At 63.1% G+C, this 56,025-nt stretch carries 53 protein-coding genes and 2 pseudogenes (2 of these 55 only partly in view); 40 read left to right on the top strand and 15 right to left on the bottom strand.

The annotated features are described in order from the left end of the window. On the top strand, positions 1-474 hold the end of the coding sequence (locus LMTR3_RS25155) for a feruloyl-CoA synthase (protein ID WP_065747663.1). The gene continues 1,389 nt to the left of window position 1, outside the view; only the last 474 of its 1,863 coding nucleotides appear in the window; its start codon lies beyond the left edge, outside the window; its stop codon occupies positions 472-474. A 210-nt stretch (positions 475-684) separates the two neighbouring features. Here the strand turns inward: LMTR3_RS25155 and LMTR3_RS25150 are convergent, their stop codons facing one another. After that, on the bottom strand, positions 685-1,188 hold the full coding sequence (locus LMTR3_RS25150; protein WP_065747861.1) for a MarR family winged helix-turn-helix transcriptional regulator: 504 nt from the start codon (positions 1,186-1,188) through the stop codon (positions 685-687). A gap of 159 nt (positions 1,189-1,347) precedes the next feature. Here LMTR3_RS25150 and LMTR3_RS25145 point away from each other — a divergent pair, with 159 nt between their 5' ends. Continuing rightward, the gene (locus LMTR3_RS25145; RefSeq protein WP_065747662.1) at positions 1,348-2,547 is read left to right on the top strand and encodes an ABC transporter substrate-binding protein; all 1,200 of its coding nucleotides are present in this window, start codon (positions 1,348-1,350) and stop codon (positions 2,545-2,547) included. 240 nt (positions 2,548-2,787) lie between these two features. On the opposite strand, the gene LMTR3_RS25140 is transcribed toward LMTR3_RS25145, so the two are convergent. Further along, entirely contained in the window at positions 2,788-3,318 is a 531-nt protein-coding gene (locus LMTR3_RS25140; RefSeq protein ID WP_084029793.1) for a MarR family winged helix-turn-helix transcriptional regulator, read from the bottom strand. A gap of 80 nt (positions 3,319-3,398) precedes the next feature. On the opposite strand from LMTR3_RS25140, the gene LMTR3_RS25135 reads away from it, so the two are divergent. The 4 genes from LMTR3_RS25135 (at position 3,399) to LMTR3_RS25120 (ending at position 8,172) form a co-directional block, all read left to right on the top strand. Next, complete coding sequence (locus LMTR3_RS25135; RefSeq protein ID WP_065747859.1) at positions 3,399-4,634, top strand: cytochrome P450; 1,236 nt, start codon at positions 3,399-3,401, stop codon at positions 4,632-4,634. Between the two features lie 10 nt (positions 4,635-4,644). Further along, a complete protein-coding gene (locus tag LMTR3_RS25130; protein WP_065747661.1) occupies positions 4,645-4,968 on the top strand; it encodes a 2Fe-2S iron-sulfur cluster-binding protein in 324 nt (107 codons plus the stop codon). A gap of 78 nt (positions 4,969-5,046) precedes the next feature. Further along, entirely contained in the window at positions 5,047-6,261 is a 1,215-nt protein-coding gene (locus tag LMTR3_RS25125; RefSeq protein WP_065747660.1) for an ABC transporter substrate-binding protein, read from the top strand. A gap of 330 nt (positions 6,262-6,591) precedes the next feature. After that, positions 6,592-8,172: a tannase/feruloyl esterase family alpha/beta hydrolase gene (locus LMTR3_RS25120; protein WP_141686809.1), complete on the top strand. Its 1,581-nt coding sequence runs from the start codon at positions 6,592-6,594 to the stop codon at positions 8,170-8,172. 33 nt (positions 8,173-8,205) lie between these two features. Here the strand turns inward: LMTR3_RS25120 and LMTR3_RS25115 are convergent, their stop codons facing one another. Further along, a complete protein-coding gene (locus LMTR3_RS25115) occupies positions 8,206-9,480 on the bottom strand; it encodes an NAD(P)/FAD-dependent oxidoreductase (protein ID WP_065747658.1) in 1,275 nt (424 codons plus the stop codon). A 382-nt stretch (positions 9,481-9,862) separates the two neighbouring features. Between LMTR3_RS25115 and LMTR3_RS25110 the strand changes: the two genes are divergently transcribed. From LMTR3_RS25110 to LMTR3_RS25080, 7 genes are all read left to right on the top strand, one after another. Continuing rightward, a complete protein-coding gene (locus LMTR3_RS25110; RefSeq protein ID WP_065747657.1) occupies positions 9,863-10,192 on the top strand; it encodes a hypothetical protein in 330 nt (109 codons plus the stop codon). Next, positions 10,193-11,080: a sigma-70 family RNA polymerase sigma factor gene (locus tag LMTR3_RS25105; RefSeq protein WP_065747656.1), complete on the top strand. Its 888-nt coding sequence runs from the start codon at positions 10,193-10,195 to the stop codon at positions 11,078-11,080. A 427-nt stretch (positions 11,081-11,507) separates the two neighbouring features. Continuing rightward, complete coding sequence (locus LMTR3_RS25100; protein WP_065747655.1) at positions 11,508-12,683, top strand: ABC transporter substrate-binding protein; 1,176 nt, start codon at positions 11,508-11,510, stop codon at positions 12,681-12,683. A 260-nt stretch (positions 12,684-12,943) separates the two neighbouring features. Next, positions 12,944-13,861: a branched-chain amino acid ABC transporter permease gene (locus tag LMTR3_RS25095; RefSeq protein WP_065747654.1), complete on the top strand. Its 918-nt coding sequence runs from the start codon at positions 12,944-12,946 to the stop codon at positions 13,859-13,861. After that, a complete protein-coding gene (locus LMTR3_RS25090) occupies positions 13,858-14,805 on the top strand; it encodes a branched-chain amino acid ABC transporter permease (protein ID WP_065747653.1) in 948 nt (315 codons plus the stop codon). The genes LMTR3_RS25095 and LMTR3_RS25090 overlap by 4 nt, the downstream gene beginning before the upstream one ends. Positions 14,806-14,809: 4 nt before the next feature. After that, positions 14,810-15,577 (top strand): ABC transporter ATP-binding protein, encoded by a 768-nt coding sequence (locus tag LMTR3_RS25085; RefSeq protein WP_065747858.1) that lies wholly within the window; start codon positions 14,810-14,812, stop codon positions 15,575-15,577. Next, a complete protein-coding gene (locus LMTR3_RS25080) occupies positions 15,570-16,298 on the top strand; it encodes an ABC transporter ATP-binding protein (protein ID WP_065747652.1) in 729 nt (242 codons plus the stop codon). The genes LMTR3_RS25085 and LMTR3_RS25080 overlap by 8 nt, the downstream gene beginning before the upstream one ends. 347 nt (positions 16,299-16,645) lie before the next feature. Here LMTR3_RS25080 and LMTR3_RS25075 read toward each other — a convergent pair whose 3' ends face one another. Together LMTR3_RS25075 and LMTR3_RS25070 are read right to left on the bottom strand one after the other, a co-directional pair. Further along, positions 16,646-18,082 carry a glutamine synthetase family protein gene (locus tag LMTR3_RS25075; RefSeq protein WP_065747651.1) on the bottom strand — a complete coding sequence of 479 codons (1,437 nt, stop codon included), beginning with the start codon at positions 18,080-18,082 and terminating at the stop codon, positions 16,646-16,648. Between the two features lie 111 nt (positions 18,083-18,193). Next, positions 18,194-19,552: an aromatic ring-hydroxylating dioxygenase subunit alpha gene (locus LMTR3_RS25070; RefSeq protein WP_065747650.1), complete on the bottom strand. Its 1,359-nt coding sequence runs from the start codon at positions 19,550-19,552 to the stop codon at positions 18,194-18,196. A 97-nt stretch (positions 19,553-19,649) separates the two neighbouring features. On the opposite strand from LMTR3_RS25070, the gene LMTR3_RS25065 reads away from it, so the two are divergent. Both LMTR3_RS25065 and LMTR3_RS25060 read left to right on the top strand, forming a co-directional pair. Continuing rightward, on the top strand, positions 19,650-20,441 hold the full coding sequence (locus LMTR3_RS25065; RefSeq protein ID WP_065747857.1) for an IclR family transcriptional regulator domain-containing protein: 792 nt from the start codon (positions 19,650-19,652) through the stop codon (positions 20,439-20,441). Between the two features lie 4 nt (positions 20,442-20,445). Further along, positions 20,446-20,934 (top strand): GNAT family N-acetyltransferase, encoded by a 489-nt coding sequence (locus LMTR3_RS25060; RefSeq protein ID WP_065747649.1) that lies wholly within the window; start codon positions 20,446-20,448, stop codon positions 20,932-20,934. A 97-nt stretch (positions 20,935-21,031) separates the two neighbouring features. Here the strand turns inward: LMTR3_RS25060 and LMTR3_RS25055 are convergent, their stop codons facing one another. From LMTR3_RS25055 to LMTR3_RS25040, 4 genes and pseudogenes are all read right to left on the bottom strand, one after another. Further along, the gene (locus LMTR3_RS25055) at positions 21,032-21,565 is read right to left on the bottom strand and encodes a P-loop nucleotide/nucleoside kinase family protein (RefSeq protein WP_065747648.1); all 534 of its coding nucleotides are present in this window, start codon (positions 21,563-21,565) and stop codon (positions 21,032-21,034) included. A 25-nt stretch (positions 21,566-21,590) separates the two neighbouring features. Beyond that, positions 21,591-21,815: a hypothetical protein gene (locus LMTR3_RS25050; RefSeq protein ID WP_065747647.1), complete on the bottom strand. Its 225-nt coding sequence runs from the start codon at positions 21,813-21,815 to the stop codon at positions 21,591-21,593. A gap of 5 nt (positions 21,816-21,820) precedes the next feature. Next, positions 21,821-22,180 carry a PilZ domain-containing protein gene (locus LMTR3_RS25045; RefSeq protein WP_065747646.1) on the bottom strand — a complete coding sequence of 120 codons (360 nt, stop codon included), beginning with the start codon at positions 22,178-22,180 and terminating at the stop codon, positions 21,821-21,823. A 180-nt stretch (positions 22,181-22,360) separates the two neighbouring features. Beyond that, positions 22,361-23,329 (bottom strand): annotated as a pseudogene (locus tag LMTR3_RS25040) (helix-turn-helix transcriptional regulator); the annotation flags it as partial. 64 nt (positions 23,330-23,393) lie between these two features. Between LMTR3_RS25040 and LMTR3_RS25035 the strand changes: the two are divergent. The 6 genes from LMTR3_RS25035 to LMTR3_RS25010 all read left to right on the top strand — a co-directional run bounded on the left by LMTR3_RS25035 (position 23,394) and on the right by LMTR3_RS25010 (position 30,186). Beyond that, positions 23,394-24,950: a benzoate-CoA ligase family protein gene (locus LMTR3_RS25035; protein ID WP_065747644.1), complete on the top strand. Its 1,557-nt coding sequence runs from the start codon at positions 23,394-23,396 to the stop codon at positions 24,948-24,950. Positions 24,951-25,158: 208 nt separating this feature from the next. Continuing rightward, complete coding sequence (locus LMTR3_RS25030) at positions 25,159-25,977, top strand: alpha/beta fold hydrolase (protein WP_065747643.1); 819 nt, start codon at positions 25,159-25,161, stop codon at positions 25,975-25,977. 36 nt (positions 25,978-26,013) lie between these two features. Further along, positions 26,014-26,532, top strand: a complete 519-nt coding sequence (locus LMTR3_RS25025) for a DUF309 domain-containing protein (RefSeq protein WP_065747642.1) — start codon at positions 26,014-26,016, stop codon at positions 26,530-26,532. A 106-nt stretch (positions 26,533-26,638) separates the two neighbouring features. Continuing rightward, a complete protein-coding gene (boxC, locus tag LMTR3_RS25020; protein ID WP_065747641.1) occupies positions 26,639-28,327 on the top strand; it encodes a 2,3-epoxybenzoyl-CoA dihydrolase in 1,689 nt (562 codons plus the stop codon). Positions 28,328-28,436: 109 nt separating this feature from the next. Further along, on the top strand, positions 28,437-29,873 hold the full coding sequence (gene boxB / locus LMTR3_RS25015) for a benzoyl-CoA 2,3-epoxidase subunit BoxB (protein ID WP_065747856.1): 1,437 nt from the start codon (positions 28,437-28,439) through the stop codon (positions 29,871-29,873). Between the two features lie 28 nt (positions 29,874-29,901). Beyond that, on the top strand, positions 29,902-30,186 hold the full coding sequence (locus LMTR3_RS25010; protein WP_065747640.1) for a hypothetical protein: 285 nt from the start codon (positions 29,902-29,904) through the stop codon (positions 30,184-30,186). Positions 30,187-30,344: 158 nt separating this feature from the next. Here the strand turns inward: LMTR3_RS25010 and LMTR3_RS25005 are convergent, their stop codons facing one another. After that, on the bottom strand, positions 30,345-31,145 hold the full coding sequence (locus LMTR3_RS25005) for an SDR family oxidoreductase (RefSeq protein WP_065747639.1): 801 nt from the start codon (positions 31,143-31,145) through the stop codon (positions 30,345-30,347). 259 nt (positions 31,146-31,404) lie between these two features. Next, positions 31,405-32,463, bottom strand: a complete 1,059-nt coding sequence (locus tag LMTR3_RS25000; RefSeq protein WP_065747638.1) for a polysaccharide deacetylase family protein — start codon at positions 32,461-32,463, stop codon at positions 31,405-31,407. Between the two features lie 168 nt (positions 32,464-32,631). On the opposite strand from LMTR3_RS25000, the gene LMTR3_RS24995 reads away from it, so the two are divergent. From LMTR3_RS24995 to LMTR3_RS24980, 4 genes are all read left to right on the top strand, one after another. After that, positions 32,632-34,026 (top strand): OmpA family protein, encoded by a 1,395-nt coding sequence (locus LMTR3_RS24995; RefSeq protein ID WP_065747637.1) that lies wholly within the window; start codon positions 32,632-32,634, stop codon positions 34,024-34,026. Between the two features lie 2 nt (positions 34,027-34,028). Then, positions 34,029-34,325, top strand: coding sequence for a hypothetical protein (locus tag LMTR3_RS24990; protein WP_065747636.1), 297 nt, complete (start codon positions 34,029-34,031; stop codon positions 34,323-34,325). A gap of 277 nt (positions 34,326-34,602) precedes the next feature. Continuing rightward, positions 34,603-35,661: a lysylphosphatidylglycerol synthase domain-containing protein gene (locus LMTR3_RS24985; protein ID WP_065747635.1), complete on the top strand. Its 1,059-nt coding sequence runs from the start codon at positions 34,603-34,605 to the stop codon at positions 35,659-35,661. Positions 35,662-35,707: 46 nt separating this feature from the next. After that, positions 35,708-37,009, top strand: a complete 1,302-nt coding sequence (locus tag LMTR3_RS24980; RefSeq protein ID WP_065747634.1) for an ATP-binding protein — start codon at positions 35,708-35,710, stop codon at positions 37,007-37,009. Positions 37,010-37,019: 10 nt separating this feature from the next. On the opposite strand, the gene LMTR3_RS24975 is transcribed toward LMTR3_RS24980, so the two are convergent. Next, positions 37,020-37,490, bottom strand: coding sequence for an ArsR/SmtB family transcription factor (locus tag LMTR3_RS24975; protein WP_065747633.1), 471 nt, complete (start codon positions 37,488-37,490; stop codon positions 37,020-37,022). A gap of 218 nt (positions 37,491-37,708) precedes the next feature. Here LMTR3_RS24975 and LMTR3_RS24970 point away from each other — a divergent pair, with 218 nt between their 5' ends. The 9 genes and pseudogenes from LMTR3_RS24970 to phoB all read left to right on the top strand — a co-directional run bounded on the left by LMTR3_RS24970 (position 37,709) and on the right by phoB (position 46,669). Next, on the top strand, positions 37,709-38,230 hold the full coding sequence (locus tag LMTR3_RS24970; protein ID WP_065747632.1) for an arsenate reductase (azurin) small subunit: 522 nt from the start codon (positions 37,709-37,711) through the stop codon (positions 38,228-38,230). Positions 38,231-38,245: 15 nt separating this feature from the next. Continuing rightward, complete coding sequence (locus LMTR3_RS24965) at positions 38,246-40,708, top strand: arsenate reductase (azurin) large subunit (RefSeq protein ID WP_065747631.1); 2,463 nt, start codon at positions 38,246-38,248, stop codon at positions 40,706-40,708. A 139-nt stretch (positions 40,709-40,847) separates the two neighbouring features. Beyond that, positions 40,848-41,070 (top strand): annotated as a pseudogene (locus LMTR3_RS39460) (ATP-binding protein); the annotation flags it as partial. 153 nt (positions 41,071-41,223) lie between these two features. Further along, positions 41,224-42,234: a phosphate ABC transporter substrate-binding protein PstS gene (gene pstS / locus LMTR3_RS24955; RefSeq protein ID WP_065747629.1), complete on the top strand. Its 1,011-nt coding sequence runs from the start codon at positions 41,224-41,226 to the stop codon at positions 42,232-42,234. A gap of 176 nt (positions 42,235-42,410) precedes the next feature. Further along, positions 42,411-43,409, top strand: coding sequence for a phosphate ABC transporter permease subunit PstC (gene pstC / locus LMTR3_RS24950; protein WP_141686787.1), 999 nt, complete (start codon positions 42,411-42,413; stop codon positions 43,407-43,409). Position 43,410: 1 nt separating this feature from the next. Further along, positions 43,411-44,256, top strand: coding sequence for a phosphate ABC transporter permease PstA (gene pstA, locus LMTR3_RS24945; protein ID WP_065747628.1), 846 nt, complete (start codon positions 43,411-43,413; stop codon positions 44,254-44,256). Then, positions 44,253-45,074, top strand: coding sequence for a phosphate ABC transporter ATP-binding protein PstB (gene pstB, locus LMTR3_RS24940; protein WP_065747627.1), 822 nt, complete (start codon positions 44,253-44,255; stop codon positions 45,072-45,074). Before pstA ends, pstB begins: the two co-directional genes overlap by 4 nt. Positions 45,075-45,174: 100 nt before the next feature. Next, positions 45,175-45,891 (top strand): phosphate signaling complex protein PhoU, encoded by a 717-nt coding sequence (phoU, locus tag LMTR3_RS24935; RefSeq protein ID WP_057841211.1) that lies wholly within the window; start codon positions 45,175-45,177, stop codon positions 45,889-45,891. 73 nt (positions 45,892-45,964) lie between these two features. Then, positions 45,965-46,669, top strand: coding sequence for a phosphate regulon transcriptional regulator PhoB (gene phoB, locus LMTR3_RS24930; RefSeq protein WP_028351834.1), 705 nt, complete (start codon positions 45,965-45,967; stop codon positions 46,667-46,669). Between the two features lie 177 nt (positions 46,670-46,846). Here phoB and LMTR3_RS24925 read toward each other — a convergent pair whose 3' ends face one another. Continuing rightward, positions 46,847-47,356 (bottom strand): GcrA family cell cycle regulator, encoded by a 510-nt coding sequence (locus LMTR3_RS24925; protein WP_028351833.1) that lies wholly within the window; start codon positions 47,354-47,356, stop codon positions 46,847-46,849. A 495-nt stretch (positions 47,357-47,851) separates the two neighbouring features. Here LMTR3_RS24925 and LMTR3_RS24920 point away from each other — a divergent pair, with 495 nt between their 5' ends. The 3 genes from LMTR3_RS24920 (at position 47,852) to LMTR3_RS24910 (ending at position 51,204) form a co-directional block, all read left to right on the top strand. Then, the gene (locus LMTR3_RS24920) at positions 47,852-49,060 is read left to right on the top strand and encodes an aspartate aminotransferase family protein (RefSeq protein WP_065747626.1); all 1,209 of its coding nucleotides are present in this window, start codon (positions 47,852-47,854) and stop codon (positions 49,058-49,060) included. Further along, positions 49,060-49,986: an ornithine carbamoyltransferase gene (argF, locus tag LMTR3_RS24915; RefSeq protein WP_065747625.1), complete on the top strand. Its 927-nt coding sequence runs from the start codon at positions 49,060-49,062 to the stop codon at positions 49,984-49,986. Before LMTR3_RS24920 ends, argF begins: the two co-directional genes overlap by 1 nt. A gap of 213 nt (positions 49,987-50,199) precedes the next feature. Then, positions 50,200-51,204, top strand: a complete 1,005-nt coding sequence (locus LMTR3_RS24910; protein WP_065747624.1) for an Hsp33 family molecular chaperone — start codon at positions 50,200-50,202, stop codon at positions 51,202-51,204. A 139-nt stretch (positions 51,205-51,343) separates the two neighbouring features. Here LMTR3_RS24910 and apaG read toward each other — a convergent pair whose 3' ends face one another. Next, positions 51,344-51,736, bottom strand: coding sequence for a Co2+/Mg2+ efflux facilitator ApaG/CorD (apaG, locus tag LMTR3_RS24905; protein ID WP_065747623.1), 393 nt, complete (start codon positions 51,734-51,736; stop codon positions 51,344-51,346). Positions 51,737-51,987: 251 nt separating this feature from the next. Between apaG and LMTR3_RS24900 the strand changes: the two genes are divergently transcribed. From LMTR3_RS24900 to LMTR3_RS24890, 3 genes are read left to right on the top strand one after another with little or no spacing between them, the layout of a single operon-like run. Further along, entirely contained in the window at positions 51,988-53,247 is a 1,260-nt protein-coding gene (locus LMTR3_RS24900; protein ID WP_065747622.1) for an OpgC domain-containing protein, read from the top strand. Next, positions 53,244-54,005 (top strand): SGNH/GDSL hydrolase family protein, encoded by a 762-nt coding sequence (locus LMTR3_RS24895; protein ID WP_065747621.1) that lies wholly within the window; start codon positions 53,244-53,246, stop codon positions 54,003-54,005. Before LMTR3_RS24900 ends, LMTR3_RS24895 begins: the two co-directional genes overlap by 4 nt. Positions 54,006-54,017: 12 nt before the next feature. Further along, positions 54,018-55,049 carry an SGNH/GDSL hydrolase family protein gene (locus LMTR3_RS24890; RefSeq protein ID WP_065747620.1) on the top strand — a complete coding sequence of 344 codons (1,032 nt, stop codon included), beginning with the start codon at positions 54,018-54,020 and terminating at the stop codon, positions 55,047-55,049. A 115-nt stretch (positions 55,050-55,164) separates the two neighbouring features. Here the strand turns inward: LMTR3_RS24890 and LMTR3_RS24885 are convergent, their stop codons facing one another. Then, on the bottom strand, positions 55,165-56,025 hold the 3' portion of the coding sequence (locus tag LMTR3_RS24885; protein WP_065747619.1) for an O-succinylhomoserine sulfhydrylase. The gene runs 333 nt beyond the window's last position; only the last 861 of its 1,194 coding nucleotides appear in the window; its start codon lies beyond the right edge, outside the window — the gene reads right to left on this strand; it ends in the stop codon at positions 55,165-55,167.

Genomic DNA, 56,025 nt, shown 5'->3' with positions numbered 1-56,025 from the left:
CTCGGGCTGTTCTTCGACGGTCGCGTCGCCGAGGACTTCAAGCTCAATTCCGGCACCTGGGTCAGCGTCGGCACCTTGCGCGTCGCCGGCATCGCTGCTCTGGCGCCGCTGGCGCAGGATATTGTCGTGACCGGCCATGGCGGCGACGAGGTTCGCTTCCTCGTGTTTCCGAATTTTGCGGCCTGCCGTGCACATGCCGGCTTGCCCGACAGCGCCGACGTGAAAGATGTGATTGGCCACGACAAGGTTCGCGCTGCGATCGCGCAGGGGCTTGCGAACCTAAAGGCGCAAAGCGGCAACTCGTCCGGTCACGCAACGCGCGCGCTGCTGCTGGCCGAACCCGCGTCCGTCGACGGCGGCGAGATCACCGACAAGGGCTACATCAACCAGCGTGCGGTGCTGACGCGGCGCGCGAGCGCTGTGGCAACGCTGGATGACGATTCATCAACCGAATGGATCGGCTGCGCCGCTTGAAGTACTAGTCTTACTGCGTCATAACCGCTCAAACCCCTCATCTCAGGAATAAGCGCACTTGCGCTTATTCCGAAGGAGCCCGCGAGAAGCGGGCGTCTCGAAGGATGTAGGCCACAGACGGGGCCTCATGGTTCGCCCGGCGATGCGCAGCATCGTCCGGAGACGCGCGTTCCGCGGTCCTCACCATGAGGGGTTTACGACACAGTAAGCCTAGGCGCGTCGGGATGCCGCGTGCTTGTGCGCCTCGACCAGCCGCACCAGCATCTGGAGAAATGCGGTCTGCTCGCTCTTGCTGAGCGCGGAAAGCGTCTGCGCATTAAAGCTCTCGCCAAGCCGGCTGGCCTCGTCAGCGCGCTTCTCGCCCGCCACGCTGAGGCTGAGCTCGACCGCGCGCTTGTCCCGCGCGGATCGCTTCCGCTTCAAGACGCCGGTCTCCTCCATCCGTGACAGGATTTTCACGAGGTTGGGGAGCTGCATCTTCAACACGGCGGCGAGCTCGCTCTGCGTCACCGTCTGGTTGTCCCGCACCGTGACCAGGATGGCGTATTCGAGCGGTGAAAGGTTTAGGGACTCGAAATACGGATAGAACGCCTCGAAGTTCTCCAACTGCAGGATCCGGATCATGAATCCCGGGGTCTGCTGCAGCGCGGTGAGATCGAGTTTTCGCGCCGAGTCCGGCTCGGCCGGTCTGGCCGCTCCGTTGCCCTTGCGCATCGAAATTTTTCCGATTCTTTCCATGGGCAATAGCTCGCACGGCATCACCTGAATTGACAATCCTCAAAATACTTATAAGTTATAAGTAATTTCGAAGCGGTCGCGAAGGCCGCCTTTCCATGCAGGAGGGAACGCATGCGACAGCTTTTTCGCACAGGAATGCTCGTGGCCGCGCTCGGCGGAATATTCGCCGGCGCTCCCCAAGACCAAGTCCAAGCCCAGGACCGCGTCCGGATCGGCGTGCTCAACGACCAGTCGGGCGTGTTCTCGACCTACCAGGGCATCGGCTCGGTCATCGCTGCGCAAATGGCGTTGGAGGACTATGGCGGCAAGGCTGCCGGCAAGCCGGTCGACGTCATCACCGCCGATCACCAGAACAAGACCGACGTCGGCGTTGGCATCGCGCGGCGCTGGTACGATACCGAAAGCATCGACGCCATCTTCGACCTGCCGAACTCGGCGATTGCGCTCGCGGTTGCCAATATGAGCGAGCAGAAGAACAAGGTCTTCATCGGCTCGGGCGCCGGCACCGCGCTGCTCACCAGCGAGAAATGCACGCCGAATACCGTGCACTGGACCTACGATACCTATGCCTACGGCCGCGGCCTCGGCAAAGCCGTGGTCGCCCAAGGCGGCAAGAAATGGTTCTTTCTGACCGCCGATTACGCCTTCGGCCACGATCTGGAGAAGCAGGCGATGGAAGGCGTCAAGGCCTCCGGCGGCGAGGTGCTCGGCGCCGTGCGCCATCCGCTCGGCACCGCCGATTATGCTTCCTTCTTGCTGCAGGCGCAGGCCTCGGGCGCCGACATCGTCGGCGTGGCGAATGCCGGCGACGACACCATCACCTCGATCAAGCAGGCCGCGGAGTTCGGGCTGACGCAAAAGCAGAAGTTGGTCGGATTGATCCTCGGCATGAACGGAATTCCTGCGCTCGGCCTGAAGGCAGCCCAGGGCGCGCAGATCATGAATCCGTTCTACTGGGACCTGAACGACGGCACGCGCGCTTTTGCAAAACGGTTCGCGGAACGCCATCCGCAAAAGAATTATCCGAACGACATGCAGGCCGGTGTCTATGCTTCGGTGCTGCATTATCTGAAGGCCGTCGATAAGGTCGGCGGCGCCGCCGACGGCAAGGCCGTGGTGTCGGCGATGAAGGCGATACCGACCGACGATCCGCTGTTCGGCAAGGGAACCATCCGCGCAGACGGGCGTAAGATTCACCCGCTGTTTCTGCTCGAGGTGAAGAAGCCCGACGAATCCACGTCGAAATGGGATCTGTTGAAGGTCGTCGCTACGATCCCGGGCGATCAGGCGTTCCGTCCCGAAAGCGACGGTAACTGCCCGCTGGTCAAGAGATGACCTGACTGGCTGCGGCCAGCAGCAACCGGCCGCAGCCGAAAATCATTTTGGACGCTTGTCATGTATGTTGCCAAGGCAACTAATTTGTGCGAGCCTGTTTTCAATAGGCGGCCGATCGCAGAGCACGGGAGTGCCGGGCCGCACAGGGAGAAACGGATGTTCGGGCGTGTCGGATCGTCACGACGCAATGCGATGTCGCGTGCGCAGCGTGGTCGCCACGGCGCAGCCAATAGGCGCCGCTCAGCTCTGCGTATCGATTTCGCCCGCGCCTTTCACGGCGTCGAGATTGCCGTGCACCCGCAGCAGCAGCGCGATCAACGTCTCCCGCTCCGGCTTGCTCAGGCAGGAGAGCAGGCGGCGCTCGCGTTCGAGCGCGACCGCGATGACCTGGTCGTGGGTGGCATAGCCCTTCGGGGTCAGCGAGATCGAATGGGTGCGACCGTCCTCGCGGTCGGCCCTGATGCTGACCAGCCCGCGTTCTTCCATGCCGGCCAGCGTCCGGCTCACGGGTCCCTTGTCGAAACCGATCACGTGGCAGATCCGCGCCGCCGAAATTTCCGGCTCGATCGCCAGCAGCGACAGGATCCGCCATTCCGTGACGTTGACCCCGAAGCGCTTCTGATAGACCACAGTCGCGCTGCGCGACAATTTGTTGGCGATGAAGGTGATGAGGGCCGGAACGTAACGGTCGAGGTCGAGCACCTGTTCGGCCCGTCCGCTCCTGCCTGCCGCGCCCGCACGGGGCGCGCGCGCCTGTCTGTTCCTGCTCATGCTTTTCCGCCGCTGCTCCAGCGTTCCAGACATAGAGACAGCGCGCACCGCTCTGCAAGAACATTATGCAGGAGACCCACATGAGCGCGACATCCCGGATAGATTCTGCAACCCCGGAGCGGAGTGCGCCGGCCGGCGTACCCCAACTGGACGTGGACCCGTTCTCGACCGAGTTTTTCGAGGATCCGCACCGGATCCACGACGTTCTCCGCGAGGCCGGGCCGGTGGTCTGGCTCGAGAAGTGGAGCGTCTATGGCGTCGCACGCCATGCCGAGGTGCACGCCGTCCTCAACGACCCCCTGACCTTCTGTTCGAGCCGCGGCGTCGGCTTGAGCGATTTTGCCAAGGAAAAGCCGTGGCGACCGCAAAGCATCATCCTTGAAGCGGATCCGCCGGCGCATACCAGGACACGCGCGGTGCTCGCCCAAGTGCTGTCGCCGACCGCCATGAAGCAGGTCCGCGAACATTTCACGGCGTTGGCCGCGGCCAAGGTCGACGAACTGCTGGTGCGCGGAAGTTTCGATGCGGTTGCCGATCTCGCGGAGGCCTATCCGCTCTCGGTATTTCCTGATGCGATGGGCCTGAAGCAGGAGGGGCGGGAGAATCTGCTGCCCTATGCGAGCCTGGTGTTCAACGCGTTCGGACCGCCGAACCAGTTGCGCCAGGAGGCGATCGAGCGCTCCGCGCCACATCAGGCCTATGTCGCCGCACAGTGCCAGCGCGAAAATCTCGCACCCGGTGGCTTCGGTGCCTGCATCCATGCGCGCGCTGACGCCGGCGACATCACGGCGGAAGAGGCGCCGCTGTTGGTGCGCTCGCTGCTTTCGGCCGGGCTCGATACCACCGTCAACGGCATCGGCGCCGCGATGTACTGCCTGGCGCGCTTTCCCGATCAGCTTGCGCGGCTGCGCAGCGATCCGACGCTGGCGCGCAACGCATTCGAGGAAGCGATCCGCTTCGAAAGCCCGGTGCAGACCTTCTTCCGCACCACGACGCGGGAGGTCGAACTCGCCGGTCATCGCATCGGCGAAGGCGAAAAGGTGCTGATGTTCCTCGGCGCCGCCAACCGCGATCCGCGGCGCTGGGAAAATCCTGACCGCTACGACGTCGCCCGCCGTACCTCCGGGCATGTCGGGTTCGGTTCGGGCATTCATATGTGCGTCGGCCAGCTTCTCGCGCGCCTCGAAGGCGAGGTGATGCTGGCGGCGATCGCGCGCAAGGTTGCGAGTATCGAGATATCAGGCCCGGTGAAGCGCCGCTACAACAACACGCTGCGCGGCCTCGAAAGTCTCCCCATCACCATTTCTCCGGCCTGACGGACCGCCCATGCCGAGCATCACGTTTGTCCACCCTGACGGCCGGGCGCAGCGCATCGACGCCCGCGTTGGCGAAAGCGCAATGCAGGCGGCGACGCGCCACGATGTCGGTGGAATTCTGGCCGAATGCGGCGGCAACGCGATGTGCGCCACCTGCCACGTCTATGTCGACGAGGGCTGGCTCGCTCGCCTGCCGGCCATGGGCGACGACGAGGACGCGCTGCTGGATGGCGCCGCTGCCGAACGGCGGGCCAATAGCCGGCTGTCCTGCCAGATCAAGCTGGCTGCCGACCTCGACGGTTTGGTTCTCAATCTGCCGGACCGGCAATTGTGACGGCCTGATCACCTGAACTGAAGTCAAACCCGGCGAAGTCCGGGAACGCTCAAGATCAAATTCGAAAGGGAGAGAACGATGAGGGGTTTGAGGTTAGGGCTTGCGCTTGCCTTGTCTTGCGTGGCGTCAGGCGCGGCGCGCGCGGAAATTTCCGAGAATGTCGTGCGCGTCGGCGTGCTGAACGACATTTCCGGTATCTTCCAGGACACCAACGGCATGGGGTCGGTAGAAGCCGCGCGCATGGCGGCGGAGGATTTCAACGGCGGCGGCAAGGGTATCAAGGTCGAAATCGTCTATGCCGATCACCAGAACAAGGCCGACGTCGGCTCGGCGATCGTGCGCAAATGGCTCGACGTCGATGGCGTCGATGCCGTGGTCGACGTGCCGAATTCCGCCGTCGGGCTCACCATCAACTCGCTGCTGCGCGATAGCCGCATGACATTCCTGGCGTCGTCGACGGCGAGCTCCGACCTGACCGGCAAGGCCTGCTCGCCCAACACCATCCAGTGGGTCAATGACGCCTGGGCGACCGGCAACTCGACCGCGGCGGCGATGATGGCGCGCGGCGGCAAGGAATGGTACTTCATCACGGTGAATTTTGCGCTCGGCCAGGGCATCGAGGCCGAGGCCACCAACTACATCGAAAAGCACGGCGGCAAGGTGCTGGGCTCGGCCAAGCATCCGCTCAACACGCCGGACTTTGCCTCGCTTCTGCTGCAGGCGCAGAATTCCAAGGCCAAGGTGATCGGCCTCGCCAATGCCGGTGGCGACACCGTCAACGCGGTGAAGCAGGCGGCCGAGTTCGGGCTTCAGCAAAGCGGACAGACGATGGTGGCGTTCCTGCTGTTCATCAACGACGTCCATGGCATGGGATTAAAGGTGGGGCAGGGCCTGCAACTGTTCGAGGCGTTTTACTGGGACATGGATGAAAACACCCGCGCGTTTGCAAAGCGCTTCGCAGCGCGGCCGGGCGTGAACGGCAAGATGCCGAGCGGCAATCAGGCCGGCGTCTATGCTTCCACGCTCGCCTATCTCAACGCGGTGGCCGCGACCGGCAGCGACCACGCCAAGGATGCGGTGCCGCAGATGAAGAAGTTCAAGGGCAAGGACAAACTGTTCGGCGATGTCACCATCCGCCAGGACGGCCGCGTCATTCACCCGATGTACCTGTTCGAGGTGAAGAAGCCGGAAGAGTCGAAATATCCCTACGACTACTACAAGCTCGTCTCGACGATCCCGGCCGACCAGGCCTTCCGCCCGCTCGCCGACGGCGGCTGCCCGCTGGTGAAGTAATGCTCCGCTGCCCTCCCTCTCCCGCGTGCGGGGGAGGCGTAGGCGGCCTGTGGCCGCCGTTCTTTAGAAGAACGCCGATGCGGAGCATCGGCTATGGGTGGGGTCTCGCCGCACAAAGAATCTGAGACATCGGCGTCAATCCTGCCTAGTCTTATTTCGATTGACGCCCGCGCCGAGCGAGCCATTGTAAGCCCGACGATCGGCAAACGCGCGGCGATAGCGAAGGGGGAAACGATGCAACACCTCAGATTCTATATTCGCACGTCGATCCAATTGGCGTCGCTGCTCGCTGCGACCTCATTCCTCCCCGCAGACGCGACCGCCGCAAAGATGGTTGGCGATCCCGCAGCAACCTGCAGCGACCTGATCCGGCCGACCGATAATGTCGTGCGGATCGATTCTGCGACCATGGTCGTGCCGGCGCCGCTCGCGGTCGCCGAAAGAGCACCGACGCCGGCGGCGCGCATCACGCCGGCCAATCCGGAATTCTGCAAGGTCCTCGGCCAGATCGCGCCGGCCGATCCCAAGGCGCCGCCGATCAAATTTCAGGTGAATCTTCCGGTCGAGTGGAACGGCCGCTCGCTGCAATATGGTGGCGGCGGTTTCAACGGCGTGCTGATTACCGGGCTTGCCTTGCCGCCGGCATATCCGTTCGGCGCGCCGTCACCGCTGGCGCGCGGGTTCGTCACCTATGGCACGGATTCCGGCCATGAGACCAAGCCGGGCGAGCCGCCGCAGACGTTTGCGCTCAACGACGAGGCCTTTGAGAATTTCGCCCACCGTTCCTACAAGCGCGTGCGCGACGCCGCGGTTGCCCTGATGGTGCGCGCCTACGGCAATCCGCCGGCCAAGCTGTATTTCATGGGATCGTCGGAAGGCGGCCGCGAGGGGCTGACGATGGCGCAGCGCTATCCGGACGATTTTGACGGCATCTTTGCCCGCGTGCCCGTCATCAACTGGGTCGGATTGCAGCATGCCGGGACGCGGTCGGGACTTATAACGATGGGTGAGGGCTGGATCCGTCCCGCGCAGGTCGAGCTCGTGGCCAAGGCGGTGCTTGCTGCTTGCGACGAGACGGACGGCGCCGAGGATTCGCTGGTACTGGACCCGGTCGGCTGCAAGACGAAATTCCAGCCGGACACACTGCGTTGCGCGGCGGGCCAAAGCGGCGATCAGTGCCTGACGGAAGCGCAGATTGCGGCAATCAAAACGCTGCATTCGACGTACAAGTTCTCGTTCCCGCTGGAGAACGGCCTTGACGATTATCCGGGCTGGGGCGTCTCCGGCGAAAACATTCCTGCGTTCGGTCCGACCGGCGGCTGGGTCGCCTGGTGGCTCGGCAAGGCAGCGCCTGCACAGCCGCCGGTGCCTGGCAACGGCATCGCCTGGATCTACGGCGCGGGCGGCATTCAATATGTCTTCGCGCGCGACCCGAAGCTCGATGTCACGACCTACAAGCCCGAGGATCACAAGGAGCGCCTGCTGCAGGTATCGCGGTTGATGGATTCGACCAATCCCGACCTCAGCCGCTTCGCCGCGCGTGGCGGCAAGCTCGTGATTCTCGAAAACATGGCCGACTATGCCCAGAGCCCCTACGCAGGGATACGCTACTTCGAGAACGTGCAGCGCACCTTGGGCCGCGAGAAGACGACGGCGTTCGCCCGGCTCTATACGGCGCCCGGTGTCGACCATGTCGGCTCCGGCGCGCCCGCCAATGTCGACATGTTGGCCGTGCTCGTTGATTGGGTCGAGAACGGTAAGGCGCCCGCCGATCTCGAGGTGATCGAGCAGAAGGTCGAAGCGCCGGCGTTTGCGACCACGCGCGCGCTGCCATTGTGCCAATGGCCGGCATGGCCGCATTACAAATCGGGGCCGACGAGTAGCGCGGCCAGTTTTGCCTGTGCGCCGTGAGAGGTCTTCTCCGCTCAACGTGAGCGACGAAACCTATCCCGTGACCTTGCTCGAGCCCTGCGTGATCAGCCGTGCGGCGCGCTGGTCGCGGGCGTGAATCCACAGCCAGCTCAAGGCGACGCTGAGGCGGTTGCGCAGGCCGATCAGGAAGTAGATGTGGGCGATGCCCCATATCCACCAGGCGAGATTGCCGCGCAGCTTGATGCGGCCAAAATCGATCACGGCCTTCTTCTTGCCGATCTGCGCGAGACTGCCGGCATGCTTATAGCGGAACGGCGGCAGCGTGCCGCCGGAGATGCGCGCCTTGATCAGCGCCGCCACATAGCGCCCCTGCTGCTTGGCCGCCGGCGCGATGCCGGGCACGGGATTGCCGTCGGGGCCGGCGATCGTCACGGTATCGCCGATGGCAAAGACATCGGGATGGCCGGGTACGGTCAGATCAGGCTCGACCTTCAGGCGGTAGGCGCGGTCGGCCGGCGCCTTCATCCATTCCGCCGCGCGCGAGGCGCGCACGCCGGCCGCCCAGACGATGGTCCTGGCCTCCAGCCTGTTGCCGCCATAGACGACGCCGTCGATTGCACATTCCGTGACCGGCTGCCCCAACACCACTTCTACGCCGAGTTCCTCCAGCGCGCGCTGCGCATAAGAAGAGAGGTCTTCGGGAAAGCCCGCGAGCACGCGTGGGCCGGCCTCGATCAGGATAACGCGGGTCTTGTGGGTATCGATGTTGCGAAAGTCCGGCGGCAGCGTGTCCTTGGCGAGGTCGGCGATCGTTCCGGCCATTTCGACGCCGGTCGGGCCGGCGCCGATGATGACGAAGGTGAGTAGCGCCGCGCGCCGCGCCGGATCCTTTTCGCGCTCGGCGCGCTCGAAGGCGACAAGGATGCGCCGCCGCAGCGTCGTGGCATCCTCCAGCGTCTTCAGGCCCGGTGCGAACGGCTCCCATTCATCGTGCCCGAAATAGGCATGGCGGGCGCCGGTGGCGAGGATCAGCGTGTCGTAGGAAATCGTGTCGCCGTCTTCGAGCAGCACGCGCTTTCCCGCGGCATCGACGCCATTCACATTGGCGAACAGCGTCGTCACTTCGGGGCGGCCACGCAAGAGATAGCGGATCGGCCAGGCGATTTCCGACGTCGCCAGTGAAGCGGTCGCGACCTGGTAGAGCAGTGGCTGGAACAGATGATGGTTGCGGCGGTCGATCAGTGTGATCCGGACCGGCGCTCCGGCGAGGCCAAAGGCGGTCTCCAGACCGCCGAAACCGGCGCCGACGATCACGACGTGATGGGGTTCTTTCGGCACTGTCGTCATGGGAATGCGACCCCGGTTTCAGATGTCTCAACGCATTGGATTATGTAGCCATTTGCTGCTCCGCTCCAATACGTCTTTGTCAATCGGCCGATAGCGAACGCGTATCGTGCTGTCGTCCCGGCCTTGAGCCGGGACCCAACCACAGAAGGGCATTGTTGAGAACGCTGGAGCCGCAGCACAGCGCCACAACAAAATCCTGTGGTTATGGGTCCCTGCGTGCCGCCTTCGCTAAAGCTTCGGCGAGCCCTACGCCAAACCCCGGCGAAGCCTTGGCGAAGACGGGTCGCAGGGACGACGGCAAAATAAATTTCCTGCCATCGCATCCTTTGCCCGTTCCGAAACGTCCTTGGGGTCGAGATGGCCGCAAAATGAGGAGAATGCCATGAGACGGACCGTGATCAGGTACAAAACCAAGCCGGAAATGAGCGACAGGAACGCCGAATTGGTGGCGGCGGTGTTCGTCGAATTGCAGGCGGCCCAGCCGGAGGGCTTTCGCTATCTGTCGTTGCGGCTGGAGGATGATACGTTCATCCATTTCGTCGAGACCGCAGCCGACGACGGCTCCAGCGCCTTGCCGAAACTGGCGGCGTTTCAGGCCTTCCAGAACGGCATTCGCGAGCGTTGCACCGAACCGCCGCTGCCGAAAGGCGTGACCGTCGTCGGCAATTATCGCATGTTGCGCGAGACCGAGAGCGCGCTTGCCGGAGTCTGAATGACAGTAGGTCCTGAGACGTCCGCCACGTTCGACATCGAGCGCTTGCTGGCGGCGATGCGCCCAAGGCTGCATCGCTACTGTGCGCGCATGGTGGGCTCTGTCATCGACGGCGAGGACGTGCTGCAGGATACCATGATCAAGGCGGTGGAGGCGCATGCCTCCGCCGGCACGCTCGGCAATCCCGAAGGCTGGCTGTTTCGCATCGCGCACAACACCGCGCTGGATTTTCTGCGCCGGCGCAAGCGCCAGGAGGCACTCCGGGGACCAGCGGAGGTGGACATGATCGTTGACCAGCTCGATGCCGTGGCGAGCCGCCAGGTCGCCGCGACCTCCTTGCGTATCTTCATGCGGCTGCCGGTGCCACAGCGTGCGAGCGTGATCCTGATGGACGTGCTCGGCTGCTCGCTGAAGGAAATCTGCGAGGTGATGGATTGCAGCCTGCCGGCGGCCAAGGCCGCGCTGCATCGCGGCCGCGCGCAGTTGCGTGAAATTGCCGACGAGCCGGACGACGCGCCGCAACAAAAACTATCCGACGCCGATCGCGAGCGGCTCGGCGCCTATGTCGCCCATTTCAACGCGCGCGATTTCGATGCCATCCGCGCCATGATCTCGGACGATGTCCGGCTCGATCTCGTCAGCAGGACCCACTTGCGTGGCAAAGCCGAAGTGTCCCGCTATTTCGGCAATTACGACAAGGTCAGCGACTGGCGCCTGGCGGCGGGCCTGGTGGAGGGGCGTCCCGCCATCCTGGTGTTCGATCCCAACGAAGGCGATGCCAAGCCGAAATATTTCGTGCTGCTGGGCTGGTCGGCCGGCAAGGTCGCGACCATCCGGGATTTCCGCCACGCGCCTTACGTCATCGATGGCGCTGAATATCTGATCTGAACGAGCGCTTCCGGAAGGTGAAGGTGGGAGTACGCGATTCCACTCTTGCGAAAAATTACTTTAAGCCTAAAATGATTTTGTGAGGCGGCGTTGCCGAGCGTCCTCGATATTGATCTCGAGCCTTTCATGGATGGAGGCGAGGGGAGATTGAAAACGTCAGGTAATACCTCCCAGCCGGCCCCTTGGTCGGTCCCTTGGCCCGTCGGACCAACCGGCATTATAATTCTTGCCATTCCCGCCGTCCGCGAATTATGGTGCAGGTGGCTTAAGCATGCGCCGAAGGTTCTAACCGGAGTCTTGGGTTCATGCTTGCCGCTGACCGGCGAATTCGCGCACAAAATACCTCACAGATAAGAGGCGCGCGGAGCAAGCGTTGCCGGTCGCCCGGTTGACCGGGTTTTGAGTGATAAACAGGAGGGGAGTGGTTATGAAAAAGGCATTCTGGCTGGCGAGCGCAACAATTCTGGCGCTGGCGCAGCCCGCGCTCGCTGGCGACACCATCAAAATCGGCTTTGTTTCGACCTTCAGCGGCCCGACCGCTGTGATCGGCAACGACATGCGCAACTCGTTCGAGCTGGCGCTCGACCATCTCGGCCGCAAGATGGGCGGCAAGCCGGTCGAGGTGATCTATGAAGACGACGGCCAGAAGCCCGATGTCGGCAAGCAGAAGACCGAAAAGCTGATCCAGTCCGACAAGGTCGATTTCGTCGTTGGCTATATCTGGTCGAACGTGCTGTTGGCCTCGCTGAAGACCGCGGTCGATTCAAAGACCTTCCTGATCACGTCCAATGCCGGCCCCTCGCAGCTCGCCGGCGATCTCTGTTCGCCTTACGTGTTCTCGACCTCCTGGCAGAACGACCAGACCCCGCAGGCGGTCGGCACCTACATGAACCAGAAGGGCGTGAAATCAGTGTTCCTGATCGGCCCGAACTACGCCGCCGGCAAGGACATGCTGGCCGGCGTCAAGAGCACCTTCAAGGGCCAGGTCGTCGGCGAGGAATACACGGTGTGGCCGAGCCAGCTCGACTTCTCCGCCGAGCTCACCAAGGCCAAGAATTCCAAGGCCGAGTCGATCTTCGTGTTCTATCCGGGCGCGGCCGGTGTCCAGTTCCTCAATCAATACGCCCAGGCCGGCCTCAAGGGGCAGATCCCGCTCTATACTGCGTTTACCATCGACGAATTGTCGCTGCCGCTGCAGAAGGACAATGCAATCGGCGTGCCCGGCGCGCAGCAATGGGTCAACGATTTGCCGTTCCCTGAGAACAAGAAGTTCGTCGAGGACTACCGCAAGAAGTACACCGGCCTGCGCCCGACCTTCTACGGCGCCCAGTCCTATGACGCTGCGAACCTGATCAACAGCGCTGTCGTCGCGGTGAAGGGCGACACCTCGAAGAAGGACGAGATGAAGGCCGAGATGGAGAAGGCCAACTTCAAGTCCGTGCGCGGCCCGTTCAAATACGGCAACAATCACATTCCGATCCAGAATTTCTACCTGCAGGACGTGGTCAAGGATGCCGACGGCCAGCTTTCGCTGAAGACGGTGGCCACCATCGTCAAGGACGATCAGGATCGCTTCCACGACAAATGTCCGATGAAGAAGTGATTGTTGGCATGGCCGGTGCATGATCGGCGGAGCGTGCCCTCGGGCTTGACCCCGGGGGCGGTTAACGACAGATCATCCGCCCAACAAGAAAAATGGCGGCGGCGCAGGTGTGCTGCCGCTGTTTTGTTAGGGCATGATCCGGACCCGGAGGGCCACGTTAGTGCAAAGTGGATCCCGGTTTTCCGAAAAGATCATGCCCAGATCATAGACATAGAGCGGGATGACGAGTCATCCCGCTCTAGGCCCAGAGTTTTAGGTTCATGCTCGTCCTTATCGAACAATCGCTGAACGGCCTGCAGTTCGGGCTGTTGCTGTTCCTGCTGGCGGCCGGCTTGACGCTGGTGTTCGGCATCATGGACTTCGTCAATCTGGCGCATGGCTCGCTCTACATGATGGGCGCCTATTTCGCGGCGACCTTTGTCGCCTGGACGAATAGTTTTGTGCTCGGCATATTGTTGGCGCTCGGCGCCACGCTGCTGCTGGGCATCGCGCTCGAATTCATCGCACTGCGACATCTCTACGGCCGCGATCATCTCGATCAGGTGCTGGCGACCTTCGGGCTGATCCTGTTCTTCAACGACGCGGTGCGGCTGATCTGGGGCCCCGCCGGCCTGTCGCTGCCGCTGCCGGCCTGGCTGACCGTCCCCGTGCAGATCGTCCCCGGCGTGTTCTATCCGGCCTACCGGCTGTCGATCATCGTGGTCGCGCTGGCGGTTGCGGCATTGCTTTATATCGTGGTGATGCGGACCAGGATCGGCATGTTGATCCGCGCCGGCGCGTCCAACCGTGAGATGATCGGCGCGCTCGGCATCAACATCAAGCTGTTGTTTACGCTGGTGTTCGGGCTTGGCGCGGCGCTCGCGGGGCTGGCCGGGCTGATGCAGGCGCCGATCCTCACGGTGCAGATCGGCATGGGCGAGAACATCCTGATTCTCGCTTTCGTCATCATCGTGATCGGCGGCATCGGCTCGATCCGCGGCGCGTTCATGGCCGCGATCTTCGTCGGGATGATCGATACGCTCGGCCGCGCCTTCCTGCCCGATCTCCTGCGCACCGTGCTGAGTTCCGCCGCCGCTTCCACCGCCGCACCCGCATTGTCGTCGATGCTGATCTATCTCCTGATGGCCATCGTCCTCGTCGTGCGGCCGGAGGGGCTGTTTCCGGCTGCCAAGCGATGAAATCTCACATCAACGCCCGCAACGTCATCGTGGCGCTCGTCGCGCTTGGCCTCGCCTTGCTGCCGGCCTATTCGGCACTGACCGGCAATATTTTCATCCTGACGCTGTTCACCCGCATCGTCATCTTCGCGCTGGCGGCCGCGAGCCTCAATCTCATCATGGGTTATGGCGGCATGATGAGCTTTGGCCACGCCGCCTATCTCGGCATCGGCGGCTATGCCGTAGGCATTCTCGCCTATGAAGGCATCGGCTCCGGCTTCATCCAGTGGCCGGTCGCGCTCGCGGTGTCCGCGCTCTATGCGCTGGTGATCGGCGCGCTCAGCTTACGCACCCGCGGCGTCTATTTCATCATGATCACGCTCGCCTTTGCGCAGATGGCTTATTACATAGCCTCAGGTCTTTCGCGTTATGGCGGCGACGACGGCCTCACCATCTACAAGCGCAGCAATTTCGGCGGCCTCATCGACATGTCGAACCGCGTGCAGTTCTACTATCTCTGCCTGGCCTGCCTGTTCGGCGGCGTCTATCTGATCTGGCGCATGATCAATTCGCGGTTTGGCATGGTGGTGCAGGGCGTGCGCTCCAACGAGCAGCGCATGCAGGCCATCGGCTTCCACGCCAACCGTTACCGCCTGGTCTGCTTCGTGATCTCAGGCACGATCTGTGGCCTTGCCGGCGCGCTGCTCGCCAACAACACGGATTTCATCAGCCCGGCCACGATGTACTGGACGCGCTCCGGCGAACTCATGGTGATGGTGGTGTTCGGCGGCATGGGATCGCTGTTCGGGCCTGTCATCGGCACCATCGTGTTTCTGCTGCTGGAAGAGCTGTTGTCGCAGTTTACCGAATACTGGGCGTTGATCATGGGCCCGCTGTTGCTGCTGATCGTGCTGTTCGCGCGCGGCGGCATCATGGGACTGCTCGGGAGGTTGAGCCGTGGTTGATTCTTTGGCTGATCCCTTGCTTCGCGTCGAAAGCCTGGTCCGCCGCTTCGGCGGCATCAAGGCCACCGACAATCTGTCGCTCGACGTGTTGCCGGGCGAACTGCACGCTATCATTGGCCCCAACGGTGCCGGCAAGACGACGCTGATCAGCCAGTTGACCGGACAATTAATGCCGAATTCCGGCGCCATTCACTTCGCCGGCCGCGACGTCACCTGGCTGCCGTCCTATCAGCGCAGCCGGCTTGGCCTGGCGCGCTCGTTCCAGATCACCTGCCTGCTGCCGGATTTTACCGCAGCCGACAATGTCGCGCTCGCAGCCCAGGCGCATGACGGCCACTCGTTCCGCTTCTGGGGCGCGGCCCGCAAGGAGAGGCATCTGCGCGACGCGGCGCAGGCGGCGCTCGCGCGGGTAGGGCTCGCCAAACGCGCCGATGTGCTGGTGTCGGAATTGAGCCACGGCGAACAGCGCGAGCTCGAGCTGGCGGTGGCGCTCGCCACCAAGCCGCAATTGCTGCTGCTCGACGAGCCGATGGCCGGCCTCGGCGTCACCGAATCCGCGCGCATGGTGGCGCTGCTGAAGGAATTGCGGAAGGAAGTCACCATCGTGCTGGTCGAGCACGACATGGAGGCGGTGTTCGCGCTGGCCGACCGTATCACCGTGCTGGTCTATGGTCGCGTGATCGCGTCCGGCGATCCCGAAGCCATCCGCAACAATGAGGAAGTCAAGCGCGCCTATCTCGGCGAGCAGCATGCGGTGACGCGCCATGGCTGAGTCCAAAATGGCTGAGACCCTGCTGGAAATCGACGGCGTTGAGACCTGCTACGGCCTCAGCCAGGTGCTGTTCGGCGTGTCGCTGAAAGTGCGCGCCGGCGAGATGGTAGCCCTGATGGGCCGCAACGGCATGGGCAAGACCACGACCATCCGCTCCATCATGGGCATGACGCCGGCCCGCGCGGGCACGATCCGCTTCGCGGGTGAGCAAGTGCGCAGCCTGCCGTCCTACAGAATCGCAAAACTCGGCATCGGCCTGGTGCCGGAAGGCCGCCAGATCTTTCCGAACCTGACGGTCTACGAGAATCTGGTGGCGGCTTCGGGCAACCGCTCAGGCAACTCCGATCCCTGGACCATCGACAAGATCCACGCGCTGTTTCCGCGGCTCGCCGAGCGCGGCAACAACATGGGCGTGACCTTGTCCGGCGGCGAGCAGCAGATGCTGGCGATCGGCCGCGCGCTGATGACCAACCCAAAACTTCTCGTCCTCGACGAAGCCACCGAAGGCCTCGCACCGCTGATCCGCGAGGAAATCTGGAACTGCCTGTCGATGCTGAAGGGCCGCGGCCAATCCGTGCTCGTCATCGACAAGAACGTCGCCAACCTCTCCCGCATCGCCGACCGCCACTACATCATCGAGCGCGGCCGCACGGTGTGGACGGGGACCAGCGAGCAGTTAATTGCCGAGCCGGACCTGCAGCACCGGTATCTCGGGATTTGAGCTACCTCTGCCGTCGTCCCTGCGAACGCAGGGACCCCGAGCGTGAGCGCAATTGCGCTCATCGCGGCGCCGCGGCCCGCGGAAATGGCACACGGCGAGACGACTTTGCTTCAACGACGAAGTGCGGTGGTTATGGGCCCCTGCTTTCGCAGGGGCGACGGATAATGTGGCGACAGCGAGCTCTGCGGGTAAGATGAATTTTCCATCCCCGTCGTCCCTGCGAACGCTAGGACCCATACGCCGCGGCCCGCGGAAATGGCACACGGCGAGACGGCTTTGCTTCAACGACAAAATGCGGTGGTTATGGGCCCCTGCGTTCGCAGGGGCGACGGGAGAGCGCCGCCCCTTCAAAACATCTCGAAATATTCGCGGTGCTCCCAGTCCGATACTTCGGCCTGAAACCGCTCGATCTCCGCGTTCTTGATGTGGACGTAATAGTCCACGAACTCCGCCCCCAGCGCCTGCCGGAAGAACGGATCGTCCTGCAGCGCGAACACGGCTTCCCGCAAGCTCTTCGGCAATAGCGCGGCCTTGGTCTCGTACGGCGTATCCGCCGACGGCCCGGGATCGAGCTCGCGGTCGACGCCGTCGATGCCTGAGAGAATCTGCGAGGCCATGTAAAGATACGGATTCGCGGCGGGCTCGCCGATGCGGTTTTCCAGCCGTGTCGCGCTATCGCCCGGACCGCCGAGCACGCGGATCATGACGCCGCGGTTGTCGCGGCCCCAGATCGCGCGATCGGGCGCCAGCGAATAGGAGCGGTAGCGCTTGTAGCCGTTGATGGTCGGCGTCGTGAACACGGTGGACGCCCGGGCGTGCTCCAGGAGTCCCGCGAGATAGGCGCGTCCAAACGGGCTCAGCACCTCGTCTTTGTCGCCGGCCATGAACGCATTCTCCCCGCTGGCGCGCGACACCAGCGATTGATGCAGGTGCCAGCCGGAGGCGAAGACATTGGGCAGTTTAGGCCGGCACATGAAGGTCGCGTGATGGCCGTGGCGGCGCGCGATCTGCTTCACGGCCGAGCGGAACAGCACCATGTTGTCGGCGGGCGCGAGGCCTTTGGTCGGCGGGAAGGTGAATTCGCACTGGCTCGGTCCGAACTCGACCTCGACCGAACGTAAGGGAAGGCCGAGCGCCAGCACGTCACGGCGGATGATCTCCAGCGCCGGCTCCATCTGGTCGTAGCGCTGCTCGGTGAGATACTGGTAGCCGTGCGACAGCAGGCTCACCGATGGCGGCCGACCCGGCTGTCCGGCATCCTCCGGCGTCATATGCGCGTCGTCGAGCTTGAAGAGATGGAATTCAACCTCGAGGCCTGCGACGAAATCGTAGCCGCGCTGTCCGAGCTGATCGATCACCTTGCGATAGAGATGCCGCGTGGCGAACGGCACCGGACGGCCATCGTTGAAGTAGAGATCGCACAGCAGCCAGCCGGTGGTCGGCGCCCATGGCAGTACCCGAAACGTTGTGGGGTCGGCGACCATCAAGACGTCGGCGGCGCCTTCCATCTCCTTGATGCCGAACCCGCCGCCGGCCGTGAACACCGGGAACACCGTCTTGTGCGAAGTGTCCTTGGCGAGCATGGTCGTGGTGATGGAGCAGCCGCTCTCCAGCGAGGCGATCGCTTCGCTCGCGACCAGCGTCTTGCCGCGGAGGATGCCGTGCTGGTCGGGGAATGACAGGCGGATGACTTCGAGGTCTTTCTCCTCGACGATCCTGCGCAGGCGGCTCGCGGCTTCGCGCTGCTCGTTCGACCACAGCCCGTGACGTTTAACGAAACTCAACGCGTCACTCCCCATTTTCCCGTCATTCCGGGGCGATGCGCAGCATCGAACCCGGAATCTCGAGATTCCGGGTCTGGTCCTTCGGACCATCCCGGAATGACGGTGCTAGAATTACTCCGCCGCCGACAAATGCCGGATCTTGCCGGCAATCTCGGTCGGCACCGGCGCGGCCCATGGCGCGCCGCGGCGGCGCTTGACGTCGATTTCCATCCAGTAGATTTCCCAGCCCTGCGTGGGCCCGATGCCGTCCATGGTGGCAGGGCCCTGGATCGAGCGCGCATGCGCCGCGTCGAGGAACAGCATCGGCTTTTCGCCGCCGACCACCTTCTCGATCTCCTGCCGCAGCAGCCGGCGATATTGCACGATCGCCTTGTCCGATTGTCCCAGATGCTCGTTGGTGCGGTCCTGGATCGGGCCCATCGATTCCACCGCCCACTGGTCGTGGACGTTGATGTCGGTACCCATGCCGGTATAGGTCTCGGTTGCCTGTTCGTGCGGATCGAAGCCGTAATCGTTGCTCTTGTTCTTGCGCGACTTGTAATCCGGCAGCTCGTACAATTCGAGACGCTGGTCGCGCATCTTCTTCTTGTCGACCGGCGTCGTGTAAGAGGTGAAGATCGCGTACCAGTAGCAGTTCTCGTCATCGATCGGCACGTGCCACTGCGTGATCGTCATCTCCGTGCTCATCGGGATGACGAAGCCGTGCGGGAAAAGCTGGTTGGTGACGCGCACATGCGTGCGCTCTTCGTCGAGCTCGCGCAGCGCGATCAGGCGCAGGCCATACTCGGTATGTTCGACGTTGATGATCGGGTTGTCGTATTCGCGCAAGATCTTCGTCATCGGCATGTCGCTGCCGGCGGAAGCGCCGCGGAACTGCTTGCCGTAGGCGGTGGAAGTGTCCTCGTCCTCGAAGAAGCGGTGCAGGAAGGAGGCGTGCGCCGGATCGATGCCGACTTCCAGCGCCTGCAGCCAGTTGCAGTTGATGTGGCCCTTGAACGCAAAGGTATGGCTATCGGGCGCCACAAAACTGTCGATCTCCGGAAACGCCGGCGGTTCGCCTTCGCCGAGATAAGCCCAGAGGATGCCGCTCTTCTCGACCACGGGGTAGGAGCGCTGCTTGATGCCCTGGCACAGCTTTGAGTCCTTCGGCTCGGCTGGCGTCTCCAGGCATTGGCCGGAGACGTCGAACAGCCAGCCATGGAAGGCGCAGCGCAACCCGCCATTCTCCAGTCGCCCGAACGCGAGGTCGGCGCCGCGATGCGCGCAGCGGCGGTCGATCAGGCCGTAGCGCCCTTGCTCGTCGCGAAACAGCACGAGGTTTTCGCCGAGCAGTTTGACCGGACGAACCGGCCGCGATCCCTGCAACTCGTCGACCAGCGCCGCCGGCTGCCAGTACATCCGCATCAGTTTGCCGCACGGGTCCTTGCGCCCGGTTCGGGTGATCAGGTCGTTCGCTTCCTGGCTCATCATGGCGAGGATCTCCGATGGCTGGATTTGTTCGTCTATTGAACTTTTGTGCGATTCTAACGTAGGCTGAGCGTGAGGCAAGCGGATTATGGAGGCAGCGATGCCCAAGCTTAAGCGCGCGGCGGACGCTGACAACCGCAGTGCGACCGATTTCATCGAAAGCCTCGACCGCGGCCTGCGCGTGCTGGAAATATTCGGCGGCAGCCGGCAGCCGATGACGCTGAGCGACCTCGCCAAGGCGGCCGACCTGCCGCGTGCCACCGCGCGGCGCATCCTCTTCACGCTCGAACGCGCCGGCTTCGTCGCAACTGACGGCAAGCTGTTCCGCCTGACGCCGCGCGTGCTGGTACTGGCGTCAAGCTATCTCGCCTCCAACCATGTCGTCTCGGTGCTGCAGCCGGCGTTGGATAGGCTGTCGAGCGAGGCGCAGGAGATATCGTCGATGGCGATCCTCGACGGCAATGACGTCGTCTTCATCGCGCGCGCCAGCCCGACGCGAATCTTCTCGTCGGGCATCGATATCGGCTACCGGCTGCCGGCGTTCTGCACCTCGGTCGGCCGTGTCCTGCTGTCGCGGCTGGCCGACGACGAACTGGCCGCCGCGCTCGACCGGATGGAGCTTGCGCCGCTGACGCCGTTCACCGTCACCGACAAGAAGAAGTTGCTGAAGGCGATCATAGCCGATCGCGCGCAAGGCTATTCGCTGGTCGATCGCGAAGCCGAGCCGGGTTTCCGCTCGATCTCGGTGCCGATCCGCCGCTACGACGGCGCGATCGTCGCCGCCATCAACATGGGCGCGCATGTCGACCGCGTGTCCTCGGCCGAGATGGTCGAACGCTTCCTGCCGCGATTGCAGGAGACGGCGTCGTCGGTCAAGTCGATGCTGGTGTGATGCGATGATTGTCCGATCTGAAACGCCCGGCGACATTGCGGCGATCCGCTTCGTTGAAGAAGTAGCGTTCGGTCGGTCAGCCGAGGCCCGGTTGGTCGATGATCTCCGCGAGGCAGGCGACTCCGTTTTCTCGCTGGTTGCCGTTGATGACGGAACGGTCGTTGGCCACATCATGCTCTCAAGGATGAAAGCGCCGTTTCCTGCGCTCGCGCTCGCACCCGTAGCGGTACTGCCTGAATATCGGCGGACAGGCTTTGCCAGCCGGTTGATCCGCCAGGGAATCGCCCGCAGCGAGGCCGCCGGCTGGGCCGGGATCTTCGTCCTTGGCGATCCCGCTTTCTATCGGCGTTTCGGATTCGATGCGGCCAAAGCGAGCGGGTTCATCTCGCCTTATGCCGGACCGCATCTGATGGTCCTGCCGCTTGGACGCAGCGAACTTCCGACAACCGCGGGGACCATTCAGCATGCCTCCGCCTTTGCGAAGCTCGGATAGGCCCACCGTCATTGCGAGCCACCCGGTCGGCGCGAAGTGCCGCCGGGGTGGCAGCTCGGGATGATGGAGAGGGCGAGCACGCTGTTCGACGTGCGCCTTAGGCATCGAGCCCAAAGTGCTGCACGATTTGCTGCGCGGTCACATCAGCCGGAATAGTCCCGGTATCCAGCCTGAGGCAATCGGGGCGCGGCACTGCGGTGAGGTCGTAGCGGTCGAGCTCCCGGATCAGGTGTTCTCCTGAAGATATTTTGCGCCGTGCGACCCGGTCGGGATGGCCGACCCGGCGCAACGCTTCGTCGCGCGAACAGTGCAGGAAGACTGGAAGCAATTCGCCGCCGTGACGCTGCACGATCTCCTCGATATCGTTGAATTGCTCCCGGTCTTCAGGCTCAGCATAGCAGAAGGTCGTGACCAGCAGCGGCACGCCGTGTTCGGCGGCAGCATCGAGCGCCGAACGCCGGACGTCATGGACTAGCTCCCAGAATCCGGGCGCGCCGAAGTCGAAGACCGTCAGCGCCAGATCGATGGCGGCGTGATTGTCCATCAGCCGGCCCGGAACGATCCGGAGCAGCGCCTTCGCAACCGTCAGCTTGCCGGCCGCCGGCGCTCCATGGAGGAAAAGCAGTTTCATGCGCCATCAGTATCGCGACTGGGTCCTAAGGCGGCAAGCGCTTGAGCGCGGCCTCGATCGCTTCGAACTTGGCGACGATCTGCGGCGTCACCAGATAGCGCAGCATCGCCGCGAGCGACAGGCCGACAACAACAGCGATAATCGCGTACTGCGTCATCAACGCCAGCAATATCGCGCGCAGTCGTCGCCGTCGGACTTTCGGCGGCTTGGCCGCAGCGAGAAGGGCGCCTTCGCCTTCAACCGTACTCATGCGATCTAGAACTCGTCCAGAAGCTGATCGAGGCGCGACTGCAGCCGCCGGTTGGCCTGTTCGGTCGCGCGCAGCTTGCGTGCCCATTCCAGCGGAATGACGTCGCCCCTCTCTTCTACATCTGAAAACGCCAGCCCGGCCGCGTTGTGGTCGCGCCAGACGAGGCGGGCCAGGCACGAGAGGCCCTGGCGCTCGATTTCGAAATCGATCCGGTCGGGGATGATGGCCGACTCCTCGAATTCGATCTTCGCCCCGCGCCTGCTGAAGTTGCGCACGGCACAGGCAAGCGTCGAATTGCGCGCGTTGAACGCGACCATCCCGCCGTAATAGACACGGGCTCTTTGGTGTTGACGGCGCTCCAGCATGATTGTCCTCCATGCGATTAACGCTTTAGTAACACTCCTTCAGCGTGTGTTGTAGCCGTCGCTCGCATGAAGCTTGTGCGGTGGTTAACGGTCGCGCTTGCCGACGGATGCAGCCGTCGAGCGCGCACCTTCGGCCCGGCCGAAACAGGCGTTTACGAATGGCGCGTTTCGTAGAAGCGATCAGGACACCGCGCTGCGCAGGCCGAACGCGTGCTTGTCATGCAGCACCGGCGCGACCGCATCGCTCAGCCGCGCTGCCGCCGCGTCGACGGAAAGCCCTGCGGTATCGACCACGGCTGACGCCCGCGCATAGAGCGGTTCGCGGCTGACCAGAATGTTGCGCAATTCCGCCATTGCCGAGCGATCATCCGCCATCGGCCGCAAATCGCCCTGGCGGCGGACGCGGGCCATGTGCTCTTCCGGCTCGGCCTTGAGCCAGATGGTATAGAACGACGACAGGATCAGGTCGAAGGTCAACGGCTCGGAGACGATGCCGCCGCCGGTCGCCAGCACCATCAACTCTTTACGCGCCAGCAATTGCGTCAACGCCGCCTGCTCCATGCGCCTAAAACCTTCCTGGCCGTAGAGCGCGATGATCTCGGCGACGGACAAGCCGTTCTGCGCCTCGACCTCCTTGTTGAGCTCGACGAACTTCCAGCCGATCTTCTTCGCCAGCATCCTGCCGAGGGTGGATTTGCCGGCGCCGCGCAGGCCGATCAGGGCGATGCCGGCAAAGGAAATCCGCCGCTGCGCCGATAGGCCGCCGCCGGCCAGCGCATCCTTGGCCTGCGCGATCTGGGCCGGCGTCGCCTTGCGCAAGAGATCGCGGATCACGGCCCAATCCGGCGTGGGCTCGGCCGAGGGAATGAGGTCTTCGAGATGCGCGCCCATTGCGTTCGACACGCGTCGCAGCAGCACGATCGAGACGTTGCCCTTGCCGCTCTCGAGCTGCGCGATATAGCGCTCCGAAATTCCGGAAACTTTTGCGAGCACTTTTCGCGACATGCCGCGAAGGGCGCGCATGGTGCGCACACGCTGGCCAAGCTGCTCAAGAAAGCCGGATTCGGGGTCGCTGGCCTCGGTCATTTCCCTCGTTCGGCATTGCGTCGGGGTGAACGGATTTCGGAAACATAATGCCGATGAGGATTGACAGCAAGCGTAGGCGGTGTCTTTGTATGAATTATAATTCTTAAAAGCTCAGGGGAGAAGCGTCGTGAGCGGCACGTCCGGTTCGTACAATGCGGTGACCTGGCTGCTCGACCGCAATGTCGAGGAGGGGCGCGGCGCCAAGCTCGCCTTTACCGACACCGTCACCGAACTCACCTATGGCGAGCTGCAACGGCAGACCCGCCGCGTTGCCAACATGCTGCGCCGGCTCGGCGTCCGCCGCGAAGAGCGCGTGGCGATGATCATGCTCGATACCGTGGACTTTCCCGCGGTGTTTCTCGGCGCGATCCGTGCCGGCGTCGTGCCGGTGCCGCTCAATACGCTGCTGACGTCGGAGCAGTACGCCTACATTCTCGGAGATTGCCGCGCGCGCGTGCTGTTCGTTTCCGAAGCGCTGCTGCCGGTCATCAAGGATGTCGTCGCGCGGATGCCGGACCTCGAGCACGTCATCGTTTCGGGCAAGGACGCGCACGGCCACAAGAAACTCTCCGATGAACTCGCGCGCGAGAGCGATACGTTTGCGACCGCGGCGACGCATCCCGACGAGCCGGCGTTCTGGCTGTATTCGTCGGGCTCGACCGGCATGCCCAAGGGCGTGCGCCACCTGCATGGCAATCTCGCCGCCACCGCGGAAACCTATGCCAAGCAGGTGCTCGGCATTCGCGGGGACGATGTTTGTCTCTCGGCGGCAAAACTGTTCTTCGCCTATGGGCTCGGCAACGCGCTGACGTTTCCGATGTCGGTCGGGGCTTCCACGGTGTTGCACACGGAACGGCCGACGCCGGCTGCGATGTTTGCGCTGATGAACAAGTACAACCCGACCATCTTTTACGGCGTGCCGACGCTGTTCGCCGCGATGCTCAACGACGAGACGCTAAAGGACGCGCGCGCCGGCAATCGCTTGCGCATCTGCACCTCCGCCGGCGAAGCGCTGCCGGAATCGGTCGGCAACGCCTGGAAGGCACGCTTCGGCGTCGACATTCTCGACGGCGTCGGCTCGACCGAGCTATTGCACATCTTCCTGTCCAATGCGCCTGGCGACATCAAATACGGCTCCTCCGGCCGGCCGGTGCCCGGCTACAAGGTGCGGCTGGTCAATGAAGCAGGTAGCGAAGTGGCCGATGGCGAAGTCGGCGAATTGCTGGTCGATGCGCCCTCGGCCGGCGAGGGCTACTGGAATCAGCGGGCCAAGAGCCGCGCGGCCTTCGAAGGCCACTGGACCCGCACCGGCGACAAATACACTCGCGACGCCGACGGCCGTTACACGTTCTGCGGCAGAAGCGACGACATGTTCAAGGTTTCGGGCATCTGGGTCTCGCCGTTCGAGGTCGAGAGCGCGCTGATCACCCACCCGGCCGTGCTCGAAGCCGCCGTCGTGCCCGAAGCCGATCCCGAAGGATTGTTGAAGCCGAAAGCCTTCGTCGTGCTGCGCGCCGGCGCCAGCACCGATGGACTGCATGAGGCGCTGAAGGAGCACGTCAAGCAGAAGATCGGCCCATGGAAATATCCGCGCTGGATCGACGTGGTGGACAGCCTGCCGAAGACGGCGACGGGGAAGATTCAACGGTTCAAGCTACGGGATGGTGAGACGGCAAAGTCATGATGGGTCCGTTGATTGGAGAGCGAAACGTCGTGACGTTTAAAGTGTCGTGTCGTTGCCACGTACTCGATCGTTCCCTCCCCCCTTGCGGGGGAGGGCTAGGGAGAGGGGTAAGCCGCAACGGCAGTGCCCGTGGCTACCCCTCTCCCCAACCCTCCCCCGCAAGGGGGGAGGGAGCTCACCGCGCCGTGTTGGGAGGGGAGCGGTTACAATGACAACCCTTACCCCATCAGGCTTCCTCACGGTCGGCGCTTCCCATCTCGAATACCGCATGATCGGTCCGTCGCCCGAGCACGCGCCTGTTATCGTGATGCTCCATGAGGGGCTCGGCTCGACCGGCCTGTGGGGCGATTTCCCGGACAAACTCCAGGCCGCGACGGGCGCCGGCGTATTCGTCTATTCGCGCGCGGGCTACGGCGCGTCGACGCCGGTAAAGCTGCCGCGCCCGCTCGACTACATGCATGTCGAGGCGCTCGACGTGCTGCCGAAACTGCTCGACAAGATCGGCTTTCGCCGCGGCCTGCTGCTGGGCCATTCCGATGGCGCTTCGATCGCGGCGATCTATGCGGGCTCGCATCAGGATCACCGCGTGCAGGGCCTCGCGCTGATCGCCCCGCATTTCATCGTCGAGGATATTTCGGTGGCGTCGATTGCGAATATCCGGACCGCCTACGAGACCACGAATCTGAAGGGCAAGCTTTCGCGCTGGCACAGGGACGTCGACAACGCCTTCTACGGCTGGAACGGAGCATGGCTCGATCCTGACTTCCGCAACTGGGATATTTCCGAATACCTCGCCTATATCCGCGTTCCGATAGCGATCCTGCAAGGCGTGGATGACCAATATGGGACCATGCGGCAGGTCGAGATTGCCAGGGAAGAGTGCTACTGTCCGGTCGATGTGACTGTGATTCCAGGCGCGGGACATCAGCCGCATCGCGAAGCGCCGGAGGCGACGCTCGATGCGATTTCGGATTTCGCAAAGGCGGTGTTGCACACCGATAGCGGCTCGCAGGGACGGGCCGCGTAGCGCATTTGTTCATGCGTTTGCCGAGGCGCTGCTCCAATGACCGCGGCGCCCTCAGGCATCGGTCACCTGCCGCTGCCGCGATGGGCCTATGTGCCCGGCCAGTCCAAGGAAGCCGCCGCCGACTACGAAACGCTGGCGCAGATCGCAGCACTGGTGCCGGCGCGCTTCCAGGGCTACGTGCCGGCGCGCCACCCGGCGCTGCGGTACGGCATGGCGCTCAACGACCACGGCTACTTCTGGGAATCGCAGGAGATACTGGAAGCGGTATGGGCGGCGGCGCCGCAGGGCGGCCGTGAGCGGATTTTGCTGCGCGCCTGCATCCTGATCACGACCGCCAATCTGCGGCTGCGCATGCAAAAGCCGCACGTCGCGGGGCGGCTATTCGGTGAAGCGCTCGGCGAACTCGAGGCGCTTGGTATGCGCAATGTCGGCGGCGACGGCTTTGCCGACAGCTTTCCGGTTGCGGCCTTGGCGGGTCTCATCAAGGCCAAACTGGAGCAGCCGCAGCTCGCCAAGGCCGATTGCGTGGCCTTCGCGGCCGCGGGCCGAACATGAAGCAAAATGCATGTTCCAGCCTTTTTGGCTAGACTCAATCAAAAACATGCACTATTGTGCATGCAGCGAACCAGACAAATCCTGAGAAAACGACAGAGGGTGGCTCATGGCCGGTGAAGATCGCGTCCTTGCGGGGGGAGCGAAATACATCGATTTTCAAACCGATCCGTCGCGCTACCGTCACTGGAAGTTGGCGGTCGAGGGCGAGGTCGCAACCCTCACCATGGACGTCGACGAGAATGCCGGCCTGTTCGAGGGCTATCAGCTCAAGCTGAATTCCTACGATCTCGGCGTCGACATCGAGCTCGCCGACGCCGTGCAGCGGCTGCGCTTCGAACATCCTGACGTGAAAGTGGTGGTGATGCGTTCCGGCAAGAACCGCGTGTTCTGCGCCGGCGCCAACATCCGCATGCTGGCGGGTGCGACCCACGCCCACAAGGTCAACTTCTGCAAATTCACCAACGAGACCCGCAACGGACTGGAAGATTCATCGGAAAATTCCGGGCAGCGCTTCATCACCGTCGTCAACGGCACCGCGGCCGGCGGCGGCTATGAGCTGGCGCTCGCGACCGATCACATCGTCATGGCCGATGACGGCGCCGCTGCCGTGGCGCTGCCGGAGGTGCCGCTGCTAGCGGTGTTGCCGGGCACCGGCGGGCTGACCCGTGTGGTCGACAAGCGCAAGGTGCGCCGCGACCATGCCGACTTCTTCTGCACCATCGAGGAAGGAATTAAAGGCAAGCGCGCCGTCGCGTGGCGGCTGGTCGATGAAATCGCGCCGAACAGCAAGCTCGAGGCCAAGGTTGCCGAGCGTGCGAAGGAATTCGCCGCCAGCTCGAAGCGCAACGGCACCGGCAAGGGCATCACGCTTGCGCCGCTCAACCGCACCATCGACGAGGCCGGCATCCGCTACGGCTTTGTCAGCGTCGACATCGACCGCACGGCGCGCATCGCGACCATTTCGATCAAGGCGCCGGAGGCGGCGGCGCCTGATGATATCGACGGCCTGATCGGGCAGGGCGCGTCGTTCTGGCCGCTCCAGGTGGCGCGCGAGCTCGATGATGCAATCCTTCACTTGCGCATCAACGAACTCGAAATCGCGATGCTGGTGTTCAAGTCGCACGGTGATCCCGCCAATGTGGTCGCTTGCGACGCGTTCCTCGAAGCCAACAAGGCGCACTGGCTGGTCAACGAGATCAGGCATTACTGGAAGCGGGTGTTGAAGCGCATCGATGTCACCTCACGCACGCTGGTGACGCTGGTCGAGCCCGGCTCCTGCTTTGCCGGCACGCTCGCCGAACTCGTGTTCGCCGCCGACCGCTCCTACATGCTGATCGGCTCACGCCAGGGCGACAACCGCCCGCCGCCGGCGATCCAGCTCACCGCGCTGAATTTCGGCCCCTATCCGATGAGCCACGGCCTGACCCGCCTGCAATCGCGCTTCCAGGCCGATCCGTCCGATCTGGAACGCGCGGAAGCCACCATCGGCACCACGCTCGACGCTGAGGAAGCCGAAGAGCTCGGTCTGGTCACCTTCGCGCTCGACGACATCGATTGGGACGACGAGGTGCGGGTGTTCCTGGAAGAGCGCACATCCTTCTCGCCCGACGGCCTAACCGGCATGGAAGCGAATCTGCGCTTCGTTGGTCCCGAGACCATGGAATCGAAAATCTTCTCGCGCCTCACGGCGTGGCAGAACTGGATCTTCCAGCGCCCCAACGCGGTCGGCGAAGAAGGCGCGCTGCGCCGCTACGGCACCGGCCAGAAGGCGCAATTCGATATGACGAGAGTTTAGGGGCGAATAGCGAATAGGGAATGGCGAATAGTTTGCCTCTCCTCCATTCGCTACTCGCCATTCGCTATTCGCCAAACACCCCCAACCACGGGAGGCCCCAATGAATTACATGAACGTCGACTACAGCACCAAAATCCCTAACAACGTGAATCTCAGCGAAGACCGCCAGGTGCTGAAGGCGCTGGAGGGCTGGCATCCCGGTTACATGGACTGGTGGGGCGACATGGGGCCGGAAGGTTTTCACCAGTCGCTGGTTTACCTGCGCACCGCCTATTCGGTCGATCCGCGCGGCTGGGCCAAGTTCGACTACGTCAAGATGCCGGAGTATCGCTGGGGCATCCTTCTTGCTCCCCAGGAAGAAAATCGCGTCATTCCCTTTGGCGAGAATTACGGCAAGCCGGCCTGGCAGGAAGTCCCCGGCGAACACCGCGCCACGCTGCGCCGCCTGATCGTGATCCAGGGCGACACCGAGCCCGCCTCCGTCGAGCAGCAGCGCCATCTCGGCAAGACCGCGCCCTCGCTCTACGACCTGCGCAACCTGTTCCAGGTCAATGTCGAGGAAGGCCGCCATCTCTGGGCGATGGTCTATCTCCTGCAGAAATATTTCGGCCGCGACGGCCGCGAGGAGGCCGACGATTTGCTACGCCGCCGCTCCGGCGATGCGGATTCCCCGCGCATGCTCGGTGCCTTCAATGAGGCGACGCCGGACTGGCTGTCGTTCTTCATGTTCACCTATTTCACCGACCGCGACGGCAAGATGCAGTTGCACTCGCTGGCGCAGTCCGGCTTCGATCCGCTGTCGCGCACCTGCCGCTTCATGCTGACCGAAGAGGCGCATCACATGTTCGTCGGCGAGACCGGCATCAGCCGCGTCGTGCAGCGCACCTGCGAGGCGATGAGGGCGGCCGGCATCACCGATCCGACCGATGTCGCCAAGGTCCGTGCGCTCGGCGTGATCGACCTGCCGACCATCCAGAAGAAGCTGAACCTGCACTATTCGCTGTCGCTCGATCTCTTTGGTTCGGAAGTCTCGACCAACGCGGCGAATGCCTTCAACGCCGGCATCAAGGGCCGCTACAAGGAAACCCAGATCGACGACGACCACCAGCTCAAGAACGCCACCTATCCGGTGCTCAAGCTGATCGACGGCGTGATCAAGCGCGTCGACGAGCCGGCGCTGACCGCGCTCAACATGCGGCTGCGCGACGACTACACGCAGGACTGCGTCAAGGGCATGCTGCGCTGGAACAAGGTGATTTCGACCGCGGGCTATCAGTACAAGCTGACCCTGCCGAACGTCGCGTTCCACCGACAGATCGGCGAGTTCAAGGACGTCCATGCGACGCCCGACGGCGTCCTGATCGACGATGCCACCTGGAACCAACGCAAGGGCGAATGGTTGCCTTCGTCGCAGGACGGCGACTTCATCGCCTCGCTGATGAAGCCGGTCACCGAAGCCGGCCAGTACGCCTCCTGGATCTCGCCGCCGAAGGTCGGCATCGACAACAAGCCCGGCGATTTCGAGTACGTGAAGATCGAAACCTGAACCCGCCCCGCAATCGGGGAGCAGTAACATGGACCCCGACCGCGATCTCGAACAACTAAACCGCGACCAACTGGTCGCGGAGGTGAAGCGCCTCAGGGCGGGCATCCGGACGCACCGCGACAGCACCGGCCACGACCTGTGCTGGCACCATCCCAATCTCTGGGGCCACTTGCCCGAGCGGGTCACGCCCGACGTAGCCGTTCCGCCTTGGCCGAAATTCTTGCGCGGATGTTTGCGGTATCGTGAAGCGCTGGAGCGCGAACTGCCCAACGCGCCGAAGGCTGATGTCGAATATACGAAGGACGAGCCGTGATCTCTACGTCGTCCCGGCCTCGAGCCGGGACCCATAACCACAAGACGCTGTTATTTTGCGGGGCGTCTGTACTTGGGTCTGTACTTGGCGCGCTCCTGATAGATCACGCGGTATGGGTCCCGGCGTTCGCCGGGACGACGCCGGTTATAGAAGCCGCACTACCCCGCAATCTCGTTTCCTGCAGTCGCATACACCACGCCGCCGTCCACCGCGATCGTATTGCCGACCACATAGTCGCCCGCGCGCGAGGCGAGATAGATCGCGACACCGGCCATATCCTCATCGGTGCCGATGCGCCGCGCCGGAACGCGTTTGGCGACCTCGTCGGACTGGTCGCGCGCGGCGCGGTTCATGTCCGATGCGAACGCGCCCGGCGCAATCGCGGTGACGTTGATGTTGTCCTTGATCAGCTTGGTCGCCATGCGCCGCGTCAGATGGATCACCGCCGCCTTGCTTGCCGCATAGGAATAGGTCTCCGTTGGGTTGACGAAGATGCCGTCGATGGAGGCGATGTTGATCACCTTGGCAGGCCGCTCGGGTGATGCCGCCGCGCGCAATGGTTTCGCCAGCGCCTTGGTCAGGAAGAACAGCGACTTGACGTTGAGGTCCATGACCTTGTCCCAGCCGCTTTCGGGGAATTCGTCGAATTCCGCGCCCCACGCCGCACCCGCATTGTTGACGAGGATGTCGAGCTTCGGCTCCAGCCTGATGATTTCGGATGCCAGCTTTTCGCAGCCTTCGACGGTCGAGATGTCGATCGGCAGTGCGATGCATTCGCCGTCATAGGCAGCGGTGAGTTCTTTGGCGGTCGCCTCGCAGGGACCTGCCTTGCGCGCGGTGATGTAAACCTTCGCCGCGCCCTGCGCGAGAAAGCCGGCCGCGATCATCTTGCCGATGCCGCGCGAGCCGCCCGTCACCAGCGCGATGCGGCCGTTGAGCGAGAACAGATCCTTGAACATTGCGTTCCTCCATTGCTTTGCCGGAGGTTTTGGGCGTGGGAGCAGGGTGAGTCAAGGACGCCGCTGCTCTTCCTTCTCCCCTTGTGGGAGAAGGTGGCATAGGCGGCCTTTGGCCGCCGTCACTTAGAACGCCGATGCTTCGCATCGGCTACGGCGCCGGATGAGGGGTTCTCTCCGCGGAAAGAACCCCTCATCCGTCTCGCTGCCGCTTCGCGCCAGCGATCCACCTTCTCCCACAAGGGGAGAAGGGAAGTGAGAACTACGCCGCGTCGATGCGGCGAAAGCCGTTCCACATCGCGGTGGCGGCGCCGGAGGTCAGGACGGGGATGATCCGTTCGTCCTGGTAGTTGCCGTTCAGCGAGACCCGCTGCAGCGCGGTGAGGTGATTGGCGCTTTCGGGGAAGATCATGCCCGGCCGCGTCGTGACTGCCGTCTTGAATCCCGCCGCCTTCGCCAGGGCGAATTCGCGCCGGCCCGCGGCGATCCGGTCGCCATAGGGATAGGCGAGATGAAGCACCGGCCGCTGCAACTCGGCTTCGATCCGCGTGCGGCTTTCGGTCAGTTCGAGCCACGCGGCCTCTTCGCTCTGCCGCGCCAGATTGCAATGCGTGACCGTATGCGCGCCGATCGTCACCAAGGAATCGTCCGCGAACGCCTTCAATTCCTCCCAGGACATGCAGAGATCGCGGGCGATGAGAGACTCGTCGACGTCATGGCGCGTGCATAGCGCGGAGATTTCGCGCTGCACGTCGTGTTCGCCCGGAAGTCCGCGCAGCCAGTCGTGCATGCGGTCGAAGGCCGCCTGCTTGGCTGCCGGCGTCGAGGTATCGAGGCGGGTGGCTGCGCCGCCGATCGGGACTTCGATCGAGGCCGTCTTGGCGATCGCTTTTTCGAGCGCGACCCACCACAACCTTCCAGTGCCTTCGGCGAAATCGCTCGTGACGTAAACGGTAAGGGGCGCGTCAAACTCACGCATCACCGGCAGAGCGTAATCGCGATTGTCGCGATAGCCGTCGTCGAGGGTAAAGCAGGCAAAGCGCCGCGCGAAATCCCGCTTCTGGAGTCGCTGATGCACCTCGTCCATGGTGACGATGTCGACGTCGAGCGCGCGAAGATGCGCGAGCATCGCGCGCAAGAACTCCGGCTCGACTTCGAGATGATGATTGGGTTGAAACTCGCCGTCGCGGCGCGGACGGACGTGGTGCAGCATGAAAATGACGCCGACGCCTGCGAAGATTGGTCGCAGCAGGTAGTGCGCTCTGGAGAAGTACAGCGCTTCCAGCCCGGCGCGAATGACGGTGTTGCGAAGCAGTTTCATCGAGATGCGGGGCTGCCCGGTTAATTACGGGGACGAAACTAGCGACAGACGGCTGAAGAAACTGTTAGCCCGACCGATTTCCGTCTCCTTTCGCGCCTGCGACATTTCGGGTTTGACAGCCCCGCAAGGGTTTGTTTTCTCTCCGCTCCAGACCCGGCGGGAACTCGAATGCGCGGACTTTTCAAGTGGAGCAGCAAATGGTGGCCGGGTGTGATTCCGCTGGTCATCTGTTGGGCTATCGCGGCCTGGACGAGCACCGAACCGCTGGAAATCGACCTCGCGCAGCGTTCGGCCGCAGCCCTCAAGGGGACCATCCTCGATAAGCGGCGGATCTCGGTCGACGGCCGTGACGTGACCCTGGCTGCAGACGCATTCTCGGAAGACGGACGGCAGAGTGCGGTGGCTTCGGTCGAAGCGGTGCCGGGCGTGCGTTTGGTTAACGACCAAACCCGGCTCGTTCCCGAAGCCAAGCCGTTCGTCTGGTCCGCCGAACGCGACGTCGTCCGGGTGACGCTATCGGGTAGTTCGCCCCTGCCGGCGAGCAAGGGCCGGCTGATGGAGGCGGCTCGCGCCAGCCTCGGCGGCGTCGAGGTGGTCGACCGGACGAATCTTGCGCGCGGGGCGCCGCCGCGTTTCGACAATGCCGCGCTGTTGCTGCTCGACCAGATCGGCAAGCTGAAGGACGGCAAGATCACGCTGTCGGACACCACGGTCAGCCTGTCCGGCATGGCACGCGAACTCGGCGGCCGGGAAACCATCGCCGCCGCGCTGAAAAATCTGCCCGAGGGTTTTTCGGTCGCAGCCAACGAGGTCAAGGCACCGCCCTACATTTTCCAGGCCTACAAGGATCCCGTCGCGGTAACGCTGACGCTGACCGGCAACGTGCCTGACAGCAACGTCCACGCCGCGCTCGTGGCCGCGGCGGGACGGAAATTCTTTCGCGAAAAGGTCGTCGACAACCTGAAGGAGAGCATCGGCGCGCCATCGGGCTTCGCCGCCGCGGTGGTGCCTGCGCTCGGCGCGCTGTCGCGGCTGTCGACCGGCACGCTCGTCGTGACCGACCGGGACGTGACGCTGTCGGGCGATGCGCTCTATGAAAACGCCGCCAGTCAGATCCGCGCCGGCCTTGGCAAGGATTTTCCGCCGCGCTGGCAGTTCAAGCCGGAAATCTCGGTCAAGCCGGCCGCGGCGCCGGTGGACGCAACGGTCTGCCAGCAATTATTTACCGAGCTGCTCGGCAAGGCCCGGATCCGCTTCGAATCCGGCAAGGCCGACATCGTCGCCGATTCCGCCGGTCTGCTCGATCGCCTGATCGAAACCGCGTTGCGCTGTCCGGCCGCCAATATCGAGATCGCTGGACATACCGATACCGACGGCGACGAGGCGGCCAACCAGGCGCTGTCCGAGCGGCGCGCGCAGGCGGTCGCCGACTATCTGGTCAAGGCGGGATTACCTGCCAACCGGTTCAGCGCGGTCGGCTACGGCTCGACACAGCCGATTGCGGGTAACGAGACCGACCAGGGCAAGGCGCAGAACCGCCGCATCGATTTCGTGGTGAAGTGAGCATGGCCAATCTGACCACATTCTACTGGGGCTGGCTCTTGGCATCGGTGCTTCTCGGCTTCGGCATGGGCTGGATATCCGTGGTTCAGCATGGCGAAGGCATCTCGCGGAAATGGCGATGGGCGCTCTCGGCTTTGGTCGCGGCGCTGGTCGCAGCCGCGCTCGCGCGCGTCGTACCCGGCCGTTTCGGCTATTGGCTCGATCTCGGTCTGATCATGTTCGCGCTCTACCTCTGCGGCTGTGCGGTCGGGTCATGGTTGCGCGACTGGGTGGTCTCGCGCAGTGCGCCGCCGGCTTGACTGCATCATGAGCCGGCCAGCTTTACCCCCGTCACTGTCACGGGTTGTTGACCGGTCCTGGCTATGGTCCGAAACTCCCATCGGGCGGCGGGAATGCAGCAAAACTGTGCTACCGCCGTCATCAACTTCGCCTAATATGTTGAAGAAGCGCGTTTTATTGTCGTCATGCGAATTCCACTCCGGCCCAAAACGCGCTACCAGAGGGGCAAGGGAGCCGCGTAGCGGCGGCGGGGTTCGCGCCATTGCCGTCGTCGCAGAAGCGCAATTCGAGGTGTAGATGCTGGAAGCAATACGCAGGGCAACTTCGTTTCTGCGCCAGAAACAGGTCCTGCATAAGCTCGGGGTCCTTATCAGCATCACGGTCATCGCCGTTGCGTGCTACGTGCTCTATCACATGCTCCGCGGCATCGACACCAACGAGGTGATCGACGCCATCAAGGGCACCGAGCCGCGCCGGATCGCGCTGGCGGCCCTGTTCGTGGCGGCGGGCTATTTCACGCTGACCTTCTATGACTGGTTCGCCGTCCACGCCATCGGCCAGCACCACATACCCTACCGCATCAACGCGCTGGCCGCCTTCACCTCCTATTCGATCGGGCACAATGTCGGCGCCAGCGTCTTTACCGGCGGCGCGGTGCGCTACCGGATTTATTCGGCCTGGGGGTTGAACGCGATCGACGTCGCCAAGATCTGCTTCCTGGCCGGGCTCACCTTCTGGCTTGGCAATGCCGCGGTCTTGGGACTGGGCATCGCCTACCACCCGGAAGCCGCCGCCGCGATCGATCAACTGCCGGCCTGGCTCAACCGTGTTGCGGCGTTCGGAATCATCATCGCCCTGGTCGGCTATGTCGCCTGGGTATGGGCCCAGCCGCGCGGGGTCGGTCGCGGACCGTGGACGGTCACCCTGCCGGGCGGCCCGCTGACGCTGCTGCAGATCGCCATCGGCATCGTCGATCTCGGGTTCTGTGCGCTGGCGATGTACATGCTGGTGCCGAGCGAGCCCGATATCGGCTTTGTCGTCGTCGCGGTCATCTTCGTCTCGGCCACGCTGTTGGGGTTCGCCAGCCATTCGCCGGGCGGGCTCGGCGTGTTCGATGCCGCCATGCTGGTCGGCCTCTGGCAGATGGACCGGGAGGAACTGCTCGCCGGCATGCTGCTGTTCCGGGTCCTCTATTATATCGGGCCTTTTGTCATATCTGTAATCTTGCTGACGCTTCGGGAGATTATCATCGGCGCGCGATCGAAGCGCCTGCGCCAGTTGGCGTCTGCCGCCGACCCCGAGCCGAGGCATGAGGCCCCCGTCTATGTGCGCGAGCGTGGAGACACCGGCGCCTGACGATGTGGCGGGCGCCTCGCGAATAGCGGAAGGAAAGCCTGCGTCCATGGCGATAGACGATTCGAATTCCTCCTCCTTCTTTGCACCGTGGCCGGACCGGTTGCGGCATTCGGCCATCATCCTGTTGGCCGCCGGACTGGCGCTGTGCGCGCTGGTGCTGCTGGCCGATCTCTCGCTGGCGCGTGCGGTAGCGGTCTTCATTTGCATCGCCGCCGCAGCGCTGGTGCCGTGGCGGCTGCATGATACCGCCGGTTCCCGCGAGGATGTCCGCGCCGTCAGTCCGGTTGAATCTGCCGCCGTCAGCGCGGTCGTTGCCGGCATGCCTGACCCGGCCGTGCTGCTCGACCGCGCCGGTCGCGTGATTCATCTCAATGCGGCGGCCGCCCAGCTCGCGCCAGCGCTGCGCAAGAACGAACTCGCCCAGTTCGCGCTGCGCTCTCCCGAGATCATCACCGCATTGCGCGAGGCGATCGCGACCAGCGAGCCGCGCCGCGCCAACTATCTCGACCAGGTGCCGGTCGACCGCTGGATGGAACTGGTCATCACGCCGGTACCGGTGCCGACGCTGTTCGGCGGCACCGAACGATGCATGCTGATGACCTTCCACGACCAGACGCCGCTGCGGCGGGTCGAGGAAATGCGCGCCGATTTCGTCGCCAATGCCAGCCATGAGCTGCGCACGCCGCTCGCCGCCTTGTCGGGCTTCATCGATACGCTGCAGGGCCCGGCCAAGGATGATGCCAAGGCGCGCGAGCGCTTTCTCTCCATCATGCATGCGCAGGCAACGCGGATGGCGCGGCTGATCGACGACCTGCTGTCGCTGTCGCGGGTCGAGCTGTCGGCGCATGTCCGCCCGGAAGCTTGTGTCGATATCGTGCCGATCATTCGCCAGGTCGCCGACGGGCTGGAGCCGCTGGCCAGGGAACGCCAGGTCGCGATCGAGATCGATCTGCCGGAGGCGCCGGTCGCGATTGCGGGCGATCGCGAGGAACTGCTGCGGCTGTTCGAGAACCTGATCGAGAACGGGCTCAAATATGGGGCGTCCGGCGGGAGGGTGATCGTCTCGCTGAGCCAGGTCGCATCGGGAGAGGGCGCGCCGGAAGTGCGCGTCACGGTCCGCGATTTCGGCCCGGGCATTGCGCCCGAGCACCTGCCGCGGCTGACCGAGCGCTTCTACCGGGTCGATGTCGGCGATAGCCGCGCGCAGGGCGGAACCGGGCTCGGTTTATCCTTGGTGAAACATATTCTTAACCGCCATCGCGGCCGGCTGTTGATCGAAAGCGTGCCGAAAAACGGCGCCACCTTCACCGCCTGTTTTCCTCAGGCGAAACCGAGGCCCGAAGCCTGAAATCCAACAACTAGCTCTTTCGGGCGCGGGCCGCCGATTGCACCCTTTTTGCTTTCCTCTGGGCTGTAGCCTTGGCTGATGAAGGCGGGCAGCAAGGCCCCCCGGCCGGTCCAGTAAGCATGTTGCAAAGTTCGGGATGACCGTCGCAGCAATCGTTGACCAGGAATTGGAGCAGCGACTGCATTCCCTCCACATCCGAGCGATATACGATGGTGCGACCGTCGCGGGCTGCGCGCAGCAATCCCGCACGCACCAAAATCGCCAGGTGCGAGGAAAGGCTATTGTGCGGTGCACCGATGGTTTCGGCGATCACGCCTGCCGTGATGCCAACCGGCTCGTGTGTGATCAGCAGCCGAAAGACAGCAAGGCGCGTCGGTTGCGCCAGCGCCGCGAGCGCGGAAATGGCGTGGGCTTCGGTGAGCTGGTTGCCGGGCGACACAGAGCTGGCGTGGCTTGCGACGGCCAGCATGGATTTGCGCATTGCTTCATGCCTTCGAACGATTCGGAATCTCGAACTTTTACCGACGGGTGTGGTGACAGGCTAGAACAATTCCATTATTGAATATGTCGAGATGTCTCGACAGATGGCTTCTGTACCGAAAACGCGAAAGGCTCGCGAGACATCAGCCGGTAGGCGTTACCGGCTGACCGAGGAAACCCGCCGATAGGCGTATCGGCGTAGCCGAGGAGTGAGTTACCATGTCGCGATGCGATCGCATGGTCGATGTCGGCCGCCGAAAATTCCTGGGCGGCGCAGGTCTTGCCGCCGCCGGTGCAGCCGCCTCCACAATCGTTTCGACGCAAGCCAAAGCCGCTCCGCCCGCCGCGCGCGTCGACTATCCCTCAAACCGGCTCGCCAATGTCGGTGATCTCAAGCTTAACGAGCCGGTGAACGTCTCTTATCCCGATGGTGATGCGCCGGGCGTACTTTTGAAGCTCGGCAAGAAAGTACCGGGCGGCGTCGGTGCGGATGGTGACATCGTGGGCTTCTCGATCGTATGCCCGCACAAGGGATTTCCGCTCAGCTACAATGCCGCCGACAAAACGATGAATTGCCCCGGGCATTATTCACGCTTCGACTGCGAGGCCGGCGGCCGGCAGGTCTGGGGCCAGGCAACGCAGAATCTCCCGCAATACGTGCTTCGTGTGGACGACAAGGGGGACATCTACGCCGAAGGCGTGGATGAGCTGCTCTACGGCCGTCTTTCCAATGTGCTGTGAGGGGGAGAAACGTTCATGGCCTACAAGCGTCAAATCGACCGGCTCCCGATCATCCCCGCGGACGCCAAGGAGTTCAACGTTACCTGCCATTACTGCATCGTGGGATGCGGCTACAAAGCCTACACTTGGCCCGCCAACAAACAGGGCGGCGTGGCTCCGGGTCAGAATAAGTTCGGCGCGGACCTCGCCAAGCAGCAGCCTGCCGAAACTGACGCATGGTACGCACCCTCGATGTACAACGTCGTCCGCCAGAATGGCCAGGACGTTCACATCGTCATCAAGCCAGACAAGAACTGCGTTGTGAATTCAGGATTGGGATCAGTGCGGGGCGCACGGATGGCGGAGATGAGCTATTCGCAGCAGCGCAACACGCAACTTCAGCGCCTTACCGATCCCATGATCTGGCGCTACGGGCAAATGCAGCCCACAAGCTGGGACGACGCACTCGATCTGGTGGCGCGGGTTACCGTGGCCGTAATGAACGATATGGGCGAAGATGGGATATTCGTCTCAGCTTTCGACCACGGCGGTGCAGGCGGTGGTTACGAAAACACCTGGGGTACGGGGAAACTTTACTTTGGGGCGATGAAGATCAAGAACATCCGCATCCACAACCGGCCGGCTTACAATTCCGAAGTCCATGCAACCCGCGACATGGGCGTGGGCGAGCTCAACAACTGCTACGAAGATGCCGAACTTGCAGATACGATCGTGGCGGTTGGGACCAATGCCCTGGAAACGCAGACCAACTACTTCCTCAATCACTGGGTGCCGAACCTGCGCGGAGCTTCGCTCGACAAGAAGAAGGCGGCGTTTGGTTCGGAACCGGTAGATCGGGCAAAAGTCATCGTCGTCGATCCACGTCGGACGGTGACGGTCAATGCCTGCGAGGTCGAAGCCGGCAAAGACAACGTCATGCATCTGGCGATCAATTCCGGTACGGACCTGGCTCTGTTCAATGCCTGGATGACCTATATTGCGGAGAAGGGGTGGCTCGACAAGGCCTTCATTGACGCGTCGACTACCAACTTCGAGCAGATGAAGGCGGCGAACAAGATCAGCCTGGAGGACGCCGCCAAGATCACTGGCTTAAGCGCCGATCAAATTGGCAAATCGGCAGAATGGATCGCGCAGCCCAAGCCAGGCAACGTCCGTCGTCGAACGATGTTTGCGTACGAAAAGGGACTGATCTGGGGCAACGATAATTACCGGACCAACGGCGCGCTGGTAAACGTCGCGCTGGCGACCGGAAATGTCGGGCGCCCCGGGGGCGGTTGCGTCCGCATGGGTGGCCATCAGGAAGGCTATTCGCGGCCTACGGATGCTCATGTCGGCCGGCCGGCCGCCTACGTCGATAAGCTCTTGATAGAAGGCAAGGGCGGCGTGCATCACATCTGGGGATGTGACCACTACAAGACGACGCTGAACGCCTTCAAATTCAAGCAGAGCTACAAGAAGCGCACCGACATGGTGAAGGACGCAATGATGACCGCTCCCTATGGGGACCGGCCCGCCATGATCAATGCCATCGTCGGGGCCATCAAGAAGGGCGGACTGTTCGCGGTCGACGTCGACATCGTGCCAACCAAGATCGGTGAAGCGTGCCACGTGTGGCTGCCGGCAGCCACGTCGGGAGAAGCCAATCTTACCTCAATGAATGGCGAGCGGCGCATGCGCCTCACCGAGAAATACATGGACCCGCCAGGGCAGGCGATGCCTGATTGCCTGATCGCGGCACGCATCGCCAACCACATGGAGCGGCTGCTGCGTGAGCAAGGCAAGGCCAATATAGCCGACCGCTTCAAGGGCTTCGATTGGAAAACCGAAGAAGACGCCTTCATGGATGGCTATCACAAGCATGAAAAGGGCGGTCAGTTCGTTACCTATGAGCGCCTGCGAGCGATGGGTACCAACGGTTTCCAGGAACCCGCCGTCGATTTCAAGGACAACAAGATCATTGGCACCAAGCGACTGTTCACCGATGGAAGGTTCGGTACGAAGGACGGCAAGGCCAAGTTCATGGAAACGGCGTGGCGTGGCTTGCAAGCGCAGGGCAAGGAAGCCGAGAGCAAGAAATTCCCGTTCCTCATCAATAACGGCCGCGCCAATGTTGTCTGGCAGAACGCGTATCTCGACCAGGACAACGAGTTCGTCATGGACCAGATGCCGTATCCCTACATCCAGATGAACCCGAAGGACATGGAGGACCTCAAGCTCAAACAGGGCGATCTCGTTGAAGTCTACAACGACAACGGTTCGACGCAGGCCATGGTCTACCCCACGCCGACTGCCAAGCCGAAGCAAACCTTTATGCTGTTCGCCTATCCGACCGGCGTGCAAGGCAATGTGGTATCGGACGGCGTGAACGAATTCATCATCCCCAATTACAAGCAGACATGGGGAAGCATTCGCAAGCTCGCTGACGCGCCGGAAGGTGTCAAACATCTCAGCTTCAAGTCGCTCGACTACACGGCCTAAAATTTCGATGTTGATCCCGAGATCAAAGCCCGGTCGCCAACGGGCTAGCGACCGTGAGTACGACGGCTTGCGGAAAGTAGCCGCTGAGAGCACCGGCTATCGATCCCGCCAGGCTGGGGTCCTAATCAGCCAAAAGGGTGTCACGGTCCGCGATTTCGGCCCGGGCATTGCGCGGGAACATCTGCCGCGGCTGACCGAAGCTTCTTCCGGGTCGATGTCGGCGACGGTCGCGCGCAGGGCGGAACCGGGCTCGGTTTATCCTTGGTGAAACATATTCTTAACCGCCATCGCGGCCGGCTTTTGATCGAAAGCGTGCCCAAAACGGCGCCGTTTTTACCGCTGTTTTTCCCCCGCCGAAACCCCGACGGCGGCATAAATACAAGCGATTTCAATGGCCTGGATATGTCATCCAACTGTCATCGAACCTTCGTAAAAGCTCTATCGACCGCGCCTACACGGGCGGCATGAGCGCGATCGGGCGCAACGGCGCTTCGCTCAGGAGATGGAGATCAACCATGAATTTCGTCAGAACAATCGTCGCCGCCGGCATGGTCGCCGCGTCGACCTCGGCCTTTGCGGCCGACATTACCGGCGCGGGCGCCACCTTCCCGTTCCCGCTCTATTCGAAGTGGGCCGACGCCTACAAGAAGGAGACCGGCAACGGCCTGAACTACCAGTCGATCGGCTCCGGCGCGGGCATCAAGCAGATTGTGGCCAAGACCGTGACCTTCGGCGCCAGCGACATGCCGCTCAAGCCGGAGCAGCTTGAGAAGGACGGCATGATCCAGTGGCCGCAGGCGATGGGCGCCCTGGTGCCGGTCGTCAATCTCGAAGGCATCAAGCCGGGTGAACTGGTGTTCTCAGGCGAGCTGCTCGGCGACATCTATCTCGGCAAGATCAAGAAGTGGGACGATCCCGCGATCGCCAAGCTCAATCCCAAAGTGAAGCTGCCGAGCGAGGCCATCACCGTGGTGCGCCGCTCCGATGGATCGGGCACGACCTTCATCTGGACCGACTATCTCTCCAAGACGAATGCCGAATGGAAGGCGAAAGCCGGCTCAGGCACCGCCGTGGAGTGGCCGACCGGCGTTGGCGCCAAGGGTAATGAGGGCGTCGCCGGCAACGTCAGCCAGACCAAGAACTCGATCGGTTACGTCGAGTACGCCTATGCCAAGCAGAACAAGCTGACCTACGGCGCGGTCGTCAACAAGGCCGGTAAGACGGTGCAGCCGACCATTGCGGCGTTCCAGGCCGCCGCCAGCAATGCCGACTGGGCTGGTGCCAAGAACTACTATGTGATCCTAACCGACCAGCCGGGCGAGGCGTCCTGGCCGATCACGGGTGCGACCTTCATCCTGATGCACAAGGCGGCGACCGACAAGGCCGCGTCGCAGGAAGCCCTCAAGTTCTTCAAGTGGGCCTTCGAGAAGGGCGACAAGATGGCCGAAGAACTCGACTACATTCCGATGCCGGATTCGGTCGTCAAGATGATCGAAAAGACCTGGTTGTCGGACATCAAGAGCTGAGACCTCGTGTCCCGGACGCGGTGCAGCGCTTTTGCGCTGCGCCGCAGAGCCCGGACCCACTGGCGGCCAATCAAGAAGAATAGGCCCCGGAAATGCAGCGCACCGCAAGCGCGCTGCGCTGCATTCGGGGCACGAGACGGATCGAACCGGATCAGGTAAAAGTACAGGGGACCAGCGTGGCAGAGATGGCGGTTGAAAGCGACGTGATGGAAGCTGCCGGACCCTACGATCGCGCCAGGGCCCTCAGCGCTTTCAAGTTCGGCGATGTCACCTTCTACTGGATCACGCGCGCCTGCGCGATCTCGGTTCTCCTCATCCTTGGTGGCATTATCATTTCGCTGGTCATTGGTGCCTGGCCCGCGATCCGGGAATATGGCGCGGCCTTCCTGTGGACGCAGCGCTGGGCGCCGTCGGCCGACCCGCCGGTACTGGGCGCGCTCGGCCCGGTCTACGGCACGTTGATCACCTCCGTGATCGCCATGGCAATCGCCATTCCGGTCGGGCTTGGCATCGCGGTGTTCCTCACCGAGATCTGCCCGCTCTGGCTGCGCCGCCCCATTGGCCTTGCCATCGAACTCCTTGCCGGAATCCCATCGATCATCTACGGCATGTGGGGCTTCTTCGTGTTGGGCCCGTTCCTGGCCAATAACTTCCAGCCGTTCATGATCAGCATGTTCGACGGCGTCCCGGTGCTGGGCACGATCTTCGCAGGTCCGCCATCCTATCTCAGCCTGTTCAATGCGTCGCTGATCCTCGCCATCATGGTGCTTCCCTTCATCACCGCGATCTCGGTCGACGTCTTCAAGACGGTGCCGCCGGTCTTGAAAGAGGCGGCTTACGGCGTCGGCTGCACCACCTGGGAAGTCGTCCGCAACGTCGTCATCCCCTATACCCGCGTCGGCGTGATCGGCGGCATCATGCTGGCGCTCGGCCGTGCGCTCGGCGAGACCATGGCGGTCACCTTCATCATCGGCAATTCGTTCAAGATCCAGTCCTCGATCTTCGCGCCGGGCACCACGATCTCGGCCGCGATCGCCTCCGAATTCGCCGAGAGCGACGGGTTGCACCAGTCCGGCCTGATCCTGCTCGGGCTGCTGCTGTTCGTGCTGACCTTCTGCGTGCTCGCGGCCGCGCGGTTGATGTTGATGCGGCTGGAAAAGAAAGCGGGGAACTGAGATGAACCCGATCTACGCATCGCGCCGCCGCAACGATGTCATCATCCGGATGCTGTGCCTCGGCGCCGCGCTGTTCGGCGTGACCTGGCTGGCGCTGATCCTGTTCACGCTGTTCTACAACGGCCTTGCCGGCCTCAATCTCGCTGTCTTCACGCAGGATACGCCGCCACCGGGTTCGACCGATGGCGGACTTCGGAACGCCATCATCGGCTCGATCATGATGACCGTGATCGGGGTCGGCATTGGCGCGCCGCTCGGCCTGTTCGCGGGAACCTATCTCGCCGAATACGGCAAGCACGACAAGCTCACCTCGGTGATCCGCTTCATCAACGACATCCTCTTGAGCGCGCCGTCGATCATCATCGGCCTGTTCATCTACGGCGCCATCGTGGTGCCGATGGGCGGCTTCTCGGCCTTTGCCGGCTGCCTCGCGCTAGCCGTGATCGTGATCCCCGTGGTGGTGCGCACCACCGAGGACATGCTGGGGCTGGTGCCCAATCCCCTGCGCGAGGCGGCCTCCGCGCTCGGCGTGCCGCGTTCGCTGGTGATCCGGCGGATCGCCTACCGCGCCGCGCGCGCCGGCCTGATCACCGGCGTTCTACTGGCCACCGCCCGCGTCGCCGGTGAAACCGCGCCGCTATTGTTCACCGCGCTGTCCAACCAGTTCTTCAGCCTGGACCTGACCAAGACGATGGCGAACCTGCCGGTTACCATCAACAACTTCGTCCAGAGCCCCTATGTCTACTGGAAGCAGCTCGCCTGGAGCGGGGCGCTTCTGATCACGCTCACCGTGTTGGCCCTGAATATTGGCGCGCGCATTCTTGGCGCCGAGAGGACATCCAAATGACCGACATCTCCGTATCCGTGAGTAACGCGAGCGGGCCCGTCCCGCAGGTGGCGTTGCCCGAAGCCGCGCCCAAGGTGACCGCGCGGGGCCTGAACTTCTACTATGGCGAGCATCACGCGTTGAAGGACATCAACCTGACGCTCGGCACCCATCGCGTCACCGCCTTTATCGGGCCGTCCGGCTGCGGCAAATCCACGTTGCTGCGGATATTCAACCGGATGTACGATCTCTATCCGGGTCAGCGCGCAACCGGTCAGCTCTTGCTCGACCAGACCAACGTCCTCGACGCCAAGCTCGACCTCAATCTGCTCCGGGCCCGCGTCGGCATGGTGTTCCAGAAGCCGACACCGTTCCCGATGACGATCTACGAGAACATCGCCTTCGGCATCCGTCTCTACGAGAAGATCTCCAAGTCCGAGATGGACGGCCGGGTCGAGAAGGCGCTGCGTGGCGGCGCGCTGTGGAACGAGGTCAAGGACAAGCTCAATGCCAGCGGCCTTTCGCTGTCCGGCGGCCAGCAGCAGCGGCTCTGCATCGCGCGCACGGTGGCGGTGCGGCCCGAAGTGATCCTGTTCGACGAACCGTGCTCGGCGCTGGATCCGATCTCGACCGCCAAGATCGAGGAACTGATCCAGGAACTGGCGGAGGATTACACCATCGCCATCGTCACCCATAATATGCAGCAGGCGGCGCGCGTCTCGGACAAGACCGCCTTCATGTATCTCGGCGAGCTGGTCGAATTCGACGACACCAACAAGATTTTCACCTCGCCGCGCGATCGACGTACCCAGGACTACATCACCGGCCGGTTCGGCTGAGCATGATCCGGAAAAGTGGGGACCAGTTTTTCGAACAGATCATGCTCAACAAGAAAAATCATGATCCGTCCGATCGGATCATGATTTGAGGAGATAGAAGATGGCTTCCGAACATACCGCCAAGGCGTTTGACAGCGACCTCCAGGAATTGACGCGTCTGGTCGCCGAGATGGGCGGCCTGGCTGAGCGCATGATCACCGAATCCGTCGACGCGCTGGTCCGCCGTGACGTCGCGCTCGGCAAGCACGTCGTCGCCACCGACCTCGAGATCGACCGCCTGCAGCATCTGATCGAGGAGCGCGCGGTGCTGACCATCGCCCGCCGCCAGCCGATGGCGATCGATCTGCGCGAGATCGTCGGCTCGATGCGGGTTGCCACCGATCTGGAGCGGATCGGCGACCTCGCCAAGAACATGGGCAAGCGCGTCGCGGCGCTGGAGAACGATTTCCAGCCGCTGAAACTGATGCGCGGCCTGGAACACATGACCGATCTGGTGCAGTCGCAGGTCAAGTCGGTGCTGGACGCCTATGCCGCGCACGACCTGCCGGCGGCGATGGCGGTGTGGAAGGGCGACGAGGAAGTCGACGCCATCTGCACCTCGCTGTTCCGCGAACTCCTCACCTACATGATGGAGGATCCGCGCAACATCTCGTTCTGCATCCACCTGATGTTCTGCGCCAAGAACATCGAGCGGATCGGCGACCACGCCACCAACATCGCCGAGACCGTGTTCTACATGATCGAGGGGCAGCAGATGCTCGACAAGCGCCCGAAGGGCGACATGACGAATTTTGCCACGACCGTACCCAATACCTGACAAAGCGTTTTCAAGCGAAGTGGAGACCGGTTCGCGTGAAGAAGATGCGTCAAACAGAAGAGGCAAGAGCAGGATGAGCGCGCGCATAATGGTGGTCGAGGATGAGGAAGCGCTGACCACGCTGTTGCGCTACAACCTCGACGCTGAAGGTTATGAGGTCGAAACCGTCGGCCGCGGCGACGATGCGGATACGCGGCTGAAGGAGCGCGTGCCCGATCTCGTCGTGCTCGACTGGATGCTGCCGGGGCTCTCCGGCATCGAGTTGTGCCGCCGCTTAAGGGCACGCCCCGAGACCAAGCAGTTGCCGATCATCATGCTGACCGCGCGCGGCGAGGAGAGCGAGCGCGTGCGGGGGCTTGCGACCGGCGCCGACGATTACATCGTCAAGCCGTTCTCGGTTCCGGAACTGCTGGCGCGGGTAAAGGGCCTGTTGCGGCGGGCAAGCCCCGAGCGGCTCGCCACCGTGCTGACCTATGGCGACATCGAACTCGATCGCGAAAAGCGCCGCGTCGCGCGCTCGGGCCGCCAGATCGATCTCGGCCCGACCGAGTATCGCCTGCTGGAATTTTTCCTCGAGCATCCCGGCCGCGTCTTCAGCCGCGAGCAGTTGCTCGACAGCGTCTGGGGCCGCGACATCTATATCGACGAGCGCACCGTCGACGTCCACATCGGCCGCCTGCGCAAACTGCTCAACCCCGGCCGCGAGCAGGATCCGATCCGCACCGTCCGCGGCGCAGGGTATGCGCTGGATGACCGGTTTGCGAAGGTGGAGCCGTAACGCTCCACTATCATCGCCGCAAGCTCGACCGTCGTCCCCGCGAACGCGGGGACCCATAACCACAAATCTTGATTGTTGAAATGCGCTGGAGCTCCAGCGAGGCATAACCACAGACTCCTGTGGTTATGGGTCCCTGCGTTCGCAGGGACGACATCGTTGAGATAACGGCGCGCGCCCTTACCTCGTCTGCTTCGGCTGCTGCCTCCGCCGATCGGCTGCGGGCTGGTAGGCGATGCGCGAGTGGTGGGCGCAATAGGGCAGGCCGGTGAGCGCCTTGCCGCCGCAGAAGAAGAATTCCGGGCTCGAGGGATCGCCGACCGGCCAGTGGCAGGTGGCCTCGTTCAGTTCGAGCAGCGACAGCCGTTGGCTCATCGGCACGACGTTGTCGAAGGCGATCGGATCCGGCTCCATCTCGACTTCGAAGGCGTGTGCCAGCGCGGTGTTGCCGCGCGAGACCGGGCGTGACACCCGCATCATCGGCTGGGCGGGGCGTGCCTTGCGCTGCCGCGGGGCGGCCGAGGAGGGGCTCTTGGCACGGCCGGACAGGCCCAGCCGGTGCACTTTGCCGATCACGGCGTTTCGCGTCACATTTCCAAGTTCCGCGGCGATCTGGCTCGCCGACAATCCGGCTTCCCAGAGCTTCTTAAGCTGTTCGACGCGATCGTCGGACCAGGTCAAAACCGTCATCGTAATCTTCCCTTCGCATCGCGCCGGCCAATCGGGGGCAGCGCTGGCGAGTCATTCGTCTCAAAAATCCCTGCGGTCAGAATCCCTTAGCCCTCGCCGGACGCGCTACCCGCGCCGAACGTTTACGCCTGAACAAAAAGGACTCTAAGGGATCAAAACCGCCGCACGAGATGTCGTACCCGACAGCCCAAACGCTACAATATGGCGTGACTCGGGCGCAAGAGTCCGGGCCTGAACGTCCACATGTTCTGACATCTAGGCATTTCACTGCGTGTTTTCCACCACACCGCAATCTTACGGATTTCAGCATCTTGCACTGCAGGAAAGGCGGCTCCGTGGCGTGTTGACAGCGCCCCACGCCCACATAGAATGCCTCTCACGTGCCGCCCTTAAGAGGCGGCACGTTTCGTTTTCGCAAGACCGGCTGTTGCCGCGTTCGCGCCAATGCACGCCCGCGGCAGGTCTCAAAGGCCGGTCTCAACCTCAGTGATTGCCATGACCAATAGCGCCACGTCGCATCTGCTCCCCGTCTTCGCCAGGGTCGATCTCGGCTTCGAACGCGGCGAGGGCTGCTGGCTGACCGCCACCAATGGCGAGCGTTATTTGGACTTCACCTCGGGCGTCGCGGTGAATGCGCTCGGTCACTGCCATCCGCAGCTGATCGCGGCGCTGCAGGAACAGTCGACGAAACTCTGGCACATGTCGAACCTGTTCAAGTCGCCGGATGGCGAGAAGCTCGCCGCACGGCTCTGCGAGCAGAGCTTTGCCGACCTCGTGTTCTTCTGCAATTCCGGTGCGGAGGCGATGGAAGGCGTGATCAAGGTCGTGCGCCGCTATCAATTCTCCAAGGGCCATCCCGAACGCTATCGTCTCGTCACCTTCGAGGGGGCGTTCCACGGCCGCACTTTGGGCACGCTCGCAGCAACCGGCTCCGCCAAATATCTCGAAGGCTTTGGGCCGCCGATGGACGGTTTCGACCAGGTGCCGCATGGCGATCTCGAAGCGGTCAAGAAAGCGATCGGCCCGCAGACCGCGGGCATCCTGATCGAGCCGGTGCAGGGCGAGGGCGGCGTGCGCTCCGCGCCGCAGTCTTTCTTCAAGGCGCTGCGGCAGCTCTGCGACGAGAAGGGCCTGTTGCTCGCGTTCGACGAGGTGCAGACCGGCATGGGCCGCACCGGCGATCTCTTCGCCTATAAGCGCGTCGGCGTGACACCGGATGTGATGTCGCTGGCCAAGGCGTTGGGCGGCGGTTTCCCGATCGGCGCGGTGCTGGCGACGGCGGAAGCCGCAAGCGGCATGACGCCGGGCTCGCACGGCTCGACCTTCGGCGGCAATCCGCTGGCGATCGCAGCCGCCAATGCCGTGCTCGACGTGATGCTGAAGCCGGGCTTCTTCGATCACGTGCAGAAGATGTCGCTGCTGTTGAAACAGAAACTGGCCTCCGTCGTCGACCGCTATCCCGCCGTGCTCTCGGAAGTGCGCGGCGAGGGACTTCTGGTCGGCGTCAAGGCCGTGGTGCCGTCGGGCGATCTCGTCAACGCGTTGCGCGACGAGAAATTGCTCACCGTCGGCGCCGGCGACAATGTGGTGCGGTTCCTCGCGCCGCTGATCGTCACCGAGGCCGAGATCGAGGAATCCGTGCAAAGGTTGGAGCGCGCCTGTGTCGCGCTGTCCGCTGGCCAGTTGAAGAAGGCGGCGGGATGATGAGCAAGTCCGTCCGTCACTTCCTCGACATCAACGAACTGCCGTTAGATGAATTGCGCAGCATGCTGGCCTTGAGCGCCACCATGAAGGCGAAGCTGAAAGCACATGAGAAGGGCAAGAAGCCGCTCGAAGGCAAGACGCTGGCGATGATCTTCGAACGCCCCTCGACCCGCACCCGGGTATCGTTCGACGTCGGCATGCGCCAGCTCGGCGGCGAATCCATCATGCTGACCGGTGCCGAGATGCAGCTCGGCCGCGGCGAGACCATCGCCGACACTGCGCGCGTGCTGTCGCGCTATGTCGATGCGATCATGATCCGCATCCTCAACCACGACGCGCTCTTGGAATTGGCCGCGCACGCCACCGTGCCCGTGATCAACGGCCTGACGCGGCGCTCGCATCCCTGCCAGGTGATGGCCGACCTGATGACCTTCGAGGAGCATCGCGGGCCGATCGAGGGCAGGACCGTGGCCTGGACCGGCGACGACAACAACGTGCTGGCCTCGTGGGCGCATGCAGCCGAGCGTTTCAAGTTCAAGCTCAATGTCGCGACCCCGCCGCAGCTTGCGCCGAACAAGGCGATGAAGGACTGGATCAAGGCGACGCAGGCGCCGATCGTGCTCGGCACCGATCCCGAAGCCGCGGTGCGCGGCGCCGATTGCGTCGTTACCGACACCTGGGTCTCGATGGGCGACAAGGACGGCGAACATCGCCACAATGTGCTGAAGCCTTATCAGGTCAATGCGAAGCTGATGTCGCTGGCGAAAAAGGACGCGATCTTCATGCACTGCCTGCCCGCCCATCGCGGCGAGGAGGTCACCGATGAAGTGATTGACGGCGCGCAGTCGGTCGTGTTCGATGAAGCCGAAAATCGCCTGCATGCGCAGAAAGGCATTCTGGCCTGGTGCTTTGACACGGTGGGGTAACTCTCTCCGTCGTCCCTGCGGCTCCGTCGTCCCTGCGAACGCAGGGACCCATACGCCGCGGCCCTGATGATTAAAGGCAGTGGCTGACGCTCTGCCTGACTCACGACGCCCTGTGGTTATGGGTCCCTGCGTTCGCAGGGACGACGGGTGGAGATAGTTTCGCTGCTCTCAAACCCCTTCCGTTTTCCATTCCGAATCCCCAGATACAGCGCCATGGTTTCAGATTTCCCCGACATCAAAATCACAACCGAGGCGCCAATCCGCGCGCCCTCGTCCGTTCCCGTCGATGATGCGGTGCTGCCGTTCGAGGTCGCCTCGCTCGATCTGCGCGGACGGCTGACCCGGCTCGGCCCAGCGCTCGACGACATCCTGACCAAGCACGATTATCCGGCGCCCGTCGGAAAACTGCTTGGCGAAGCGATCGTGCTGGCGACGCTGCTTGGCTCGGCGCTAAAATTCGACGGCCGTTTCATTTTGCAGACGCAGACCGACGGTCCGGTGTCGTTTCTGATCGTGGATTTCCAGTCGCCGGATCGGCTCCGCGCGTATGCGCGCTATGACGCCAGGCGGCTCAGGGACGGGCAGGATTCAGGCGCCCTGCTCGGCAAAGGCCATCTCGCGATGACCATCGATCAGGGCGCGGACATGAGCCGCTACCAGGGACTGGTGGCGCTCGACGGCGGCAGCCTCGAGGATGCCGCGCATGAATATTTCCTGCGCTCCGAACAGATCCCGACCCGCGTGCGGCTTGCGGTCGGCGAGGAATGGCGCGGCGGCGACGGCGGCAAGCATCGCTGGCGCGCCGGCGGCATGCTGTTGCAATTCCTGCCGCAGGCGCCCGAGCGGGCGCGGCAGGCCGACTTGCATCCGGGCGACGCGCCGGAAGGCGCGGTCACGCATCAGGTGGCGGAAGACGACGCATGGGTGGAAGGTCAGTCGCTGATCGGCACCGTCGAGGATGTCGAACTGATCGATCCCGATCTGTCGGGCGAGCGCCTGCTGTATCGCCTGTTTCACGAGCGCGGCGTGCGCGTGTTCTCGCCGCTCTCCTTGCGCGCACAATGCTCCTGCTCGCGCGAGGCGGTCTCCGCGATGCTGAAAAGTTTCGCGCCGAAGGACCGCGCCGAGATGGTCAAGGACGACAAGGTGGTGGTGACCTGCGAGTTCTGCTCCTCGGTCTACCAGTTCACCCCGCACGAAGCGGGCGTGGAAGAGTAGGGCCGTAGGGTGGGCAAAGGCGCGCCAGCGCCGTGCCCACCATCTATCATCGAGCACGCTTCTTGATGGTGGGCACGCTTTCGCTTTGCCCACCCTACGACTTCGCTTCGCTCGCAATCACGGGGAGGGATCGCTGCCCCTAGTTCAACACCCGGCGGCTGTCCGGGCTGTCCAGCGAGAACGTCGGCACGTCGATCTCGAAACGCTCGCCGCTTTCGCTGACCATTTGATAGCGCCCGGTCATGAAGCCCGATGCGGTCGGCAGCGGCACGCCGCTGGTATATTCGAAGCGCTCGCCTGGCGCCAAAACAGGCTGCTCGCCGACCACGCCTTCGCCACGGACTTCCTGCTTGCGGCCGGTGGCGTCGGTGATGATCCAGTGCCGGGTACGGAGCTGCACGGTCTCGGCGCCGGCATTGGTGATGACGATGGTGTAGGACCAGAAATACTGGCCCTTATCGACCGACGAGCGCTCGGGGAGGAAGTTCGGCTCCACGGTGACTTCGATCTGGCGGGTGACGGCGCGGTACATGCGGGCAAGCTTCCGGAAATCCTGTGTCGCATCATAGCCGGGAATGCCGGGGGAACCAATCTCCGCTGCGCCGGGTTGCCGCTTGCTTCATCGCGGTTTCAACATAGTTCCGTTCTAGAGCGCAGCCGCGCTGCCCGGTCCTGTACCTTCCGCTTGCGTATTCCTTGCGTATCTGGTGTGCAAGTTGCGGGCCGATATTACCATTTCCGGACAGTGCACGCGTAAAAGCTCAACTGCCCAAACGGTGCCAGATGTCGTCCATTGCCGATCCAGTCGCCGGAACGTCTCGTAGCGATGCCAAGGCCAGCAATGCCAAGGCCGCCGCAGCATCTTCCGCGCCGGCGATTGCGTTCCCGGTGGCCGGCGAGCGCGAATTGCGGCTCGACCTGTTTCGCGGCATGGCGCTGTGGCTGATCTTCATCGACCATCTGCCGACCAACATCCTGACCTGGTTCACGATCCGCAACTACGGATTTTCCGACGCCACCGAAATCTTCATCTTCATCTCCGGATACACCGCCGCCTTCGTCTACGGCCGTGCGATGCTCGAGGCCGGTTTCGTGGTGGCGACTGCGCGCATCATGCGGCGCGTGTGGCAGATCTACGTCGCCCATGTGTTCCTGTTCACGATCTTCCTGGCGGAAATATCCTACGTCGCCACCCGTTTCGAGAACCCGCTCTACAGCGAAGAAATGGGCATCATGGATTTCCTCAAGCAGCCGGATGTCACGATCGTCCAGGCGCTGCTGCTGCGATTTCGGCCCGTCAACATGGACGTGCTGCCGCTCTATATCGTGCTGATGCTGTTTCTGCCTATCATCCTGTGGCTGATGAAATGGCGGCCGGACGTGTCGCTGGGGCTATCGGTGCTGCTGTACGCGCTGACCTGGCACTTCGACTGGTATCTCACGGCCTATCCGAGCGGCTTCTGGATATTCAATCCGTTCTGCTGGCAGTTGCTGTTCGTGTTCGGTGCCTGGTGTGCGCTGGGCGGCGCGCAGCGCATGTCCCGCATCCTGTCGTCGCCGGTGACGCTGTGGATCTGCATCATCTACCTGGTGGCCGCATTCTTCGTCACGCTGACCTGGCACATTCCGCAACTCAGCTTCCTGATGCCCAAGCGGATCGAACAGTGGATGTACCCGATCACCAAGACGGATCTGGACGTGCTGCGGTTCGCCCATTTCCTGGCGCTGGCCGCGCTCACCGTGCGCTTCCTGCCCAAGGATTGGTCGGGCCTCAAATCGCGCTGGCTGCGACCATTGATCCTGTGTGGCCAGCATTCGCTCGAGATATTCTGTCTCGGCGTCTTCCTGGCCTTCGCAGGACACTTCGTGCTGGCCGAAGTCGGTGGGGGTGCCCTCACGCACGCCCTCATCAGCCTTGCCGGTATCCTCATCATGTGGGGCATGGCGTGGGTGATTTCGTGGTACAAGCATTCGGCCGACAAGGGAGCCTCGAAAACGAAAAGTAGGGCAATCAACGCCGATATGGCCGGAGGAAGCGCATGAGGCCCGGCTCGGGAACTGTGCTGGTCCTGACGCTGCTTGCGGGCCTCGCAGCGGCCGGATTGGCTCGTGCCCAGGATGCCGCCCCCCAGGCTTGCGAAGTTCCCCCCTACCTCCTCTCCACCGAAAGCACGCTTCCGAAGGTGGCCGAGGCCGTCAAGAACGCCCGGCCGCTAACCGTCCTGGTGGTGGGGAGCCGCTCATCGACCATCCTGTCCTCCGAAAACAGCGCCTATCCGGCCAGGCTGCAGGCGGCGCTGAGGGAGAAGCTGCCCTCCACCCCAATCAACCTCTCCGTCGAATTACAGACCGGCAAGACCGCCGAGGAGGTGGATGCCGGCCTCGTTAAGCTGGTGGAAGCAAAACGGCCTACTTTGGTCATTTGGCAGACGGGAACCGTCGATGCTATGCGGTCCATCGATCCCGACGATTTTCGCGGCGCCGTCGACGAGGGCGTTGCTGCGCTGCAAAATGCGGGAGCCGACGTGGTTTTGGTCAATCTGCAATATAGCCCGCGCACGGAAACGATGATTTCGGCGCCGCCATACCTAGATAATATGCGCGTGGTGGCGCAGCAGCATAGTGTTCCACTGTTCGATCGGTTCGCCATCATGCGCCACTGGAACGACGCCGGAGATTTCGATCTGTTCAGTACCTTTCATGGCACCGACATGGCCAAGAGGGTTCATGCCTGCCTCGGCCGCGCGCTGTCGAAATTCGTGCTCGATGCGGCCCGCCTCGATCAGGCGCAGCAGAACTAGGAACTAGCGTTAATGAGTTCTCGCTGCCCTTTTCGTTTGTCGACATTGCTGACTGCCTTCGCCGCGGGCCTCGCGCTGTTGATGCCTGCCTCGGTGCCGACGCTGCATGGCCAGACGGCTTCGCAACAAACCGGCCAGCAGGCGACGCTGTCCGATAGCGCCAAAGGTGAAAACAACCTGGAAAAGAAACCCTCGGCTGAAGGTGCCCCACCGCAGCCCGCGACGGCGGCCACCGGCAATCCGGCCGCGCAAAAGGGCGTCACCGGCAAGGCGATCGACAAGGTGAAGGAAGTCGCGAAATCGGCCGGCGACATCTTCAGCCGCGTTCCCTGCCTGCCGCCGAAGGGCGCCTCCAAATCGATGGGATCGCTGCCGCGTGTCGCGAACAAGCTCGTCGCGGGTCAGCCAGTGGTGATCGTCGCTTTCGGATCGTCATCGACCCAGGGGTACGGCTCCAGTTCACCGGAATTCACTTATCCGAACAGGCTCGCGGCGCAGCTACGCCGCAAATATCCGACGGCCGACATCTCCGTCGTCAATGCCGGCAAGGGCGGCGAGGACGCGCCGGAAATGATGAGGCGGCTGCAGACCTCCGTGATCGACTTGCATCCGGATCTGGTGATCTGGCAGGTCGGCACCAATGCGGTGCTGCGCAACCTCGATCCCGCCGAGACCGCCAAGCTCGTCGACGAAGGCATCGCACGCATTCAGGCTGCGGGCTCCGACGTCGTGCTGATCGATCCGCAATATTCGCCCCGAGTCAACGAGCACGCCGAAAGCGCCGGCAAGATGATGAAGCTGCTGAACAAGGCGGCCGAGCTTCGCAAGGTCGGCGTCTTCCCGCGCTTCGCGGTGATGAAGGACTGGCACGAGCGGCAGGCGATTCCGATCGAGAATTTCGTGATCGCCGACGGCCTGCACATGAGCGACTGGGGCTACGCCTGCTTCGCCCAACTGCTCGGCGACGACATCATCAAGTCGGTCGGCCAGATCAAGCTCGGCGTCGCCGTGCCCTCGGACGTGCGAGCCTATCGGCCGATGTAGCCGTAATTCGTAGGGTGGGCAAAGGCGCGTTAGCGGCCGTGCCCACCATCCTATCAGGTTATGTGCTGTGAGATGGTGGGCACGCTTCGCTTTGCCCACCCTACACAGTCGCACCTCACGCCTTCTCCAGCGCCTGCGCAAAATCCTCGATCAGATCATCCGCATGCTCGAGCCCGGCCGAGAAGCGGATAAAGCCCTCGCTGATGCCGAGCTCGGCGCGCGCCTCCGGCGTCAGCCGTTGATGCGTCGTGGTCGCAGGATGGGTGACGAGGCTCTTGCTATCGCCGAGATTGTTGGAGATGCGCGAGATCTGCAACGCATTGAGGACGCGGAAGGCGGCGGCCTTGCCGCCCTTGACCTCGAAGCCGATCAGCGTCGAGCCGCCGCGCATCTGCTTCTTCACCAGTTCCGCCTGCGGATGATCGGTGCGACCAGGATAGATCAATCGCGCAATCTTCGGATGGCTTGCCAACGCCTCGGCGATTTTCGCCGCGTTGTCGGTCTGCGCGCGTACCCGCACGCCCAGCGTCTCCAGTCCCTTGAGCAGGACCCACGCGTTGAAGGGCGAGAGCGATGGCCCGGTCTGGCGCATGAAATTGTGAATGTGCTCTGCGATGAAGGCTTCGGACGAGAGAATAATGCCGCCGAGGCAGCGCCCTTGGCCGTCGATATGTTTGGTCGCGGAGTAGACCACGACATCGGCGCCGAGCGAAAGCGGGCTCTGCCAGATCGGCGTGGCAAAGACGTTATCGACGACCAGCCGTGCGCCGCCCTTGTGCGCGATCTCGGCAATCGCCGGAATATCGAGCACATCGAGCGTCGGGTTGGTTGGGCTCTCCAGGAAGAAGGTCTTGGTGTTGGGCCGCAATGCGCGCTGCCATTGGTCGAGATCGAGGCCGTCGACCAGCGTCGTTTCGATCCCGTAGCGCGGCAGGAGGTCCTGCACGACGTAGAGGCACGAGCCGAACAGGGCTTT

The sequence above is a fragment of the Bradyrhizobium sp. LMTR 3 genome (assembly GCF_001693485.1).
Lineage (GTDB): Bacteria > Pseudomonadota > Alphaproteobacteria > Rhizobiales > Xanthobacteraceae > Bradyrhizobium.
Note: the sequence above shows the minus strand (reverse complement) of the source record. Positions and strands in the feature narration are given on the sequence as shown.

Coding starts and splice junctions, on each gene's coding strand:
- LMTR3_RS25150 (WP_065747861.1), bottom strand. CDS start 1,188: ATGCGCAAGGGCAACGGAGCGGCCAGACCGGCCGAGCCGGACTCGGCG.
- LMTR3_RS25145 (WP_065747662.1), top strand. CDS start 1,348: ATGCTCGTGGCCGCGCTCGGCGGAATATTCGCCGGCGCTCCCCAAGAC.
- LMTR3_RS25140 (WP_084029793.1), bottom strand. CDS start 3,318: ATGAGCAGGAACAGACAGGCGCGCGCGCCCCGTGCGGGCGCGGCAGGC.
- LMTR3_RS25135 (WP_065747859.1), top strand. CDS start 3,399: ATGAGCGCGACATCCCGGATAGATTCTGCAACCCCGGAGCGGAGTGCG.
- LMTR3_RS25130 (WP_065747661.1), top strand. CDS start 4,645: ATGCCGAGCATCACGTTTGTCCACCCTGACGGCCGGGCGCAGCGCATC.
- LMTR3_RS25125 (WP_065747660.1), top strand. CDS start 5,047: ATGAGGGGTTTGAGGTTAGGGCTTGCGCTTGCCTTGTCTTGCGTGGCG.
- LMTR3_RS25120 (WP_141686809.1), top strand. CDS start 6,592: ATGGTTGGCGATCCCGCAGCAACCTGCAGCGACCTGATCCGGCCGACC.
- LMTR3_RS25115 (WP_065747658.1), bottom strand. CDS start 9,480: ATGACGACAGTGCCGAAAGAACCCCATCACGTCGTGATCGTCGGCGCC.
- LMTR3_RS25110 (WP_065747657.1), top strand. CDS start 9,863: ATGAGACGGACCGTGATCAGGTACAAAACCAAGCCGGAAATGAGCGAC.
- LMTR3_RS25105 (WP_065747656.1), top strand. CDS start 10,193: ATGACAGTAGGTCCTGAGACGTCCGCCACGTTCGACATCGAGCGCTTG.
- LMTR3_RS25100 (WP_065747655.1), top strand. CDS start 11,508: ATGAAAAAGGCATTCTGGCTGGCGAGCGCAACAATTCTGGCGCTGGCG.
- LMTR3_RS25095 (WP_065747654.1), top strand. CDS start 12,944: ATGCTCGTCCTTATCGAACAATCGCTGAACGGCCTGCAGTTCGGGCTG.
- LMTR3_RS25090 (WP_065747653.1), top strand. CDS start 13,858: ATGAAATCTCACATCAACGCCCGCAACGTCATCGTGGCGCTCGTCGCG.
- LMTR3_RS25080 (WP_065747652.1), top strand. CDS start 15,570: ATGGCTGAGTCCAAAATGGCTGAGACCCTGCTGGAAATCGACGGCGTT.
- LMTR3_RS25070 (WP_065747650.1), bottom strand. CDS start 19,552: ATGATGAGCCAGGAAGCGAACGACCTGATCACCCGAACCGGGCGCAAG.
- LMTR3_RS25065 (WP_065747857.1), top strand. CDS start 19,650: ATGCCCAAGCTTAAGCGCGCGGCGGACGCTGACAACCGCAGTGCGACC.
- LMTR3_RS25060 (WP_065747649.1), top strand. CDS start 20,446: ATGATTGTCCGATCTGAAACGCCCGGCGACATTGCGGCGATCCGCTTC.
- LMTR3_RS25055 (WP_065747648.1), bottom strand. CDS start 21,565: ATGAAACTGCTTTTCCTCCATGGAGCGCCGGCGGCCGGCAAGCTGACG.
- LMTR3_RS25050 (WP_065747647.1), bottom strand. CDS start 21,815: ATGAGTACGGTTGAAGGCGAAGGCGCCCTTCTCGCTGCGGCCAAGCCG.
- LMTR3_RS25045 (WP_065747646.1), bottom strand. CDS start 22,180: ATGCTGGAGCGCCGTCAACACCAAAGAGCCCGTGTCTATTACGGCGGG.
- LMTR3_RS25030 (WP_065747643.1), top strand. CDS start 25,159: ATGACAACCCTTACCCCATCAGGCTTCCTCACGGTCGGCGCTTCCCAT.
- LMTR3_RS25025 (WP_065747642.1), top strand. CDS start 26,014: ATGACCGCGGCGCCCTCAGGCATCGGTCACCTGCCGCTGCCGCGATGG.
- boxC (WP_065747641.1), top strand. CDS start 26,639: ATGGCCGGTGAAGATCGCGTCCTTGCGGGGGGAGCGAAATACATCGAT.
- boxB (WP_065747856.1), top strand. CDS start 28,437: ATGAACGTCGACTACAGCACCAAAATCCCTAACAACGTGAATCTCAGC.
- LMTR3_RS25010 (WP_065747640.1), top strand. CDS start 29,902: ATGGACCCCGACCGCGATCTCGAACAACTAAACCGCGACCAACTGGTC.
- LMTR3_RS25005 (WP_065747639.1), bottom strand. CDS start 31,145: ATGTTCAAGGATCTGTTCTCGCTCAACGGCCGCATCGCGCTGGTGACG.
- LMTR3_RS25000 (WP_065747638.1), bottom strand. CDS start 32,463: ATGAAACTGCTTCGCAACACCGTCATTCGCGCCGGGCTGGAAGCGCTG.
- LMTR3_RS24995 (WP_065747637.1), top strand. CDS start 32,632: ATGCGCGGACTTTTCAAGTGGAGCAGCAAATGGTGGCCGGGTGTGATT.
- LMTR3_RS24990 (WP_065747636.1), top strand. CDS start 34,029: ATGGCCAATCTGACCACATTCTACTGGGGCTGGCTCTTGGCATCGGTG.
- LMTR3_RS24985 (WP_065747635.1), top strand. CDS start 34,603: ATGCTGGAAGCAATACGCAGGGCAACTTCGTTTCTGCGCCAGAAACAG.
- LMTR3_RS24980 (WP_065747634.1), top strand. CDS start 35,708: ATGGCGATAGACGATTCGAATTCCTCCTCCTTCTTTGCACCGTGGCCG.
- LMTR3_RS24975 (WP_065747633.1), bottom strand. CDS start 37,490: ATGCGCAAATCCATGCTGGCCGTCGCAAGCCACGCCAGCTCTGTGTCG.
- LMTR3_RS24970 (WP_065747632.1), top strand. CDS start 37,709: ATGTCGCGATGCGATCGCATGGTCGATGTCGGCCGCCGAAAATTCCTG.
- LMTR3_RS24965 (WP_065747631.1), top strand. CDS start 38,246: ATGGCCTACAAGCGTCAAATCGACCGGCTCCCGATCATCCCCGCGGAC.
- pstS (WP_065747629.1), top strand. CDS start 41,224: ATGAATTTCGTCAGAACAATCGTCGCCGCCGGCATGGTCGCCGCGTCG.
- pstA (WP_065747628.1), top strand. CDS start 43,411: ATGAACCCGATCTACGCATCGCGCCGCCGCAACGATGTCATCATCCGG.
- pstB (WP_065747627.1), top strand. CDS start 44,253: ATGACCGACATCTCCGTATCCGTGAGTAACGCGAGCGGGCCCGTCCCG.
- phoU (WP_057841211.1), top strand. CDS start 45,175: ATGGCTTCCGAACATACCGCCAAGGCGTTTGACAGCGACCTCCAGGAA.
- phoB (WP_028351834.1), top strand. CDS start 45,965: ATGAGCGCGCGCATAATGGTGGTCGAGGATGAGGAAGCGCTGACCACG.
- LMTR3_RS24925 (WP_028351833.1), bottom strand. CDS start 47,356: ATGACGGTTTTGACCTGGTCCGACGATCGCGTCGAACAGCTTAAGAAG.
- LMTR3_RS24920 (WP_065747626.1), top strand. CDS start 47,852: ATGACCAATAGCGCCACGTCGCATCTGCTCCCCGTCTTCGCCAGGGTC.
- argF (WP_065747625.1), top strand. CDS start 49,060: ATGAGCAAGTCCGTCCGTCACTTCCTCGACATCAACGAACTGCCGTTA.
- LMTR3_RS24910 (WP_065747624.1), top strand. CDS start 50,200: ATGGTTTCAGATTTCCCCGACATCAAAATCACAACCGAGGCGCCAATC.
- apaG (WP_065747623.1), bottom strand. CDS start 51,736: ATGTACCGCGCCGTCACCCGCCAGATCGAAGTCACCGTGGAGCCGAAC.
- LMTR3_RS24900 (WP_065747622.1), top strand. CDS start 51,988: ATGTCGTCCATTGCCGATCCAGTCGCCGGAACGTCTCGTAGCGATGCC.
- LMTR3_RS24895 (WP_065747621.1), top strand. CDS start 53,244: ATGAGGCCCGGCTCGGGAACTGTGCTGGTCCTGACGCTGCTTGCGGGC.
- LMTR3_RS24890 (WP_065747620.1), top strand. CDS start 54,018: ATGAGTTCTCGCTGCCCTTTTCGTTTGTCGACATTGCTGACTGCCTTC.